Origin of the sequence: Rossellomorea oryzaecorticis, assembly GCF_045897515.1 — a bacterium.
In the GTDB taxonomy this organism is placed as follows: Bacteria; Bacillota; Bacilli; order Bacillales; family Bacillaceae_B; genus Rossellomorea; species Rossellomorea enclensis.
Genome location: NZ_JBJOSA010000018.1, coordinates 1 through 57671, shown reverse-complemented (window position 1 = coordinate 57671; position 57671 = coordinate 1). Strand labels below are relative to the sequence as shown.

Sequence of the window (57671 nt, the reverse complement as noted above, 5' to 3'; positions counted from 1 at the left end):
AAAATATCCTTCATTCCTCAGGAAAAGAATCAGATATCGAAAATAAATGAACCGATTTAACGATATCCGTTAAATCGGTTTAACTGTGTGGGGATGAATCATCAATGATCGTGAAGTAATCTCCAAAAACCCCGATTGCCTTAATAGTGAATCTATCGCCGTTTTGATCCTCGTAAACTTTCCCTACTGTATTAAACAGTAAGTATCCCTTTTTGATTGTAGAGCCGGTTTCAATCAATGTGTACACCGAATTTTCTTCGGCTTTTCTTGTACACGATACCTTCTCTTTACAGTCTATCTGATATTCCTCTTCAAGCCAGGCATAGAACTGTTCTTCTGACGGTCTGTGGGTAGTCATATACCAGGCGAGAAGAAGCAGGGAAATCATAAAAATCTGCTGCATTGCTTTTTTCATTGAATAGCGCCTTTCAACTTGGATTCTCCTATAATATACCATGTCATGCCTATTCATTACAGGTGATTTTTGATAAATCCTTAAAAAGAGAATGGATACTGCAGAAAGTTTGCTGTTGAACAAATCTTTGGGGAAGAATATACTGAATACAAACGCATTTAGGAGGATTCTGATGATACATCATACATGGACAGAAAATAGTGCAGTGAAAAAAGTGAAATGTGTACATACCGATGCCAAAAAATACACCGTTGCGAATGTGCTGGAAATCGGCAAAGAATACGAAGTGAAAAATGAATCTGAAGATTACTACTTTGTAATCGATGAAAGCGGCAAAATGGGCGGCTTTTATAAAGAGTACTTCGAAGAAATAAAATAATATTTTCGTAAAGCTGATTTCTTCAAACGGACGGGAATCAGCTTTTTACTTTCTGGGGGGATCGTAATGAGGGAGCATACATACACAATCAGGCCTGCGAAGCTTGAAGATCTGCCAACAATCTTTCAGTTATTTTTGGAGTATGAAGAGAAGGTTTACGGAGAGAGGCAGACAAGCGAATTGGAAGTAAGGGAAATACTGACGACCATTGATGAAAACGACCGTAAAGCCCTTTGGAAAGACGGGAAGCTGGCCGGATTCTCACTGTTGACCGTAAAAGACCACCGTCTTCCGTCTCTTCTGATGGTTTACCCTGAAGAAGAGATGGGTGTTATAATGAATGAATTGCTGAAGGAGCTTGTTCATTCAGCTGTCAGTAAAAAAGAGAACGAGAGAGATGAAAGAGTCATCGTTTTATCTGCCAATCTTGAAACGGAAAGCAAAACTCTTGAAGATTATGGCTTCACTCCCGTCCGGCACTGGTTTCAAATGAACATGGATTTAACGGACTACACCGTGAAATTTCCAGATAAAGAGGATGGGCCGGTATTGTCGACTTTCAGTTTGGATGAAACCGAAATGCTGCATGAGTTATTTGAAGAGGTTTTCTCCGATCATTTCGATTACCACCCAACGAGCCTTGAAGATTTCAAGAAAAGATTTCAAAGGGAACTATTTGATCCAAGCCTCTGGTTTTTATTGAAAAAAGAGAATGAACCGATCGGCTTTATTATGTGCACAGTCAATGATGAGTCGGGGCTGGGTGAAATAACCCATTTGGGTGTGCGAAAAGACTGCAGGAACAGAGGATACGCAACAATCCTGCTCCATCATGCATTCACCATCCTGAAGGAAAGGGGTATGAACACTGCAGCTCTATCCGTAGACAGTGAATCCCTTACAGACGCGACAATCGTTTATCAAAAAGCAGGGATGCACGTTCATCGAAGTTTTACGCGCATGGACTTTACAGTATAAACTTTTTAAACATCCGACCAGGATGTTTTTTATTGTCCAGCTAAGGCGGCAAGGAGCTCGAGGTCATAAGATAAACTGACCAAAAAGGCAAAGAGCGCCTTTCGGTAAGTTCTCTTATGCTTGTCGCTCCTGAACGAGCCGCCTCCGCTTTTCGAATGTCCAGCTGCGGTGGCTAGAGACTCGAGGTCATAAGCCAAGAACCCGAAAAAGGCAAAAAAACGCCTTTTCGGGGTTCTCGTCTTATGCTTGTCGTCTCTGGGCGAGCCGCCTCCGCTTTTCGGTTATGCCCCGCAGTCCCGTGATATACTTTTTTTGCAGTGAAAGCGCTCTTACATGTATGATGTGTCTAGTAGACCATTTGAAAGGATGTCATGGATGAATCACGAAACTACTTTACCGCAATCGGTGATTGAAATCATAAATGAAAGAAGAGACCAATTCAACAGCACAGAGTATGGATTCCTGATCGGAGAGGGAGGATACTCATCGAGTGACGGCCACATTATTGAAGACAGCATCATCTCATTATCAATGGGGAAGAACCTGCTCCTGAAAGGTCCGACAGGTTCAGGAAAGACCAAGTTGTCCGATACCCTTTCTTCCATTTTCTTGCAGCCGATGCACAGCATTAACTGCTCAGTGGATCTGGATGCAGAAGCATTGCTCGGATATAAGACGATTTCTGAAAAGAACGGGAAAAACTCAATTGAATTTATCGAAGGACCTGTAATCCAGGCAATGAAGAAAGGTCATCTATTATATATTGATGAAATCAATATGGCCAAGCCCGAAACCCTGCCGATATTGAACGGTGTACTTGATTACCGGAGAAGCATCACGAATCCATTCACGGGAGAAGTAATAAAAGCGGCTCCTGAATTCGGAGTCATTGCAGCAATCAATGAGGGTTATGTAGGGACAGTTCCTTTGAATGAAGCATTGAAAAACAGGTTTGTCGTTGTGGATGTCCCGTATATTGAAGGAGACGTTCTGAAGGAAGTCATTAAAAGTCAGAGCCAGTTGAAAAATGAGAAGCTGATCCATACTTTCGTCGAGCTGTCTTCTGATTTATTGGTTCAGGTGAAAAACGGTCAAGTCTCAGAGGAGGCTGCTTCCATCCGTGCCTTACTCGATGCATGCGATCTTGCCGTTTACTTGCCGGCAAAGCGCGCCATCCAGCGCGGTATCATTGATAAGCTGGAAGATGAGAGGGAGAAAGCGGCTATAAAAAATATAGCGGAAACCTTGTTTGAGTGAGGGATCGATAATGGAAAGGTTCATACAATTTAACGATGAAACCATTGACTCATTTTTATTTATGGAAATGGCGGATTTAGCGAAGACACTTGCCAGAAACGGGGATATGGAACTGAAATACGGTCCGTTTTCTTATGTTGATTATAAGCAGCAAATCGTCTATGTCAGCCATTTTTGGGATCATCGAAAAAGAATGGATGAAGTCAACGGCTTAAAAAGCGATGTGTATCTGCGAACTGTGGGAAACTTATCTGAAACGGATAATGAAGCAGTGGGGAACTACATCCGGAAAATTAAGAAGACTTCCATTCCAAAATTTGCAAAACAGTTGTTTGTCATGGGGGAGGATTTGCGCCTGGAGGAAATCTGTAAATCCAAAAGACCTGGGACAAAACAGGCATTCTACACAAGAAGAGAGCTGTACCGGCAATATTTTCAGGCACAGTTAAAAGTGAATTTGACCAAGAGTGTGTTCACTGACTCATTGTTCAATGCTTTATTTCTATTATTGAATGCCCAGTCCCCTTTGGAGGAAGCACCCGAAATTAATGAGGAAATCGACTTGGCCATGCCATATATGCAGTCAGCAATCACAAGGTTTTACGAAACGAATTCGACCGCCGATGTAGTCGGTATCTGCCTTCAGATCATTGAAGTGGTCGAGGAGATTGTGAAGAAAGATATGCTCAATGAATACTTTCATCTCCCTGAAGATGCACATGAACAAAATGATATTCCTGTCGATACCTTTGAGGACCTTAAACGAAAGGATCCACTGGCGAATCAGGATGTCCTTGAGGAAGAAAGCACAGGTGATGAAGAAGTGATTGATGAAGAGTTTCGTACCTGGCACAGGGAAACAGAAGACAAAGGTGAATCCTTTTTACAGTTCGATCTGGATCAGGGCTCGCAGTCAGACCTAATGGGTGAAGGCGTCCGCGAAGGCGACGATGGTGACCAGGCCCTGGCGATGGTGCAGGGGTCAGCTCAAGAGACCGAAAGAGAACAATATCAAAACGTAAGAGCAGCAGAGAAAGAACATGAAGAATTGAATGGCGGAGGGGAAAATAAGTACGGGAAGGATAATCGATTTGCCCTCCCTTACTTCCTTTACCCGGACATACCGACAGCTGAAGAGCAGAGTGTTTACGGTAATTATAAATCTGCCATTGCTCCCTTACAGAAAAAATTGAAAAAAATGATTGAAAAGACGCTGGAGCATAAACGGATCCAGCCCCGGTCTGATTTGCACTTCGGACGCTTGAATAAGAAGCTGCTCCGCTTTTTGACAGATGATAATCCAAGACTGTTCTATAAAAAACAGAACCCATCATCTGAAATTGATGCAGTCTTCTCCCTCCTGGTCGATTGCTCAGGTTCGATGTTCGATAAAATGGATCAAACGAAGCAGGGAATCACTTTATTTCATGAATCGCTGAAGTCTGTCCGCGTACCTCATGAAGTGGTCGGATTCTGGGAAGATACCAATCGGGCAACAAAGACTCATCAGCCTAACTATCTGAAGCCTGTATTGGATTACACATCTTCTTTAAAGCCAGCCTCAGGAGCGGAAATCATGCAGCTCGAGCCTGAAGAAGACAACAGGGACGGGTTTGCCATTCGATTGATGACCGAGCGGATATTAAGAAGGAACGAAAACCAGAAATTCCTGCTTGTCTTTTCAGACGGCGAACCCGCAGCGATGGAATATGATCAAAACGGGATCGTCGATACGCATGAAGCTGTATTGGATGCAAGGAAGCAGGGAATAGAAGTCATCAACGTTTTCCTATCGAATGGACCGATTGATGAAGGACAGCGTAATACCATCCAGAACATATACGGCAATTACAGCATCCTTGTTTCCGAGATCGAGGAACTCCCGGATGTGTTATTCCCGCTGCTTCGGAAATTGTTATATAAAAGCATCTGACTTGATGAAGATGATGCGAAAGGGAAAGCCCGGACTAATTTGCCTTTTCATGAGGGTAATTAGTTCGGGTTTTTTTTATGTTTAGGAGTAGTCATTATGTTTATAGCCCGGACCGGCTCTTGTTTTGGGTGCGGAATTTCGCTTTCTGAGGGCAGACCGTGACCCTTAGTCCGATTCAAAAGGTACAGGTGCAGGGCTCGTTACATGATCAGCGGTTTTGACGATGGGTCTTTTTAGCAATGTTAGGTCGACTTACTCAATTTTTGTAAGAAAAAAGGGTCTCAAGATTCAAAATGTGGATGGTTTCATGGTTAAAAGCAGGGAAAGAGCTGTCACCAGTCGTCAAAATTCCTGCATAAGGAAATATACGAGCCACTTTCAAGATTTACAAGCCGCATTTTAAAATTACAAGCCACTTTATACGTTTTTCAAGCCACTTGTCGAATAATCTTTAGGTTGTTGCCGTAAAACCGGTGCGTGGAAGCTTTTCCATGACAGGGGCAAAATCCTCAATGGCGAATTGGCTTCTGCCATTAAGCATAAACCTTTGAAAAACCTTTGAAGCAGCAAGAGGCTGCCAGTGACCAAAGCTGAAATAAGGTTTAGATTTTCCCAGAAAGGCAATTAATGTACCATAAGAGAATGATGGTATTTATTGGAGGGGACGTCATGGAAGAAATCGATTTTCATCATATATTCGAATTGGGCCTGATAATGGTTATGATTGCGGCAGGTATCACCGCATTCGCAAAAAAGCTGAAGCAGCCTTACCCGATTGCACTGGTCATTATAGGTGCATTGATCGGGCTATTTAATATTCCAGTATTGGAACCCCTTAAAGATTTCATTACGGAAGGGGAGGTTTTCAACTTTGTCATCATCACCCTTTTCCTTCCTGCATTACTTGGGGAGGCAGCTTTAAAGCTGCCTTATTCCCAATTGAATTCAAATAAAGAGCCTGTAATGGCATTGGCCTTCGGAGGAACGTTTCTATCATTCTTGATCATCGGGTTCTCGGCGTATTATTTCTTTGACCTTCCTGTACCGGCGGCATTCGTGTTCGGTGCGTTGATGAGTGCGACTGACCCTGTCAGTGTCCTTTCCATCTTTAAAAGTGTCGGGGTAAAGAAGAGGCTCGCTGTCGTCATTGAAGGGGAGAGCTTATTCAATGACGGGCTGGCCGTGGTATTATTTAATATTTCCGCGTTCTATTTACTCACATACATAGACGCTGGCTGGGCTGGGCTAGGCAGCGGGCTATGGGAATTCATACGGGTTGTATCGCTGGGAGTCATCATCGGGGGTTCACTAGGATATGCATTTTCCGTCCTTACAAAATACTTCGATGATTATCCGCTAGAAATCATATTCAGCATCATTCTTTTCTACGGATCCTTCCTGATGGCAGAAAGTGTTCATGCATCAGGGGTCATTGCCGTCGTGATCGCTGCCCTGATTTTCGGAAACTACGGCGGGAAAATCGGTATGAGCCCGACGACAAAATTGAACATCAGCAGTTTCTGGGACGTCGCTGCATTACTGGCGAATTCACTTGTTTTCCTGATGGTCGGCCTCGAAATCACCAGGATCGATCTTGTTGATAAATGGCCGCTGATTTTTGCCGCGATTGGGATCGTCCTGGTTGCGAGGAGTATCGCTGTGTATACTAGTCTGTCGCTGATCAATAATTTTCCGCACAACTGGAAGCATATCTTGAATTGGGGCGGATTGAAGGGTTCCCTCTCAGTCGCTCTCGTCCTCAGTCTGCCTAGGGACTTCCCGGCAAGGGAGGACGTGCTGATCCTTGCATTCAGTGTCGTGCTTTTCAGCCTGGTCGTACAGGGGTTGACCATAAAGCCGCTGATTTCGTTGATGGGTGTAAAAGCCGAAGGGGGAGAACATGGTGAATTCCAGGAGCTGTTATCCCATGTTCATCGGTATGAAACGGCCATATCTGAGATTCACAGAGTGAAACAGAAACTCTATATCACCGACCCGGTTTCTGAAGAAATGATGGAAATGTACAAAAAAAGAATTGATATCATAAGGGCACAGTTGAATGAACTGTATGAAACATATCCGGAATTAAAGAAAAAACAACTATCAACATTAAGAAAGCATGCCCTTTATGCCGAATACGATGCCATTGCGAAACTTGAAAAAGAAGAGATCATATCAAGTACCCTTGCAGAAAAGCAGTATGATGCGATTACCGATGAGATTGTCAATAGTGAAGAAAAATAAGAGGCGCCCGCGGGCACCTCTTATTTTTTGATTTCCATCAGCTTTTGTTTTAACTCCTGTTCCATCACGGCCATATCCTGTTCTGCCTGGAGGCGCTTCTGGCGTCCTTCGGCCTGGATGGTCAATGTCTCTTCGATTGTGGCGATTAAATTTTCCTGGGTTTTCTTGAGGGTTTCCACATCGATGATGCCCCGTTCATTTTCTCTAGCGGTTTCGATACTGTTTGTTTTCAGCATTTCCGAGTTCTTCAACAGAAGATCATTGGTGGTCTGGGAAACCTGCTTCTGGGCCGTCACCGCTTTTTGCTGATTTAAAAGGGTGAGGGCGATCGCAATTTGATTCTTCCAGAGCGGGATCGCAGTAAGGATGGACGCCTGGATCTTTTCCGCAAGAGCCTGATTGGTATTCTGGATCAAACGGATTTGCGGAGCGGATTGAATCGTCATCTGCCTGCTCAGTTTAAGGTCGTGGATCCTCTTGTCGAGGCGGTCCAGGAACTGCATCGTATCGTTCACTTCCTGGAAAATCAATTCGTCACCCGATTCCTCTGCTTTTCTCCTAAGCGAAGGAAGGAGGGTGTTCTGAATCTCATCCCGTTTGATTTCCGCTGCGGCGATGTAAATATTCAGTGCCTGAAAATAATCCTTATTCTTATCATAAAGTGTTTCGAGCAGCCTGTTGTCATCGAGCAATGTCTTTTGAGAATGTTCCAGTCTCACAGAGATGCGATCGATCTGGGATCCGATCTTCTGATATTTAGAGAGTACCTCCTGGATCGAAGAGGATACTTTCCGGAACAATTTTTTGAAGATCCCTTTTTGCTTTGAATTCAGTTCATCAGGATTCATCTGCTCCAATTTTTTCATAAGGTCGCTCAATACATCCCCGATCGGCCCGATATCCCTCTTCTGCACATGCTCAAGCATGGAATGGGAGAAGCTCGACAGCTGGTTTTGTGCTGCTGTCCCATATTTCAGTATAGCCTCGTAGTCCTTGTAATCGATCTGCTCTGCAAGTTGTTTGGCCTTGGCCTGTTGTTCTTTCGGCAGACGGTCCAATAAAGCAGGCGCAGTTTCGGATTTTCTTTCCTGTTCATCAGAGAAGGGGTTGGAAAGGAGCTGATCCAGCTCGTTAAGCTCTTGACGTTGTTCCATCATAAAACCTCCATCATCTATTTTAAATCTTTATTTTGTGTTAGATGTTTATTAGCGAAAGTCAATTCCATTTTCAAATGATCCATATCATCTGCCACCACCATCTGCAGATCCTTCTCCAGGGAGTCAACCAGTTCATCCAGGGTGGATCGGGTCTGCTGGAGGGAAAGGAACGTCTCCTGGCTTTTGCCCGGCTGTGAAGCAAGGAATGTATATTTCTCTGTCAGTTCAACAACTGAATCCAGGTTATAGTAGAAAAAGGATTCAGCCGAGTAATAACGCTTGGGGTCCTTTGACACCAATTGAAAGATTCTCCTAGTCAGCCGGTTGATCTCCAGGATCTGCTTGAAAGCACCAAGCGACCGCACTTTAAGCTGCTGTTTTTGGAGCCGTTTGACTTTTTCCTTCGCTTCTTTTAAATTCTTGCCGATGTATCGATATTCCTTTCTCGTCAAACCTTTTTTGTTAAGCCAAACGCTCCGCTGAATTTCCTTTATGGTAAAAAAGGATGCGATTCCGGTCGCGGTCCCTGCAAGCAGAGTGAGTGGGAATCCGATATCAAATGCAAGTAAATACACCGCAAAACTAGTTGTGCCGATTGTAATGGAGACAACACTTCTTAAGAGAAAGTGCAAAAAAGTATTCATTTCATCTACCCCTTAATAGAATGCTTACCTTTTATACGTGGAAGTGACTGAAAAAGTTTCATGCAGTTACTATTATTGTACCAGAAGAGGGAGCTGCGGGCATACTTCCCAGGATGTATAAAGTCACTTATTTTGTAAGGAATTGACATCAATCTTTCATTTATATAACAAATCGGGGATTTGTGATTAAAGTATCATTTTTTTGATAAAATGGTTTAGTAGATTGACGGGACAGGTGAGTGAAGATATGAAAAAAACGTTATTGCTGATGACCATTATGCTCTTCTGGGGATTTTCGACTATGGCATCGGCACAAGTGAATACAGTAAAAAAGCCTGATGCACTCTTTAGTAAATCGGCTGTATTGATAGATTCAGAAACGGGGAGCATCCTTTACTCCAAGGATGCCCATAAGAAAATGAACCCTGCCAGTATTACGAAGATCGCTACAGCTATATATGCGCTTGAAAACAGCAGCCTTTATGAAACAGTCACAGTCAGTGAACGGGCAGCCGGGACGGAAGGATCCACTGTCTATCTGCTGCCCGGAGAGAAGATATCCATGCATCAGCTGCTTCAGGGGTTGATGGTCAACTCGGGGAATGATGCTGCCGTCGCGATCGCGGAGCATACGGAGGGATCGGTGGAAGAATTCACAGAGAAGCTGAATCAATTCCTGAAGGATGAAGTAGGGGTGAAGGATACACACTTCGTGAATCCCCACGGGCTTTATGATAAGGATCATTATACGTCGGCCTACGATATGGCCAAGATCACAAGCTATGCAATGAAAAACGATGCATTCAGGACACTCTTTGATATCGAATCACTTGAATGGTCCTCTGAAGGATGGAATACCACCCTGTATAACCACCATAAAATGGTCAAGGGAGAAATGCCTTATCCCGAAGTGACAGGCGGGAAGAACGGATTTGTACCCGAAGCCAATCATACCCTTGTGACTTCTGCTGAAAATGATGGTGTATCGGTTGTCGCCGTGACGATGGATGCGCAGAGTAAAAGAGCTATATATGCGGATACCCGGGCACTTCTTGATTACGGTTTAAATCAGTTTACGCGGTCGTATGTTTCGAAGGACAGTGACTTTCAAACAGAAAACGGCTCATACAAGTTGCAATCAGATTTCTATTACACGAAGCCGTTCAACCAATCTGTGAATGAAGTGGTCGATAAAAACGGAATGTTGACGATATTTAACGAAGACAATGAAGAGATTGCTTCCACCAAGCTCCAGGCTGTTAACCACTCTGATAAAAAGCAGCAGGTTCTGGCATCGAACAGTCACTCCGCCGGACATAGTGAATGGGAGTATTCATCTTTTTTCTATCCAGTATTTCTTTATATGATTATTCTAGTGATAGCAGGTATATCAATGATGAGATTAAGGGAGCGGGAATATTAGACTCGGCTGGTTCTTAATACCGCTAATGATTTCCGTGCAAGACTACGCTTTCCGAGGATAGACCTTGAGCCTCCTATCGCTGGATCAGCGGGGAGGACCTGTCCAGCTGCAGGGGTAGTGGCACATGTCATAAGCCAAACCGTCCAAGAAGGCAAAGAGCGCCTTCCAGGCCGGTTCGTCTTATGCCACACGCATCTGGGCAAAGCCCTTCCGCTCTTCTGTTAGGAGTCTTCGTCTTGCACTCCAATCAACCCCTAGTTCATGCTATAATCTAAATCTCACTGTCATTAAATAATATATAAAACCCGAACCAAATTGCCTCATATAACGCAATTTGGTTCGGGTTTTTTTCTATTTCTCAAATACTCTTCTTTTAATCCACAATGATATACCCGATCATCGGGCCGCTTTGTTCCATCGTTGTGTGGGTTTCACAAATGATGCGGTAGGTGCCTTCTTTGGAGAATGTGACATCGACAACGGTTTCTTTGCCTTTTTCAACCGTGCCTTTGATGTTTGTCCCTTCAATATGGAATGGGTGAGCTTTGCCGTTTACCCCATGGATCCGGAGCTGTATGCGTTTATCCTTTTCCACGACGATTGTACCGGGATCCCAGCGGTACGACTCGATTTCCCGGCCATCGGCTGTCTTCGACTTGAATTCCCCGGTCACCAATTCGAATGTCTGCACATCGGCAGAATCCAATGAAACCGTCGGATAAGAATTCTGTGATTTATAAGCCCAAATGGATCCCAGACTGATAATTAAGAGGGTGAAAAAGATAACGATAAGGGATGATTTCTTCAATACTAAAAACTTCAAGTTTTCTCTTCCTCCTTTTTAAATATATAGAACAGCCATTATTTTATTGTTATGCATGAAAGGGAGAGAACTTGTCTATTTAATATGGAGGAGTTACGAAACGATTTTCTTGATTTTCGTTATTAGTAATGTAAAATAGTTTGGGAAGAATAAGGAGGGTGAAGCATTGGAGCCAATAAGGAAAGTGATACTGACCAGAAGCGATGCGGAACCATGGTGGTTTTTTGACGACTGGCAAAAGGATATCGTCCAAACATGGGAATATGTAGAGGAATCGGCGGCCGTTGAAAAATATAAAACTGAAATCTCAAGGCTGAGAAATATATTCCCCAATGTAAAAACCAAGAATTATCAATCAATTGCATTCTGGAATCCCGAAGAACTGGAATTCTGTGAAGCATGTGACGATGATGCGCAGATCTATCACGGCATCATTTTGTTTGAAGACGAACAGCCTATGGAAATCGATGAAGAAATGATGGAAGAAATAAAAGGGTTATTGGCTGGCGGCTAAAAGGAATGCAGATGATTACTGCATTCTTTTTTCATTTAGGCTCTTTTCGCACACTTGTTGCTTTGCACACTAGAAAATACCGGAACTTGGGTATTTTCGGTTTGTTAGTCCGTCTGTTGTTTAAACTTAGGTTCGAAAAGAGCACGTCCACAAGCAACATTAGACTGCAAGCCAATTTACGAAAAGCAACAATCTTTTAGAAAACAGCCTTGATTTGAAGAGTGGGAAGTCATTTGATCTTTACATAAAAAGGAAGGTATTTGGGGAGCATAAGAAACGGAGGTGATGGAAATGAGCAAAAGGAAAGAAGACCCATCAAAAGCAATGTTAGGTTCATCCCAGACAGAAGGGCAGGGAACGACGAACAGGGAATTGCCCGGCGGTTCCCCGGCGGATTCTTCGCGGTCGAAGAAGAAAAAGTGACCCAGCCTTCACGGGTACCGTTCTAGTCCATAGGTCAGCTGTATATATTAATATGTAAGCAAGTATGATATAATGGAATTAATCGCAGAATGAAACCTACACTATAACCGGCTTTTCATTATATACCCACATCATTTTTTCTTAAGCTACATTACCACAAATCAGTTTTTTCGTGCCCGGCATGGAAATCCTGCTTATCTTAAAGGAGGACATTCAATGGCTTTTGGTCGTCGAAATCAAGTAGAAGAAGAAATAAAAACTGAGGAAACGGAAATTTGGGCCTGTTCTTCCGCTGATTGCAAAGGGTGGATGAGGGATAACTTCAAGAGCGAAGATACACCTAAATGCCCGCTCTGCAACGCTGATATGGAGAAATCGACTAAAGTACTGCAGGTCGTGGATAATCCCCACCCAACGATGAAATCGTCCTGATCGAGCAAAGAATCAATCATTTGATTGGTTCTTTTTTTTGTTTATTTTAAAACGCTTTTTTTGTTCCTGAATAGTATGTAGTGTACTATGCGTAAAAGGAGGGAGCACCATGTCCGGTAAAAACAAAAAGGAAAAAGAAGTGCCGACGATGCCAGAGAAGGATGAACATTCAATATGGGACAGCTTTTGGAAGCTTGAGAGACCTGAAGCTGAAGCAAGACCAGAAGCTGATGAACAGAAGACAGAAGAAACCACGTTCAGGTGGTTCTGATTTTTTTAGGACTGCAGAGGAGATCATCGCCTCTGCAGTTTTTATTTGCTTCATGCAATTTCTGCTATGTTTATAAATACTCTCATATTGGTAGAAATAACTGTAGAAGAACGAAGGAGGAATGTTGGAATTGATCATTGATAACGTACGCCTATATGATGGACAGGATTTCAAACGAGAAGGCGGGATCCATCATGTGGTCATTGAAGAAGGAAAAATAAGAAATATCCGGAAAGGCAGAACGAAGGAAAAGGGCTCGCATGTCGTAGACGGCAAGGAAAGGGTCATGACACCGGCATTCCATGACTCGCATATGCATTTCCTGCGCTACGGCTTGATGAAGAGGGAATTAGATCTGAGGCATGTTACGGGCTGGGAACAGATGAAGGAGGAAGTGCGCTCACATTATCCTCAAATGGAAGACGGTGACTGGGTTGTGGGGAGAGGATTGGATGATAGCTCATTCACTGACCGGGAATCTCTCCTTCAGGCAAAGGACCTCGATGAACTGCATCTGCATACATATATGTTCTTTCTGCATCAGGACGGGCATGAATGTGTAGTCAATCATAAAGTAATGGATCTACTGGAGCAGGAAGAAGAGTTTTCTGACATCCCGGACGATTTTAAGGAAAAGGACGATGAAGGAAACTGGACAGGGCGCTTCAAAGATACGGCAGTTCATTATATCAAACATCATTTTCGAAGCAGGAGCACTCAAGATGCAATAGATGCACTGAATGACGGTATCCCCCATCTTCTCAAAAATGGGATCACCACTATCCACACCGAAGATTTGAACTTCATCGGTTCATTCGACCGGCTGTGGAGTGCCTATACTTATTTGGAAAAGGATGGAAATCTTCCGATCAGGGCTTATCTGCATCACTATATTTTTAAGAAGAAGCATTTGGAAGACTATCTGGAATCTCATCCATTCCGTACCGGTGAAGGCACAGATAAAGTGAAAGTGGGAGCGGTGAAGGTGTTCCTTGATGGGACACAAAGGCTTCATACTTCTGCCATGAGAATCCCGTATAAAGATAAAAAAGATACGGCAGGGAATGCAGTTTATTCACAGCAGGAACTGAATGATATTGTATCGCTTGCAGGCCAGAACGGCATGCAGGTAGCAGTGCACGCCATAGGGGACAGGGCGGTGGCACAGGCAATCACCGCGTTTGAGCAGCCTGAGGCGAATACAGAAGCCCTTCGTCACAGGATCATCCATGCCCAAACTCTTGGTCAAGATCTTTTATACCGGTTAGAGAAGCTTCACACTGTCATTGAGACTCAGCCTTCATTCCTCCTCAGTGAGTGGGATAAGAAAGAAAAGTGGGTAGGGGAGGAGCTGGCGCCTTATTGTGATGCGTTCAAGAGTATGCTCAATCACAATGTTCCGATTACGCTCAGTTCCGATTTGCCCATAGGGTCGCTTAATCCTTTTGAAGGGATCTTCGCAGCAGTGAATCGGACTGACTTTGAAGGTAATCCCGAAGGCGGCTGGCAGCCCCAGGAAAAGCTTACCGTCGACGAAGCTTTTATTGGCTATACCTCGACACCGACACTCATTGAATTAAACGAAGAGCATAATCATGGCAGGCTGACTATCGGAGAGAGGGCGGATTTCCTGCTCATCGACCGCCACCCTCTGGAAGTCCCTGAAAATGAGCTTCACCATATTCAAGTTGTGGAGACATGGGCTGAAGGTGAAAAATTTTACAGCAAAAACTGAAAATAATCGGTTAGACGGCGATCCGGGGAGTGAATGTTTCCCCTGGATCGTTTTGTTTTTGTGTATAAGTTGGCACAATAAAAAATGTAGATTACAATAAAGAAAGCAAAATGAAAGGAGGCTGAAAGTGATTGGGAAATGCTCATGAAATACTCAAACAATACTTTGGGTACTCAGAATTCAGAAAAGGTCAAGACGAAATCATATCCAACGTCTTATCAGGCAAGAATACAGCCGGTATCATGCCAACCGGCGGAGGGAAATCAATTTGTTATCAAGTTCCCTCATTGCTGCTTGAGGGCGTCACCCTTGTCATTTCTCCTTTGATTTCTTTAATGAAAGACCAGGTCGATTCGCTGACATTCCAAGGTATACCTGCCACATACATAAACAGCACACTCAGTGCAGCCGAAGTGGAAGAGCGGATGGAAGAACTCTCATACGGAGAATACAAACTGCTGTATATAGCACCTGAACGGCTGGAATCCCCGCAATTTATCCGCTATCTCAATTCATTGGAGATACCGCTGGTCGCTGTGGATGAAGCTCACTGCTTATCTCAATGGGGACATGATTTCAGGCCTAGCTATATGGGAATCTATGATGCAGTGAATCAACTATCTTCACACCCTGTCATATTGGCTTTGACCGCCACGGCAACCCCTCAAGTTCAACGTGATATCCTCAACCATCTGCATATCCCCTCAGAAAACAAGGTATTGACTGGTTTTCAGCGAAACAATCTTTTCTTTAATGTGTTAAAAGGTGAGGACAGGAAACGCTGGATCGGTCAATATGTCGGGAGGAACAGCCAGCAGTCAGGGATCATCTATTGCGCAACCCGCAAGGAAGTTGAAAATGTGCATGATTACTTGGTGAAAAAGGGAGTGCCGGCAGGGAAATATCACGGCGGACTGTCCGATTCGCTCAGGCTCGAACAGCAGGAATCGTTTTTAAATGACTCCATCATGGTAATGGTCGCCACGAATGCATTCGGGATGGGGATCAACAAATCAAATGTAAGATACGTCGTTCATTATCAAATCCCGAAAAATATGGAAGCGTACTATCAGGAAGCCGGCCGTGCCGGGCGGGACGGAGTGGAAAGCGAATGCATCCTGCTCTTTTCCCCGCAGGACATCCAGACCCAGCGGTACATCATCGATCAGAACGTGATGAGTCCGGAACTTCATCATAATGAATTGCAGAAACTGAGGGACATGGTGGATTTTGTGCATACTGAAACCTGCCTTCAGAATTATATCCTTTCTTATTTTGGGGAAGAGTCTGAGGGTGAATGCGGTCACTGCAGCAACTGTCTGGATGATAGGGAGTCGGAGGATGTCACGGTCAAAGCCCAGATGGTGCTTTCATGCATGATCCGGATGAACGAACGTTTCGGCACCTCCATGATCAGCGGCGTGCTGACCGGCTCTAAGGGAAAGAAGATCCTTGATTTCAGATTCGATAAGCTGTCGACATACGGGTTGCTGAAGGGAGAGTCGCAAAAGGAAGTCGGCCTCTTCATTGACTACTTGATTTCAGAAGGCATCATCGATGTAGAGGGAGGAAGCTATCCGGTACTTAAAGTCTCAAGTAAAGGACGGGAAGTTTTAATAGGGGAAAGGAAGGTTACACGCAAGAAACAGGTCGCTCCTGCCCCAGTCTTATCGAATGAAGACGAATTATTCCAGGTCCTGAGGGATTTGAGAAAAGCCATTGCAAAAGAGGAAGGGGTTCCTCCGTTTGTCATCTTTTCAGACAAAACGCTGCATGATATGTGCCTGAAGCAGCCTTCTGATGAAGCTGGGTTCCTCAATGTCAGCGGAGTCGGAGAAAGTAAACTCGAACGCTACGGTGAATTATTCATGAAAGAAATCAAATCCTTCTTAAATGACAATCAAGGCTATACCCGTAAGATTGAAGAAGAACCGGCTGAATCCCCAACACCAAGGGGGAAGGGACAATCAGACGACCCATCCCATTTGGTCACGTTCAAAATGTTCAGCGAAGATAAGGATATTAAAGAAATTGCTTCAGCTCGGGGAATGAGTACGGCAACGATCGAAAATCATATCATCCGCTCCTACGAAGAAGGGCTTTTGGATGATTGGAGCCGCTTCTTTACCGAAGAAGAAGAAGTACTGATTGAATCAGCTGTCAACAAAACGGGGGAAAAGCCCTTGAAGCCCATAAAAGAGGAACTACCCGAAGAAATAACTTATTTTCAGATCAAAGCATATCTGGCTAAAAAGAGAATGCATTAGAAAGGGTCTTAGATAAGATAAGAAAAGGGGATGGGATAAAAAGTGATTTAGTCTTATTAAAACCCGAACTAATTTGCATGAAATGAGGCAAATTAGTTCGGGTTTTTAATTTGTTCAATGTACTTTTAGAAATTAGCTTAACACAGCGGTTGATTGGAGTGCAGGACGCAGACTCCTATCAGAAATGCGGAAGGGCTTTGCTCAGAGGTGTGTGGCATAAGACGAATCGGTCACGAAGGCGTTCTTTGCCTTCTTGGCCGGTTTGGCTTATGACATGTACCTCTAAGCCCTGGAGCTGGACAGTTCCTCTCCCGGTTAATAAGAATAGGAGGCTCACGGGCTACCCGCGGAAAGCGGAGTCCTGCACGGAAATCATTAGCGTTGTTTATAGTTCACCTAAAATGCTGTTCGCTGTTAGATCCAACCATCAAAAAAACCAATCAGGGACGCTGCCCTGATTGGTTTTTTGCAATCCAGCATAAAATATATGAAGGATAGTGATTTACGCTTTTTGAGATGCTTTCAATTCAAGGAATTCATCATAAGTCGTCTGCTTATCAATGATTCCGCCATCCTTGATTTCAATGATGCGGTTTGCAATCGTCTGAATGAACTGATGGTCATGGGAAGCAAAGATCATGGCACCCTTAAACGCAATCAGTCCATTATTTAATGCTGTGATGGACTCAAGATCCAAGTGGTTGGTAGGCTCATCCAATAACAGGACGTTTGAGCCGCTCAGCATCATCTTGGAAAGCATGCAGCGGACTTTTTCCCCACCTGAAAGAACGCTCGGCTTCTTCAGCACTTCTTCACCGGAGAACAACATGCGTCCCAGGAATCCGCGGAGGAACGTCTCACTTTCATCTTCTGGTGAATACTGGCGCAGCCAGTCTACCAATGTAGGCTCAGATCCCTCAAAGTACTCAGTGTTATCTTTAGGGAAATAAGCCTGAGAGGTAGTTACACCCCATTTAAACGATCCGCTGTCAGGTTCCATTTCGCCTGCAAGGATTTTGAAGAGGGTCGTCTTTGCAATTTCATCAGCGCCTACAAGAGCGATCTTATCCTCTTTGTTCATGATGAAGCTGACGTTATCCAAGACCTTGACTCCGTCGATCGTTTTCGTCAACCCTTCGACTCTTAATACGTCGTTCCCGATTTCACGCTCGGGCTTGAACTGAACGTAAGGGTAACGGCGTGAACTTGGCTTGATATCATCAAGTGAGATTTTATCCAAGAGTTTTTTACGTGAGGTCGCCTGCTTCGATTTGGAAGCATTGGCTGAGAATCTCGCAACGAAAGCCTGGAGCTCCTTGATTTTTTCTTCTTTCTTTTTATTCTGATCCTGAGCCATTTTCAGAGCGAGCTGGCTGGACTCATACCAGAAATCATAGTTACCGACATAAATCTGGAGCTTTCCAAAATCAAGGTCGGCAATGTGCGTACATACCTTATTCAAGAAATGACGGTCATGGGATACAACGATGACCGTATTTTCAAAGTTGATCAAGAATTCTTCAAGCCACTGGATTGCCTGGATATCCAAGTGGTTGGTAGGCTCATCAAGAAGCAGGACATCGGGTTTTCCGAATAATGCCTGTGCAAGAAGAACTTTTACTTTATCTCCACCTGTAAGCTCGGACATCTGCTTTGCATGCAGATCTTCCCCGATACCAAGGCCTTTTAACAGGATGGCGGCTTCCGATTCTGCTTCCCATCCGTTCAATTCAGCGAACTCGCCTTCCAATTCAGCGGCTCTCATGCCATCTTCATCAGAGAAATCTTCTTTCATATAAATAGCGTCTTTTTCCTGCATCACTTCATAAAGACGGGTATGTCCCATGATGACGACTTTCAATACTTCATATTCTTCATATTCAAAGTGATCCTGCTTCAAAACAGCGAGGCGCTCACCAGGAGACATGGAAACATTCCCTGTCTGCGCTTCGATATCCCCGGAAAGGATTTTAAGGAAAGTTGATTTACCTGCGCCGTTCGCACCGATCAATCCATAACAATTACCCGGGGTAAATTTTATATTCACGTCTTCGAATAACTTGCGGTCTCCGAAACGTAAGCTAACATCTGATACTTGAATCATTCATACTACCTCCCAATACTCAATCTAAAAGATTATAACATGCGTACGGGTCAAAAAGATAGCGTTTAAGGGAATGAAGTCAACCCGGTCCACAGTAACGGGAAGCTCGCTTTTTAAAATGGGCGGTGATTGACAACTTTTTATTTTGATAAATGAGATCAATTGGAGTACACTATAAATACATAAATTCCAATCAGAAAGGTATGAATTAAATGAATGCACCCCATTCGATTCCCAAACCTTTAGTCGATAGCAATCAAATCTTCATTATAATAACTGTCTTAATCTCGTGGATTACAAAGGAGCCTTGGATCCTGTTCATTCCTTTTTTAGCCGTGTTTTCAGGTGTCTTGTTAAAATATAACCCCGTTATAAAGATAGGGAGATTGTTTCTGAAGAAAGCTCCAGCTGAGTACCGCCAGGAAGATGCCGCGCAGCAGCGATTCAATGCAGGGATTGCATCGGTTTGTCTGGGGGCGGCCCTTATCAGCAGCAGTGCCGGATGGGTGACAGGATACTATCTGTTTTCAGGTATGGTCCTGGCCGCGGCTGCCGTTGCGCTTGCAGGATTCTGTATAGGATGTTTCGTCCGCTACCAATGGCAGCGGTTCCGGTATAAATTGAGAACCGCAAAATGATATACTGTATATTAAATGGCCGGCCCTCTGAGTTTTGAGGGCCGGCCATTCTATTATGAAATATTGGTGAAGATAAAAGAAAGGATGATGCCAAGAGCAGAAACGAACCCGACAATCGGTCCTCCTTCTTCAAATGCTTCCGGCAGCATGGTAGAAGAGACCATCGCGAGTAACCCGCCGGCACCGAATGCACCGATGATATATTCCGTGCTCTCAGGTGCACCCTCCAAAAACACGTATCCCAAGAGAGCGCTCAGTGATGAAACGATCACAACACTCCCCCATAATACCAATATCTTCTTCGTGCTGTAGCTGTCGAGCTTCAACCCGATGCTGCTGGACAATGCTTCGGGGAAATTGCTGATAAAAATGGCGATGATGAACACCCATTGAACCGACTGGCCGCCAAGGAAGCTGATCCCGATAATAATCGATTCCGGGATGGCATCCATCAGTGTCCCTATGTAAATGGCCAGTCCTGAGTGACCGTGCGGATTCTTCTGTGAACGTTTCCGCTGGCTGCCGCCTTTTTTATTGATCCATAATTCGAATAATGTAAAAACAGCCGCACCTGCCAGGAACATGATCGTAATATGCAGGATATTGGCATTCCCACCAGCTTCACTAAGCAAATCGAAGGTAGCTGATCCAATGATTAGTCCAGTTCCGAAAGCCATGATAAAGGCTGTGATTTTCTTGGGAATTTTAAAATGGATCCCCAATAGGGCTCCCAGAAATAACGATAAACTTGCCACTCCTCCCCAAAGTGCCGCCTGCGCCACATCCATTCCCCCTTGCTGAGTTTTTTCTGCTCCAAATTGATTACTTGTATCATTCCCTATTATCACTTCCCTTTAAACAAGGGAGAAAAATGTATAAGAAATGAGATTGGGGAAATAGTAAGAGGGATGATTCAAAGTGAAATTCAAGGAGGAAACATCATGAAGAAATACATCGTCTTAACGTTAATGGGTGTCATGTTCGCAGGTGCGGCAGCAGGCTGCGGGACCAACAATGATAATATGAACGAGCAGGGCATGAACACTAATTATGACAATGGAGCTCTTGAAAGAGTCGGATATGACCAGAACAGACCAAGGGATTACATGAACGTGAATGATAATAATATGGGTAATACAGTAAATGAAGATTACTCACTTTCAAAAGAAGCTGCAAACAATGTAGCGGACTTGAAAGATGTGGACAGAGCATATGTCATCACAACGGCACGCAACGCGTATGTTGCAGTCACGTTGACGAATGGTGACAAAGGAAACATCAGTAAGGACCTCGAAGACAAGATTGCCGGAAAAGTAAGAAAGGCAGATGCCGGACTGGATAATGTCTACGTATCAGCCAATCCTGATTTTGTTGATCGAATGAAGGGATATGGCGATAAGTTTCAAAATGGAAAACCGATTAAAGGGCTTGGGGAAGAATTAAGCACTACATTCCGCAGAGTATTCCCTGACCGCCAGTAAAAATGACTAAAAAGCCGTCGAGTCGAGACTCGGCGGCTTTTTTAGTCATTTTTCAGGTGGTCAGTGTCTGAACGATTCGGTATACTATTTAGCATACCGAAATAATTAAAGGGGGAGATTCTTTGGCTCAGGCAGCCTTGAAATCAGTACATAAACAAAATGCTACGATATACGGAATTTTATTTGCCATCAGTTCGGGGCATTTTATCAATGATACCTTGCAGTCGGTCGTACCGGCCATGTTCCCGATCATAGAGAAGTCCCTTCAGTTAAGCTATACGCAAATCGGATGGATTGCGTTCTCTTTGAATATGACGTCCTCACTGCTGCAGCCTGTATTTGGTTATTATGCTGATAAGAAATCAAGACCCTATTTACTGCCATTAGGCATGTTTTCCAGTTTGATTGGGCTTGTCGGCTTTGCTTTATCCGGGCATTTCTTGTGGATCATCCTTTCTGTGTTGTTCATCGGCTTTGGTTCCGCGATCTTTCATCCTGAAGGTTCGAGGGTGGCCTATATGGCTGCCGGCCAGAGGAGAGGGCTTGCTCAATCGATTTATCAGGTCGGCGGGAATACGGGACAGTCACTCGCACCCATCATTACAGCCTTTATCTTCGTTCCTTTCGGACAAAAAGGGGCACTGTGGTTCTCGATTGCAGCGATTTTCGGGATTCTCGTTTTATTAAGGGTATCTAAATGGTATTCTGAACGGGTAAAGGAGACTGAATCCATTCAAATTCGCTCGAAGAAAGTTACTCCTTCCAAGCCGTCGCCACTTCACAACAAGATCAAATGGGCGATGGTGCTGGTCGTATTCCTTGTGTTTGCCCGTTCCTGGTATGGTGCAGGTCTGTCCAATTATTATCAATTTTATTTAATAGAAGATTACGGGTTATCCATCAAGAAGGCGCAGGCCTATATTTTCGCTTTCATGTTTGCCGGTGTACTCGGTACGTTCCTTGGAGGCCCGTTAGCTGACAGATTCGGCAAACGGAATATCATTTTCTTTTCGATGCTTGGCGCAGCACCGTTGACACTGGCGCTTCCGTATCTGCCGCTTGAGGTCGTTTTTCCCGTTATTTTCTGCATAGGATTCATTATTTCCTCAAGCTTCAGCGTCATCGTGGTGTATGCTCAGGAGCTGCTGCCTAAAAAGATCGGAATGGTTTCAGGGCTCACGGTCGGCTTTGCATTCGGGATGGGTGCAGTAGGGGCTGTTCTCTTCGGGGGATTAGCGGATCTTTATTCGATAAGGTTCGTTATGATTTTGTGCAGTTTCCTGCCGCTCCTCGGAATGCTGACATTCCTGCTGCCGACGGATGAGATGGTCCGGAAGTTGAATCATTGATCTGTAAATGTTGGTATTTTCGAAATATACTTTTTACTTTTTGCGAAGAATAGACACTATACACATAGAAGAAAAAAAGATATATTAATTCAATACACGTGTAATGAGCGGATTGTTGCTATTACAAAATGAATGGGAGGAATCTGAATAATGTCTTCGCTGAAACCCGGAACGGTTGAAGAACTATATGTCGACCAGGAAGTCCCATACGGCTTCTTTTTAACCAATGATGAGGAGGACCGCGTGCTGCTCCATCATTCAGAAATCACAGATGAAATTCAAGAAGGGGATACTGTCAAAGTATTCCTTTATCACGACAAGGATGTCAGACTGACGTCGACCATGCGCATCCCGAAAGTACAGGTGGGAGCATACGGATGGGCGGAAGTAGTGGATAAACGGGAAGACTTGGGAGTGTTCGTTAATATCGGACTGCCTAAGGATATTCTGGTATCCGCAGACGACCTTCCAAAGTTTCTTTCCCTGTGGCCTGAACCCGGCGATCAACTTTTCTTGTCATTGAACCGCGACAAGCAGGACCGTCTGTACGGGAAGCTTGCCACAGAGAATATTATTGAACAAGTATCGAGAAGAGCTTCAAGGGAAATGCTGAATGCAAAAGTACAGGGGAGGGTATACCGACTGTTGAAAGTGGGTACATTCTTTTTGTCCGAGCAGGGATATCGCTGTTTTGTCCATGAAAATGAACGGAAGCAAGAGCCGAGACTCGGGGAGCTTGTTGAGGGAAGAGTCATCGACGTGAAGGATGACGGAAACCTGAATGCCTCTTTCCTTCCATTAAAACAGGAAAAGATGCAAGATGATGCCGAAGTGATCCTCTCTTACCTTGAGCAGCGCAATGGCGCCATTCCGTTCTGGGACAAAAGCCAGCCGGATGAAATCAAGGAACGCTTCAATATGAGCAAAGCTTCCTTTAAACGGGCGATTGGAAAGCTGATGAAGGAAAACAAGGTTTATCAAGAAGAAGGCTGGACGTACTTGAAAAAATAAAATAAAGACTGAAGAAGAGCGGAGATTGGTTCCGCCCTTCTTTTTTTATATGCAATTAACGCATGCGTTCCTCCAGTATCTATATGTTAGAATGGAGTGGAGGAGGGATTTAATGGAAAATGCATTTGATTATACATTAGAAAAGGCTGGACTTGATGATCTTGATACTGTTTTATACTTACTTAAAGATGCCTCAAAATGGCTGAAAACCCAAGGTCTTCAGCAGTGGGATTATTATTTGACGGATATGGAAGGGAATCTTAAAGAAATCTCTGATTCGATTAAGAAGGGCTCAACTTATTTACTACTTATAGAAAATAGGGCAGTGGGAACTTTGACGTTGGAAAATTCGCCGAATGAATGGGATTGTGAGTTGTGGGGATCTGATGCAGATGAAGACGTGTGTATGTATTTACATCGCTTAGTGGTGGATCGTGAGTGGAGAGGGAAAGGATTGGGTGACATCTGTTTAGATTGGGCTGAATCTTACTGTCAGGAAAATGGATATGAAAAGATAAGGTTTGATTGTCTGCACAGCAATAAAGGACTGAATCAATATTATCAGAGAAGATTTTCATTGAAGGAGACCGTCCATATCCACGGGGTGCACAACAAGTACGAAAAGATAGTTGCAGAACCGAGAAAATCTGGCGATTGATGGCTTTTCTTGGTGGAGGATTTCCCCGGTTCCTTATTCTTAAGTTATACAAAAGGTATCATTCTATTCATCGCGGGCTAAACATCATCATTCATTTTGTTTTCTTTCCTCGCCATGTTCAGCATTTTTGTCATTCACTTTGTCTTCATCCGGGTAAGGATCGAAGTAATTGACAGCTTTGCCGGGACCTTCAAAACCTACTACCTGTTCCTTGTCCGATTGATTTTTTTTCATCATGCAAAACCCCTTTCCTTCTTAGTATTTGAGAAAGGGGATTTTGTCATCCGGGATTATTGCTGCCAGTGGCGGTCGATGAATTCATCCCTGCCTGATACTTCACGGTCCTTTTTATATTCATCAGGATTTTTCTTGTAAAATTTTTGATGATATTCTTCGGCACGATAAAAAGGTGCGGCCGGAAGAATCTTTGTGACGATTGGCTTTTGGTATTTTCCGCTTTCGGCCATTTTCTGTTTGGAAGCCTGGGCTTCTTCTTTTTGTTTATCATTGTGATAAAAGACAGCCGTGCGATACTGATTCCCGCGATCATGGAACTGTCCTCCATCGTCTGTCGGATCGATCTGCGGCCAATAAAGGTCCAATAATTCCTGATAAGAAAATAAGGAAGGGTCAAATGTGATCTGGACTACTTCATAATGTCCAGAATCCCCTTTTTTTACGTCTTCATAAGAAGGGTTATCGACATGGCCGCCTGAATAACCAGATTCGACTTCTATAATGCCGGGTAATTCATCAAATGGTTTAACCATGCACCAGAAACATCCTCCGGCAAACGTGGCATGTTGAATTTCTTTCGTCATTCCAAGAACCTCCCGCAGCTTTTTGCTGCTGTAATGTGGTAAAGAAAGTTAAGATTGAACAAATTTTATCACTTCGCATGAGGGTTTGACAATCAAAAAGATGCATCTGTGAAGCAAAAAGATATTTACCGGACGGGGATGCTCCTGTATAATTCATTTGAACGGAAAATTACATAGTTGAATGTTTGGGTGAAGCGGAATAGAATCATATTCCATTGCTTCTTAAAAGGGAAGTTGGTGCAATTCCAACGCGGTCCCGCCACTGTGAATGGGAGCAAACTGCAGGAACCACTGTATGAAAATACGGGAAGGTGCAGCAAGCAATGACCATGAGCCAGGAGACCTGCCTGACATCTTAATGACACTGGTACTACGCGGATAGGAAGGTGTAACGTGCATACTTGGATTCAACCTGTTTTTTATATGCATTTTACACAGCATCCCCATACCGGCCGGGGATGTTTTTTTATTTGGAAAGAGTGAAAGCGGTTTTTATTATGACAGAAAGTAGGAGAGAACAATGAAAAGAATCAGTCTATTATTAATGTTAATGCTGTCTGTGTTATTTACGGCTGCCTGCGGGAGCGAGCCTGGTAATCAAAACAGCGGACAGGGTACCGAAGAGAAAGCTGCCGAAGAATCGGTTTCGGTAAAAGACGCCTTAGGGGCTGAAATTACGCTTGAATCAAGACCGGAGAAAATTGTTACGTTAATCCCGAGTAATACGGAAATACTATTCGAACTCGGACTGGGTGAAGAAGTGGTCGGGGTGACCGATTTTGATAACTACCCTGAGGAAGCGGCCGAGAAGGAGAAGATCGGCGGAATTGAATTCAATGTGGAGAAAATCATCAGCCTGGATCCCGATCTGGTGCTTGCGCATGAATCCACGGCGGTAAGCGCAAAAGAAGGACTGGATCAACTGCGTGACGCCGGGATCACTGTCTATGTGGTACGTGATACACAGAAAATCAACGAAGTATATACCATCATTGAGAACATCGGGAAATTGACAAGAACGAAAGGCGATGCAGATAAGCTGGTTGCTTCCATGAAGAAAGACCTTGATGAATTAAAATCAAAGGCCGGGGAAATCAAAGAGAAGAAGAAGGTATATGTAGAGGTGGCGCCGGCACCGGATATTTATTCTACCGGGAATAATACATTCATCAATGAAATGCTTGAACTAATCAATGCGGAAAATGCCATGAAAGATCAGGAAGGCTGGATAGCAGTGAACCAGGAAGAAGTCATTTCCGCAAATCCTGATGTCATCATCACGACGTACGGTGATCATGAACAAGTAGTGAGCCGTGACGGTTGGCAGGATGTAAATGCAGTGAAAAACGAACAGGTTTATGATGTCAACACGGACCTCGTTACGCGTACCGGCCCGAGATTGGTTGAAGGAGTAGAGGAAATTGCCAAGTCTGTTTATCCGGAGATTTTCAAAGAATAATATATGGGTTGTTTATCTGATTGCGCTGGCCATCCTCATCCTGGCGCTTTTAGCGGGGATATCAATCGGGACTTTAAAGGTTCCGATCATAGATATCATCAAGATCATCAGTGCCGAATGGCTGCCGGGTGTCCCTCTTGGGGGTGTCGATCCCATGCATTCAAATATTGTATTTTCCATTCGTTTACCGCGTGTACTGCTAGCTTTACTTGTGGGAGGCTCGCTGGCTATTGCCGGGGCCTCCTTTCAAGGGCTGCTGCGGAATCCACTCGCTGATCCGTATACCCTTGGAATGTCCTCAGGTGCATCGGTGGGAGCGGTCGTCACCCTCTTTTTTAATATAAGCCTACCGTTTCTCGGTTTATTCACGCTGCCTGTACTCAGTATCATAGGATCATTGTTCACTGTATTCCTCGTATTGGGGTTCGCAAGGAAGGTCGACCGAACGATGAAGGTGGAAACGATCATACTGACAGGAATCATCTTCAGCTCATTTCTCGGCTCTGTCATTTCCCTCATGATCGCTTTATCAGGGGAAGAGCTGAGGCAGATCATCGGTTGGCTGCTCGGCAGTGTATCAATGAGAGGCTGGGATTATATTTTTATTGTCCTGCCATTTTTTATTCTGGGAACGTTGATTTTGATGTTCAATGCAAAAGAATTGAACGGGATGAGCTTCGGTGAAGAACAGGCCCGTCATATAGGGATTTCCGTTCAGAAGAGAAAATACTTGATTCTGATTGCGGGAAGCACATTGACAGGTGCGGCCGTTGCCGTTTCAGGGACGATCGGATTTGTCGGACTGGTGATCCCTCACTTTATCAGGAGGATCATTGGATACGATCATTCGCATGTGCTGCCGCTCTCCATCATTATTGGCGGGGCATTCCTCGTGGTGGCCGATCTCGTGTCCCGAATGATTATCAGTCCATCCGAATTGCCGATCGGAGTGATCACTGCTTTGATCGGGGCACCGATTTTTGCTTATATTCTGATCAAGAAGAAGGGGGGATAACATGCTTGAAGTCCATCAGATTTCCGTTGGGTATGAGGATGCATCCGTTGTGGAAAACATTGATTTTCATGTAGGCACAGGTGAGTTTTTCGGTATCCTTGGGCCGAATGGCAGCGGGAAAACGACTCTTTTGAAGGCTTTGTCGGGCATCCTTCCTCATACTGCAGGGACCATTCGATTGAACGGGAAACCGTTGAATCATTATTCATCCAAGGAGCTGGCGAAACTTGTAGCCGTGCTTCCCCAGATTACCTCGCACTCCTTTTCCTACAGGGTGAAGGAGACGGTCATGCTGGGTCGTTATCCTCATCAAAATGGGTTATTTAAGTCGGTTTCCCCCCAAGATGAAGAAATCGTTCAGCAGGCATTGAGGCAAACCGGGGTCGAAGCCCTTCAGGACCGGAGGCTGGACGAGCTTTCCGGAGGGGAGAAGCAAAGGGTGTATCTCGCACAGGCGCTTGCACAGGAACCAAAAGTCATCCTGCTCGATGAACCGACCAATCATTTGGATCTTTCCTATCAAAAGAATTTGCTGGAATTATTGAAAAAACAAACAAAAGACCAGGGATTGACCGTAATCTCGATTTTCCATGATTTGAACCTGGCAAGCCTTTATTGCGACCGCCTCATCATGCTGAATAAGGGTGAAACGAAAATAGTCGATCATCCGGAAGAAGTATTAAAGGAAGAACATATAAGGGAAGTATACGCTACAGAAGTACATAAGCAAGCCCATCCACAGGTGGCCAAACCGCAGATTGTCATCCTTCCCGAAGACAATCCGGCAGCGGAAGCAGCTCAGCCGGGGGAGGCTTTCTTGCATGTTACACCTGAAATGATCACCTATCGGTCGCCAGTCCATATGAAGTGTATGTCTTCAGGCGTGACCGGATCCGGATTTGGATGGTATAAAAATGTGGTGAACAGATACGTGTCACCACATTATGATTGCACCGATTACAGAGAAGATATGATGAATTTTCTAGTGGGAAACGATCTCGATCCATCTTTTACAGTGGGAATGATGACGGCGGTGAATCTCGAAGATGTGGCATATGACTCGTATTTGATGGAAGGACATTCGATCTTTGTCGTCGTGACAGCAGGCGTCGGAAATGCAGTGGATGTGACTGCAGTACATGAGTATCCCCAAGAGCTGAGGCCGGGTACGATCAATACATGGGTTTTCGTAAACGGCAGGCTTTCGGATGAAGCCTTTATCGAGGCGCTGGTCATTTCCACCGAAGCGAAAGTAAAAGCGATGCAGGAGCAGAATGTCGTTGACCACCGAACAGGCACCCTTGCCACGGGAACACCGACGGACAGCATCCTGATCGCATCGACCCACCAGGGGACATCCTACCCCTTTGCCGGCAGCGTGACACCGCTTGGACGGCTGATTGGAAAAGGCGTATTCGAAACGACGAAGAAAGCTATTGAATCGTACAGGAAAAGATCGCGCAAATCATGAAAATGTGCGAATTGTGGGCTGGATCTCTATTTAAGGATAGGGGCCCGGCTTTTTTAGTGGCCAGTGGTTTAATCTTTTTTTGTAAGGGTAATACCTTTTAGGACCAATTAAACGGACTTTCTAAAAGGCGGGGACCATTTTATCCTAGGCTGGAAGCACGAAATTTTAGAGATATATCCTGCCAGTTATGGTAGTATGAACTATATATTCTTGTCCCTTTGGTAATTCATGCATGCTGCTCCATAACCTGAGTATTGAGTTACCGGGGAATGTAGAGTAAAATCTTTCAATAGCTTGCTGCCATTTCATTTAACAAAGAAGGTGGAACAATGGAATCAAGACTCGACCGTAAAAAAACGAAGAAAAAAAGAGGCAGAAAAATAATATTAGTGCTATTATTGATCATTTTTTGTTTAGTGGGTTATTCTGCGTTTCAATTTTATAGAGGCTATCAAATGGCCGATGGTGAACAAAATATGAAGGACTATAAATTCAATGGTGTTAAAGACGAAAACGGAAAGATAAATGTATTGCTGTTGGGCGTTGACAGCAGGGGCGAGGAGAAATCCCGTACAGATACCATGATGCTCGCTCAAGTCGATCCTAAGACCAATGAAACGAAACTGGTTTCATTTATGCGTGATATTTATGTGGAGATCCCGGGATACCAGAATTATAAGTTGAACACAGCGTTCTATCTCGGAGGCCCTGAATTGCTGCGCAAAACGATAAAGCATAACTTTGATATCGACATCCAGTATTATATGATGGTCGATTTCAAAGGATTTGAACAATCCGTAGATATTCTTGCCCCTGAAGGGATTGAAATGGATGTAGAGAAAGCGATGTCTGAAAACATCGGAGTTTCGCTTCAGCCAGGGGTGCAGAAGCTGCACGGGAAAGAGTTATTGGGATACGCAAGATTCCGTCATGATGCAGAAGGTGACTTTGGACGGGTTGAGAGACAGCAAAAAGTCATCACCGCACTTAAAGAAGAGGTACTCAGCGTCGGCGGTGTCACGAAGCTGCCGAAACTTGCCGGTTCCATCCAGCCTTACATTCAGACGAATATGAGCAAACTCGATCAAATATCGCTGGTCAAAGATGTCTTGTTAAGTAACAAGGATGAAATCGACAAGCTGACAATCCCGGTCGAGGGCTCCTATGATTTCGGAAGCTACGAGGGAGTCGGATCAGTCATCGAATTGGACTTTGATCAAAACATCCAGGCATTGAAGGATTTCCTGAATGGAAAGAGCTCCGATGAAGTGACGGAATAATAATTGAAAAATGGTTAAGAATGCACATCGGACGTTTTTGTCTGATGTGCATTTTTTTGTAGGAGAGTGGGGTGATGATTGGGTGCTTGGGCGTTGATTGAAGTGTGGAGGCGTGATTGGCGGGCCTGATTGTGGTGTGCCGCTTCCTTAATGTATATTGAGGTCGTTTTTAACTTATTTTTCCAAGTGACGGAATTATCGCTGAAATTAAAAGATTATTGGCCGGTTTCGAAAGATTATCAGCCGTAATTAAAAGATTATCGGTCAAAATTCGAAGATTAAAGGTCAAAATTAAAAGATTCCCCAACCAAACGGCTATAGTCCTTCAACTCACCCCCTCAAAACCCCGCTTAATCCCCAATTGTAAATCCAATAATTCTGATTATACGGGATTATTAGTGATTTGAAGCTCTCAGAAGGCATTTGAACCACATAAATGGGAATGACAACGCTTCCACTTTCTTTTTCGGCGTATTCCTTACTACTTCCGGATATCGCCTTGATATCATTTACCAGCGTGTTACGATTATAAACGTTGTGAACAAAGCACAGGACAAAACAAACATTGAAAACAAAAAATAACATTAAAAATAAAAACATAACTGAAAAACAACCTTATTAAATGAAAGAAACGGAGTGGATATTTTTGTTGAAAAATAAAACAATCGCTTTTCTTGGTGCAGGTAATATGGCTGAAGCAATGATTTCCGGAACGGTACAGAGTGGAAAGATTGCTAAGGATCAAATCATTGTCTCCAACCGAAGCAACAAAGAAAAACTTCAGGAAATAAATGAAAAGTACGGTGTACGCACATTATTGAAGGATCAACTTCCGTTCAGCGAAATCGATATCCTCATCCTTGCAATGAAACCAAAGGATATAGATAAAGCGCTGGATTCAATCAATCATCTCGTCAAGAGCGATACAGTCATCATGTCGGTGCTGGCAGGAATCACGACATCACACATGGAAGAACAGCTTCCCGGCGGTCAATCTGTCATCCGCGTGATGCCGAATACGTCAAGTATGCTTAAAGAGTCTGCTACAGCAATCAGTGCCGGCAGATTCACTTCAGAAGAAGATATGATGAATGCGAAAGAACTTTTATCAAGTATCGGTGAAGTGTATGTAATCGATGAAAGTAAGATGGATATTTTCACAGGGATTGCCGGAAGCGGACCAGCTTACTTCTATTATTTAATGGAACACATCGAAAAGACAGGAGCAGAAGCCGGACTTGATCCTCAAATGGCACGGAAAATCGGTGCACAGACCATTTTCGGGGCAGCCAAAATGATGCTGGAAAGAGAAGAAACACCAACACAACTAAGAGAAAACGTAACATCCCCTAATGGCACAACAGCTGCCGGCCTTGATGCACTTGCACAATTCGGCGGAGGTAAAGCTATCTCAGAAGCTGTAAAAGGAGCAGAAAAAAGATCGAAGGAAATTAGCTCTGAATTACAGTCCCGTCAACTCGTGACAAACTAAAATAAGACAAAAACCAAACCTCAAATATAAAATTACCATTTATATAAATGTACGAAGCTTAACAGAAATACAAGTCCGTCCCTCATCACAATGAAGGGACGAGGGGCGGACCTTTTTACTAGGAGTGATTGGATGTCCCAAGAAAACAAGCAGAAACGTATTGTGATCAAGATTGGAAGCAGTTCTTTGACAAGTCTTCACGGAGAAATGAGCAGAAGGAAGCTCGAACGCCTGGTGGACGAAGTGGTGCGTCTGAAAGATGACGGCCATGAAGTATTACTTGTGTCTTCAGGAGCAGTGGCTGCCGGTTACAGGAAATTAGGCTGCCTTACGCGCCCAAGCTCATTACCTGAGAAGCAGGCTGCAGCCGCAATCGGGCAAGGTTTATTGATTGAAGCATATTCTGATCTATTTATTTCACACGGATACGTTGCTTCTCAAATTCTGATTACTCGTAGTGATTTTTCAGATGAAGACCGCTATAATAATGCGCGCAACACAATCAATGTACTGCTTGAACGAGGAATCATCCCGATTGTGAACGAAAATGATACGGTAACAGTAGATCGATTGAAGTTCGGAGACAACGATACGCTTTCAGCGAAAGTCGCAGCATTGGTTGACGCTGATCAATTGATTATCCTGTCCGACATCGACGGTTTATACGATTCCGATCCGCGCAAGAATCCTGAAGCTGAATTACTGGAAAGTGTAACTGAAATCAGCGAGGACATTGAAGATATGGCCGGTGAACCGGGAAGTTCGGTTGGAACCGGCGGCATGCGTTCTAAAATTGATGCATTCAAAATTACAATGGCATCAGGAATCCCTGCATTCCTTGGTAAATCAGGCAACACGAACATCATCTATGACGCTGTGCAGCATACAGCGAAAGGTACGTATTTCGAATCTGCAGATGATGCAGTGAATCTCGATTCCAAGAAGCAATGGATTGCATTCAACTCAGGTCCTGAAGGTGAAATCACCATTGACTTAGAGGCGAAAGACCGAATCCTTGAAAGAAAAGAAAGCCTGACAATAAACGATATCTATACAGTAAAAGGACGCTTCGATAAAGGGGCAGTCGTTCGGATTCTGGACAGTAATAACGAAGAAATCGGACTAGGAATGGTCAACTTCCGTTCAGGCCAGCTCAAAAACCCATCCGAAATCAAAGACGACCAAATCGCCGTAGAAATCGACCACCTCGTCTGCCACATCGAAGTACCAATCCCGGTTGGGGTGTAAGCTAAATAAACATTGATTTTCAGGTATGTTAATCCTGAGCATGATTTTTACGATTCTTTGACTTTATAACAGTTCTTTACCAGCGGTTGATTGGAGTGCAAGTCGCAGACTCCTGCGGGAAATGCGGAGTAGGGGAGACCCCGGTGACGAAGCCGAGGAGGCTCCCCATCCGCCCGCGGAAAGCGAAGTCTTGCACGGAAATCAACAGCGGTCTAAAGAAGGCTTAAACAGAGACAAATGGTATTTTAAACTATAACAGGAGGCATTTGATGACTTTAACAATCGAAAAAACTGATGTAAAAAAACAAGCAATGATGGCAAAAAAAGCGGCAAAAACACTAAGCTTACTGACAACCGAACAAAAAAACAAAGCATTGCATAAACTTGCCGATCACCTGGATGCAAACTACCAGACCATTCTGGATGAAAACGAAAAAGATCTGCAAAGAGGACGCGAAAAAGGATTCGAAGAAGCATTCATGGATCGTCTTTCATTGACGAAAGAACGAGTGGAAGATTTCGCTAACGGACTCAGACAAGTCGCTGACCTGGAAGATCCGACTGGCAAGGTTGTTTCAGACTGGACCCTTGAAAACCAGCTTCAGGTGCAAAAGGTGACCGTACCCCTGGGTGTGATCGGTATGATTTATGAAGCCCGTCCAAATGTGACAGTGGATGCAACAGGGCTTGCATTGAAATCAGGAAATGCAATCGTACTCAAAGGCGGTTCAAATGCCATCACTTCCAACAAAGCGATTGTAGACGTCATGCATGATGCATTGGAACAGACAGACATCCCTAAAGAAGCGGTCCAGTTCATCAATACGACAGACCGTGAAGCAGCGAATGAACTGTTTACCATGAAGGAGCATATCGATGTGTTGATTCCACGCGGCGGCGGTGCCCTTATCAATGCAGTCGTCAATAATGCGACAGTGCCAGTGCTTGAGACTGGCGTAGGAAATTGCCACATTTATATTGATAAAGAGGCTGATGTGGAGAAGGCATTAAACATCCTCATCAACGCCAAGACTGATCGTCCCGCTGTGTGTAATGCAGCTGAAACAGTCATCATTCATGAAGAATGGTTCAATGAACACAAAGATGCATTAACTGAAAAATTGGCTGGATATAATGTGTCCATCCATGGAGATGAAAAAGTAACAGCTGCTATTGACGGTGCCAAGCCTGCTGGTGAAGAAGACTGGGCGAACGAATATTTAAGCCTTGATATCGCAGTGAAGGTCGTTGGAAATCTTGATGATGCAGTTGACCATATCGAACAATATGGCACAAAACATTCAGAAGCGATCGTGACTGAAAATGAAGAAACGGCTAAAAGGTTCATGACGCTTGTCGATGCAGCAGCACTCTATCATAATGCATCCACCCGTTTCACTGACGGAGGAGCATTGGGCTTCGGTGCAGAAATCGGCATATCCACACAGAAATTGCATGCAAGAGGACCAATGGGTCTCCCTGCATTGACAACAATCAAATATATGATGCATGGTACAGGTCAAATCCGATAATAACAAAGCAGGACTCCCCGATTAATCTTCGGGGAGTTTTTTTGTTAATTGAAAAAGTTCATTCATGGCCATCAATACACTCATGCAATGCTTGAACAGAATGCACACCTTGCTGATGGCAAAGCTTAAGCAGTTCCTCAAATAATTCAGCTGTCATGATGGCATCATTCAGTGCATGGTGGCGGGTCCTTTTTCTAATTCCAAATTTCGCTACCATAGCATCCAAATAACAGTCATTCCTCTGCATCAATGCATTTGCAAGCGCGAATGAATCGATGTATTCGGGATAGAACGAGGGGAGTTCCCATTTATTCACACGCTTTTGGAGGAAATTGATATCAAAACTGGCTGGATGGGCCACCAAAATCGTGCCCTTGGCGAATTCAAGGAACTGCTTCAATCCGACAGGGAATTTTACAGCATGCTTGAAATCCTTCCTTCTCAGACCCGTGAATTTTTTGGTTTCTCTGGACACCGTTTGAAGTGGGTCGATGACTTTATAAAAGGTTTCTTTTTCCTGTACAGACCCATTGAAAAACTTCACGGCTCCGATTGAAATGATTTCATCCCCGACTTCGGGAAAGAATCCTGTCGTCTCAAGGTCGAAAATAGTGAACGTGCAATCATTCAAGTGTTTCTTCTGGAAAGTGAATTTTTCAGTTTCAAATTCTTTTAAGGTTTCGGAGATTTTGTAGTAAGACGGCCGTGCTTTTTCTTCCCGTAACTGGGCACGGAAGAAGAACTGCTGCCATAAATAATACTTTATGATCCGAAAGCCTACATTAATTCCGATATCATTCATCAGACCACCCGATTTCTGTTAAAGCTTATTTCCATCACTTGCTGTAATCGGTTTGCAATCTGGATGGCTTCCTTCAATCTTTGCCGTTCATCTTTTGATAATTCACGTACATCAATATCATTGCTGAGCGGTTTGCCTTCTTTTAACTCTTTAAGATTCTGCCGTGTACGCAGGGTTAACAGAATATGCATGGCCAATTTGACATTTTCGGCATCCCTGGGGTGGAAAGCCTGCATGTTCTTCAGTGCATTCACCCTTTTGATGGTATTCACTTCTTTAACCCCATATTTGACGCAGTGGATCCGAATCATGTTGACGATTTGCATGAGGCCGGATTTCTTAATGTTGAATAAGTGGTTTTTCGGCTTAAGATTGACCCTCCCAAGTGGTCCGACAGGGAGCTTGAAGCGTAGGGCGTCTTTTCTCAAAAGCTGCTGCATGCTGAGTGAACGTTTTGATTTTTCGGCAAGATAACGGCGGATTTCCTCTGCAATTGAATAATCCCCATAGATCGGACGGAAATCATAGAACATGGTCGTGTTCTGCACTTCCTGCGCGTCAATTTCATGCAGCCAATCATCGATTGCTTTTTTCCAATCGGTATAAGACCGCTTCCACTTTTGCTCCTTTGCCATGATTCCGCCTGTGCATTCAGGGAATCCGCATGCATCAAGCTTTTGATTTAATTTTTCGGTGAATGCCTGGAAGTATGAATCCACTCTTTTCGTATCCGATAGATGGCTGTAATCGTCAAGGATGATTCCGTTATCCTGGTCGGTGTGGAATCCCTGCTCACTCCGGCCCTGGCTGCCCATGACGATGAAGCAGTAATTGATCGGAGCGCGTCCGTATCCTTCTTCTCGCATCTCCTTCTCCGTCAATTGTATGATTTTCCTGTGCAGGCGGTCATTATAGTTGCTGATTACTTCACATACATCATAACCGGGGCTTTCCTGGTGGAGGAGGTCTCCGATGAATTGCTGGAACGTCTCACTTTTAACGGTTGCAAGCTGAACCAGGTCTTCATTTTTAACCGCTTTTTGGATGCGGTACGATAAATCCAGGTAGTTGGAATCCTGGATATTCAAGAAAGAGGTGCTTGTCAAAACACCTACAACGGCATCATTCCGCATGATCGGAACGAAATCTACTTCTTCATGCTTAAAATAAGAGAGTGCTTCATAAGCAAAGGATTCATCCCGGATCCAGAAAGGATTCCTCTTCATCCAGTCTTTCACTTTTTCCCGCCGGTCGGGTTCGGTGATATAGGAGAGGATTTCCCTCTGCGTGAGAATCCCTTTTAAGGTTTTATCTGAATCCACGACGACGAGCCCGTATGTATCCCTGTCTTTCATCACGTTTGCAGCTTCTAGAATCGAGTCCTCTTCATGAATGAAAGAAGGGGAGTCCATCAGATTATGTACCTTGGTCCGGAAAAGCGTGATATTTTCATCATCCTGGTCGGAGGATTTCGATTTGATTTCGTCATAAAGCGTCTTCATGCGGTTTCCGATGCTTTCAAAGATGATTTTCGAAAAATCATTATTCCTCGTCATGATATCGAGGAGCCTGCTTTTCTGAATCCGGAAGACATTGCAATTTTCCATAGCCTGAACAGAGAACGTCATTTCCCCGCTTGTCAGCATAATCATGATCCCGATCAGATCACCTGGGTAGTAGAAGCGCAATGAATATTGTTTTCCGCTTGAACGGTGAAGGACATTTTTCGCAAGTCCGGAGACAAGAAAATAAATATCCAGTTCCTCTACCGTCTCATCTTCATGAAAGAGAAATTCCCCTTTTTTAAAGGTTGTATATTTTGAACCTGAAATAATATAATGCAGTTGATCTTCTGTCAGTACATCAAATGGATATACGTTTTTAACGATTTCCAACAGTTCATGCTGCTCCAAATGTATCCCTCCCTTTAGAAATCATTCCCATAGTACTCTATCATAGAATTCCCCAATAGGTAAACGATAAAACAGGAAGGGAATGTGCGGTGTGATAAGCATTTCAGGCTGCGGTGGTAAAAAAAAAGCATCCCCTGAAAAGAGAGGGGATACAGCACATCACTCTATTATGAAGTCAGCCGCTTCTTTTAACGAGGGAAATACGTAATCGGCACCATAGAGAGGGGAAGGGGAGCCGGATATCAAAATGGTCTTGCATCCGGCTTTACGCCCGGCCTCGATGTCAGGTTCCCTGTCGCCGATCATATAGGAGGAATCAAGATCCAGATCGTATTTTTCAGCAAGATCCAAAATCATGCCCGGCTCAGGTTTCCTGCATGCACAGCCTTCATGGGGCTTATGGGTGCAGCATGAAACCTCATGAATCTTCCCGCCTGCCGTTTCAAGTTCTCCAACCATAAAGTCATGAATCTGCTCCAGATGCTCATGAGATAAGTATCCAAGACCGACTCCGCCTTGATTCGTCACGACAAACAACATATATCCTTCATCGGATAATAATGTAACTGCTTTTTTCACACCTTCGAGGAAATAAAACTGTTCCGGCTTGTTCACGAACTTCACTCTTTTTGTTTTCACTTCATTGATGACCCCGTCACGATCCAGAAATATTGCTTTATTCAACATTAACACCCCATATTCGATAGATTTCTACAAAGACCCATAACATTTGTCGCTTCTTGCGGTTTCCGAGGAAATAATGACAGATTATTCTGTCATTATTTCCTCTGTTGAATTACGGGAAATTTCCTGTGTCATTTAGAAAACATATTGTCGTATACAAGTTTACCCATCATGACCCGTAATTTTCATTTAAAGCTGTTTTCTAAAAGATTATTTCTTTTTGTATATAGGTTTATAACCTGAATACAGCATGTGAAATTGCTCTTTTCGAACTCAAGCTTCAACAAGAGACGGGTGGACAACCCGAAAATACCCAAGTTCAGGTATAGCAACAAAGTATACGAAAAGAACCACATAGAAAAAGAAAAGGAAGTTTCAAATGAAACTTCCCTCAAACTCAGTATTTCTTGATGAATACCACTTTTAAATAGTCGCCCTGCTTGTATTGATTGATGGTCTTGAAGTCCTCAGGCAAGGAGTATTCCTCCAGCAATTTGTAAGAACCGCCCGTTTCCTTGAATGCTTTATCAATAAATCCCTTGAATTTTTTCATATCAAACGTGCTGCAATTCGTTGAAGCGACGATCACACCATTTTTTTTGGTGATGGCAATGGCTTCTTTTAAAAGATCCTTATAATCTTTTGAAGCAGAGAAGGTATGTTTTTTAGAGCGGGCAAAGCTCGGCGGATCCAGGATGACCATATCAAAGGAGAGTTCTTTTTTTACCGCGAACTTGAAATATTTGAACACATCTTCCACGATGATATTCTCGGATTCGTAGTCTATTCCATTGATACTGAATTGTTCGATGGTTTTACTCAGGCTGCGGTTTGCCAAGTCGACGCTTGTAGTTTCTGCAGCGCCTCCCAGGGCGGCGAATACCGAAAAAGCCCCCGTGTATGAGAAAGTATTAAGCACTTTTTTACCATCTGCGTATTCATCCCGGATACGTTTTCTTACTTCCCGCTGATCGAGGAACACGCCAACCATTGCACCATCATTCAGGTAGATTGCAAACTGGACCCCGTTTTCCTTCACAAGAAGAGGGAAGGAAGGACGATCACCGTCAACAAAATCATCTTCATCCACATACTTTCCTTCAATTGAAAAGCGCTTTTTTTGGTAAAGCCCTTTATAATTCGGAAGTTTCTTAATGGCCGAGATGATATCTTCTTTAAAAGAGTAGGCCCCTTTACTGTACCACTGGATCAGGTAATATCCTTCGAAGTAATCAAGGGTAATACCGCCGAAGCCGTCCCCTTCACTATTGAAGACCCGGAATGCAGTCGTGTCTTCATCATAGAAAAAATGAAGCCTTTGATTTACGGCATTTTGGAGCTTCCGATCGAAGAATGCCCCATCGATCGCTTCTTGCTCTTTCCAGCTGACAAGCCAGCCGAGTCCTTTATTTTGCTTACCGTAATATCCCCTTGCAATGAAGTTCCTTTTGGAATCTGTCAGAGTAAGGATCGTCCCTTCCACAAGGTCATTCAGGTCCGTCAGAACATTATCCTTATTCAAAAGGGGAAATCCTTTTTGAAATTGTTTTGTGAATTTTGGGTTGGGTTTTATCATGATTTCAGCAGTCATGCACTTCATCCTTACTTAACTATAGTCTTGTGTAGTATAGAACTTCTGGGGATTTTACGCAACCGGGGATTGAGAGGTGAGAGGGGAGGAGGGGGGTATTAAAAAAGGCTGGAAATAAACTAAATAAGTAAAGACTCTCAATAACGCTTATGATTTCCGTGCAACACTTCGCTTTTCGCGGGCGGGTGGGGAGCCTCCTACCCATTTTAAGCATAGCGTGACTGGCCAGCTGCAGGGCTTAGAGGCAAATGTCATAAGCCTCTTTGCAAAGCCCTTCCGCTTTTCTGTTAGGAGACTTCGTCTTGCACTCCAATCAACCGCTGGTAATAGCTAAATCTAAGAGTGTACATGAAAAATTAAAAACCCGAATGAATTCGCCTCTTAGCAATTTATTCGGGTTTTATTTAGTCAATAAAGTTCTATCCTAGTCTCTTACAATGACTATTTCCCCCATAAAAAATCACCGAGGAGCCTGTCGACTTTTGTGGTTTCATGGAGTCCGCTGTGTGAGATGGTCGGGTCGTATACAATTTGGGATGAAAATTCATTTTGGTCAAACAGTTTTTCACTTCCGAGTGCGCTTGGTACGTTCACGACGTCGTCCCCGGAACCTGCGATGGATAAGATCTTGATTCCCGGATCGATCATATGCCGATTGAGATATAGGTGTTTAAGCGCTCTGGACTGTGGTTTTAAATCAATGACGGCCGCCCCGGTATTGATTTGATCATAAGAATCTTTCGTCACGCCTTCGAATGGGGTGGCGATGGTTATGAACTTGTGGGTCGCAGGCAGAAAATCTTTACCCCGGGCGTTTTCCAGGTATTTGGTGGAAGCGAGTCCGCCCATCGAATGACCGACTAGATTGATGTTATCGACCTGAAAGCTGTGATGCATAAGCTTCAATGCATTTTCCAGCCATATTGCCTGTTTGTCGAGTGCTGCCCGATTATCTTCGAAAATGACCTGGACCAAAGGAGGGGAGGAAGGGTTTTTTGGAATGGTACCTTTATAGGAGACGCTTCCGTTCTCGGACACATAGATCTCCAGTGTCTTTTTTCCCCAGCCATGATGATGTTCAAAGCGGTCCAGCATCGTTCTGAATGAATTATAGGTCCCTTTGTATCCATGTACAAACACAGTTGGATATTTCTCCACTGCCGTCAAAGCTTTTTCGCTTGATTGTACGTTGGATGATTTAAATATCGTGAATATGATGAAAAGAGTGGCCAATATCAGCCCGCTCCAAACCAATGTATGTTTATTCGTGAAGGTTGACAAATGTATCGCTCCTTTAATCCCTATATTATTATTGTAAGCGATAGAAGGGGTATTGAAAATGTTATAAATGAAATTTTATTGTCATAATGGATGTAATTTATGGAAATTAATTAAGGAGAGAGGTCTACATGGGATAGTGGGAGTTATTTAGAATCATTCTCATGAGATCATATATTTGGAATTAGGATCATAAATTTTTATTTAGGAACGTATTTTTCTAATTAGGATCGTAATTCCACAAACAGGATCGTAAATCTCGGACTAGGATCATAACTTCCCAAAATGGATTACAAACACCTGCCAGGGTATACCATGCGAACCATTTACCACCCAAAAAACCCCTCACCGTTACAAAAATCACTTTATAAAAACATTCAAACTAACAAAAAACCCGAACAAATCCGAATTTCACACAAAAAATTCGAATCATGTTCGGGTTTACATTTTTACTTTTACATTATCCGGCGACTATAAACAATGATCTACACCCAATCTCCATTCCTAAAGATAGGCTCCAGGGTGCCATCCGCTTTTTCTCCATCGATATTCAATTCATTGGAGCCAATCATGAAGTCAACGTGGATCATGCTTTGGTTGAAGCCGACGTCATTCAATTCTTCTTCTGTCAGGTTGTTTCCATTTTCAACGCAGACGGACAGTGCACGTCCGAGTGCGATGTGGCATGAAGCATTTTCATCATAGAGTGTGTTATTAAAGATGATGTTCGTGTTTGAAATCGGTGAGTCATGTGGGACAAGCGCCACTTCTCCGAGGTATGAAGCACCTTCGTCCGCAGCCAGAAGATTTTTTAATGTTTCATATCCCTCTTGCGCTGAGAAATCGACTACCTTCCCGTCCTTGAAGGTCAGCGTGAAGTCTTTGATTAATGTACCTGCATAATTGAGCGGTTTCGTTGAAGAAACGATTCCATTCACACTCGTTCTGTCCGGGATCGTGAATACTTCTTCCGTCGGCAGGTTCGGTACAAACGGAGTCCCGCGGTCATTCGTGAACTGAGCGCTGATCCACTTCGTCTGCTGGTGGAATCCAATCGTCAAATCGGTCCCCGGTCCTTTATAATGCAGTTTGCGGTAGCCAGCTTCATTAAGCAGGCGGGCTCTTTTATTCAGTTCGCCAATATGCTTTTCCCACCGGTCCACTGTTTCTTCGCGGTCCGTCCGGGTGGTGTAGAAGATATTTTCCCATAGCTTCTCGACTGCATCTTCCCTTTCTAAGCCAGGGAACACACTTTCAGCCCATTGTCGTGTCGGATAGGCCGCAATCAGCCAGCTGATTTTTCCGCCGCCGATATAGGACGAGAACTCTTTGGATGCTTCTGCACCCACTTTATTGAGTAACGCTACCCGCTCAGGATCGGCATCCTTGAGAAGGGACGGGTCAGGAGCGATGAGGTTCAAGAGTGCAACATTGTTCTCGGCCATCTCAATGTACCCCTTCTGCTTCCAATGAGGGTATACTTTCAACCCTTCCACACTGGATTTTTCCAGTCTGATTTTCTTCAATTCTTCATCGTAGAAGTCCGTCATGACATGGAGTGCCCCGGCTTCGTATGCTTTATTCGTGACCATGCGCACGAATTCATATGTAGTGACAGGCGCAGAAATGAGTACCTGCTGTCCTTCCTGGATGTTCAGGCCGACTCTGACGATGAGGTCGGCGTATCTCTCTAAATTTTCATTGTAACGTGTGTTCATTGTTTTATTCCCCCTTTGGTATCTACCTTTTTAACTATATATCTTTGTTCTGAAAATTTCTATTTATTTGATGGATATTTTCGGCATGATTTCAAAAGATAAATCTATATGAAGGAAGTGATCATGTTGGATATCCATTTAATTTGGAAGGCCATTCTAGTAGTTCTCGGAGGAACACTCCTTTTGCGGATTGCAGGCAGGAAGTCTATTTCGCAGATGTCCCTTGCCCAAGTCGTGATTATGATCGGGATCGGGTCCCTGCTTGTTCAGCCGATTGCAGGGGAGAGTATATGGACCACTTTGTTTGTGGGGTTGATCCTTGTGGTTTCCCTGGTTGTGATTGAATATATGCAAATCAAGGCAGATTGGATTGAAAAGTTCATCACAGGAAGGTCGAAGGTGCTGATAAAAGACGGGGAACTGCAAACGGATACCCTGAAAAAACTCAGGCTTACCGTTGATCAACTGGAAATGAAACTGAGGCAGAACCAGATCAGCAAGCTATCGGATGTCCAAGAAGCAACGTTGGAACCGAACGGCCAAGTGGGATTCATTCTTAAGGAAAGCAGCCGGCCGGCTACAAATAATGATGTACATCTTTTGAAACAAGAAGTTTTTGCACTTAGGCAATTGATCGGGAGCCTTTCCTTGAATGGACAGCAGTATATACCGCAGTCACCCGTTAATGGCAAGAACAAAGAGGAAGGGAATGACTTGTTTAAGGAAGTGGCATTGGAATCACATACAATAGAGCCGCCGCGCAACTTGCAATAAACGAACGAAAAGACTGGTTATAGGCTAACCAGTCTTTCTGTTTATAAGATTATTGTTTCACGCTGTATGGCGGGAAATCTTCTTCTGGGGAATTGATCACAACCACCCCACCGAGCGCCATTGCGGTCAGACTTACAGCGATAACGAGTTGTTTCATTTTTTTCACATTCTCACCTCCCTATAAGGACAGCATCTCTTCATAAATGGAATTGGATTCCTTTAAGTGGAATGCTGCATTTTTATATCTCCTAACTCCCTGATAATATTGACCAAGGAATTTAGAATACTCGGCATATAAAAGCTGTTCACCGTTTTCTTTGAAGTAGGGCAGGATATATTCCTTCATGAAGTGTTCAAAGCCTGTCGGGAAATCATCCAACGCGTACTGATAATACGACAATTGATAATATTTACCCGGGAACACGTCCTTTGAGCAAAGTGCGAGCCCCTTAGGAAGCCAGTAGCGTACCTGATTGAAGCGGTTAAGTTTATAGTATTCTTTTACAAGTGCCAAAATGGAATTGAGCTTTCCTTCCACGTCAGATTCCTTTAACTCGATGCTTCTTAAATAATGCTGGATCGCTTCTTCGCTTTTATTCATGACCGACTTTAAGTAGCCCAGATTCTGCTCCACCATGGATGTGAGTCTGTTGTAGTTGATTGATTTGCTTATGAAATTTGCCCAATCATAATGTTTGAGGGCTTCTTCACTGTATCGGATCCTTCTGTAACAAATACCCAGGAGCAAGTGGACTTCAGCACACCTTTGCTGAAAGTACACCCCCTGGAAGATGGACAATGATTTTTCCCCGTAATAGATCGCAAGCCTGTACATATTCAATCTCGTAAGGACGAGGCTGAATAAATAATAGAGATCAGCCCGTTCTTCTTCATTTGTTACACTGCCCAGAACATAGTAGGTTTCGGCCTCTTTCAATTCTGTGAGGGCTTTGTCATATTGTTGTACTGCATAGTAGTAATTGCCTTTATATCTGTGGTAGTAAAATCTCAGTGTATCGTTTAATTCCTTATAATGACTATGGATGCGGACCAGGTTCGTGCGGACACTCTCAAGGTCTGAATGGATCAATTGGTAACGAATAAAGAGTATTTTATATAAAAGCTGCGGAGTCAGGTCATCCGTTTCATTCAGCAGTTTTTTTATTTCATCATGGTATGATTCGGCTGCCTCTAGGTCTTTCCAAAGGAGGGAGCGGTTCCATTTCTCAAGCAGTTTATTCAATTCCTGCTCATCGTTCTGAAGGGAAGATACGCCAAGGCGTTCACATAACAACTGAATGATCTCTTCAGACGGGAAGACTTGATTATTCTCGAGCTTTGAAAGATATGATACCGAAATAATCCCCTTTGATAATTCTTCTTGTGTCAGGTTCTTTTTTTGTCTGTGGAAGCGGATTTTAGAGCCGATATTCATCTTCTTACTCCTTATTTATCATGTTAGGGCGGAATGCGTGCTTATATTATAGAAGAAACACGTTGACTTCGAAGTGTCTTTACACTACCCATTAAAATAGTAACACAATAAAGAGCTGAATGTTATGAATATTCCTATAATTATATTTTTTATAGGTAAATGGAATTATTTTCATTTTAGTAAGGTTATGTATTCCGGACTGACGGCTCGCGCGCTTTTTTGTTATACTATCATCAATACATAATAAAAGCGGGGGAATACATACCATGATTGATTTACGGAGCGATACAGTCACAAAACCTACTAAAGAAATGCGGCTTGCGGCATTCGAAGCGGAAGTGGGTGATGATGTATATGGGGAAGATCCGACGGTCCTAAAGCTTGAAGAAGAAGCTGCAAGGGTACTCGGCAAGGAAAAAGCATTGTTTGTCACGAGCGGCACACAGGGGAATCAAATCGCGGTTCTGACGCATACACGCCCCGGAAATGAAATCATCCTCGAAGAGAACTCGCATATTTTCTATTATGAATCAGGAGCAGTTGCTGCTCTGGCGGGGGTACAGACGAGAACACTTCCAGGCATAAAAGGGGCAATGGACCCGGATGCTGTTGAAAATGCAATTCGGGATGTAGATCAGCATTTTCCCGAGACGGGACTGATCTGTCTGGAGAATACCCACAACCGGGCCGGCGGTGCGATCGTTTCGCCGGAAAATATGGAAGCAATTCATGCAGTCGCACGGAAGCATTCGATACCCCTCCACGTAGACGGGGCCAGGTTATTTAATGCATCAGCTGCTGCAGGGAAAGATGTGAAGGAATTCACCCGCCATTGTGACACGGTGCAGATTTGTCTGTCGAAAGGGCTGGGGGCCCCGGTCGGCTCGATCACTGCCGGCGACTCTTCATTTATTCAAAGGGCAAGGAAGTGGAGAAAGCGGCTTGGAGGGGGCTTAAGGCAGGCGGGTATACTTGCTGCACCCGGTTTGGTTGCCTTGACTAATATGAGGGGGCGGTTGTCAGAAGACCATAAAAAAGCCGCCATCCTTAAAGAAGCTCTGGAAACCTGTGAGGGAATCTCTATCATGAATGATGTTGATACGAATATTGTCGTAGCGGATGTAAAAGAGAGAGGGAACACATCGGCAGAGTTTGTGGAGATCCTGAGGGACAAGGGGATTTTGATAGGCGGTTTCGGTCCTTATGCAGTCAGGTTTGTGACGCATTATGATGTGAGTATGGAACAAGTGGAGGAAGCCGCAGAGATTCTTAGATCTCTGTAAAGCGCGGTAACCATTCATGAAGATGCCGGTTCCTGCAGGGAGGAATCCCGCGGAACCGGAACCAAGGGGAAATGGATTCGGCCAGCTTCTTATTGCTGCTTTTGTGGATGAAGATTCTTTCCCTGGTGATGGTGCCATCTCATCATATAGCCGTTTTCCTTGAGTTTCTTGTAGCGTTCTTCCATCTTCTTGAGCATCATGTCGCCTTGTTCCTTCGTGAACACACCATATTCAACATATTTATTGATCAGTTCTTTCTTTGAGTTGAATAACTGCTGATGCAATTTGTCCAATTCTTGCTTCTGGTCATCTGTCAGATTGACTTTCTGCGGGGCGGCCGGCTGTCCTTCAGCTGCTGCATATCCGTTGAAGCCGAAGCTCAGTAGACATACTGTTAAAAGGGTCATGAGTGTTTTTTTCATACATATTCCTTCTTTCTATCAAGTTTCATTGATAGTTTCTGCATCGGGATAGCAATATATGTGTATAAGTCTGTTTATTTTAGAAGGGCGTAAAACTTCACAATCAGGAGAAAGGTGGTTAAAACGTGTTAAATAAATTTCTATCAAGTATCGGAATCGGTCATGTCAAAGTAGATACCGTGGTCAGTAAAGGCGAAATCAAACAAGGGGACACCATCCACGGGGAAGTCATTCTTGAAGGAGGGAATGCAGACCAGCCGATCAATGAGGTAAGGCTTGTCCTCCTTCACAAGTATGAGGAAGATAAAGAGGACAGTGATTTCCCATATCATGAAAAGGAGCTGAATACGGTCATCCTGAATGATATCGGAACAATCAAAGCGGGGGAGAAAAAAACGATCCCTTTTCAGTTCCCGACTGAAACCAGTCATCCCAAAACGGATGACACCAACGAAACGCTGTTAAGGACGACCGTGGATATCCCTCAGGCGGTGGACCCGACGGATGAAGACAGTATCATCGTTAGTTAAGAATGGAACCGGATGGATATCCGGTTCTTTTTTCATATGACGAATTTCCTGATCATTTCAATCAGCTTATGCACCATGTAACTTACCGTTGAAAATCGGGATAAGCCAATGTAAAATGTAGTAAGCATTACATTCTAAAAATTCTGTATTTTCAACCAAGACTTCCTTCTTGAATAAATGGGATGTACTGCCTGCTCTATATCATGTTGAAGGAGGATTATCATGGGAGGAATTTGGCTTGCACTAATAGGGGGGATTGTATTTTTATTAGGGTATAAGTATTACTCTAAGCTGATTGCTGAACGGATTTATCGATTGGATCCCGATTATGTTACACCAGCACATCAGTATAAAGATGGGGTTGACTTCGTTCCTACAAATAAGTTCGTGCTGTGGGGGCATCACTTCACATCTGTAGCCGGTGCTGCACCGATTGTCGGACCGGCAATTGCGGTTTATTGGGGCTGGCTGCCTGCGTTTCTATGGGTCATACTCGGTACCGTATTTGCTGCCGGAGTTCATGATTTCGGCACACTCGTCCTTTCTGTGAGAAACAAAGGACAATCAGTCGGGACACTGGCTAGCAAGTTAATTGGAAAACGGGCAAAGGTTCTGTTTTTATTCATTATTTTAATCCTCGTATTGATGGTAAATGCCGTCTTTGCATGGGTCATTGCGAACTTATTCATTACTTTCCCGGCAAGTGTGCTGTCCGTATTCATCCAAATACCGCTGGCTGTCTGGATAGGGTACAGGGTTTATAAGCGGAGCGGAAGCATGCTTCTCCCGTCGCTGGTTGCTTTGGCAGTCATGTATCTTTCCGCTGTCGTGGCAAGCAGGGTGGAATTCCTGCAGATCGATTTTGTGCAGTATTTCGGAGGTGAAGGCGCTGTTTCATTATTTGGATTAAGCTCTACCAGTATGGCATTCTTTGCATGGATCATCATCCTGATGATATATGTATATATTGCCTCGACGCTTCCGGTTTGGAAGCTGCTGCAGCCGAGGGATTATATCAATTCGCATCAACTGGTAGTCGGCCTAGGGTTATTGTATTTGGGTCTATTATTTTCAAATCCTAAGATTACGGCACCGATGACGAACAGTTCTGCCGACGTTTCGTGGTTCCCGCTGCTATTCATCACGATCGCGTGCGGAGCGATTTCCGGATTCCACGGTCTTGTATCGTCAGGTACTTCATCCAAGCAGCTGAATAATGAAACAGAAGCAAGGTTTGTCGGGTATTTGGGAGCTGTGGGTGAAGGGGCACTCGCACTGATTGCAATCATCGCATGTATAACATTTTTCCCGAATATCGCAGAGTTCAAAGCTACATACAGTGGGTTTGCAGCTGCAAGTGGAGCAGGACTTGGCGTATTTATCAAGGGTGCAGGGCAATTGGCGGCAGGTCTCGGAATCCCGGCTGATATAGCTGCCACGATCGTATCCGTCATCATCGTGAGCTTTGCTGCAACGACGCTGGACTCTTCCGTCCGGTTGATGAGATATATCATCGCCGAACTGGGTGAGGAATATAACGTCATGCCATTGACGAAAACGCATGTGGCGACAACGATTGCGGTTGTATCGAGTGCAGCCCTAACACTTCTGCCACAAGGTCCTAAGGGGTTCGGATCCGGCGGATATCTGCTATGGCCGTTATTCGGTACATCCAACCAATTGCTTGCAGGCATAAGCCTGCTCTTGATCACCATCTGGCTCAAGAGACAGGGAAGGAATTATATCGCGACCTTAATCCCGATGCTGTTCCTGATGTTCATGACACTGTGGGCCATGATCAACCAAGTGATCTTTGAATGGTCTGGAGCCGGTGAGACGGAAGGGAATATGCTGCTATTCATCTTTGGAAGCATCATCTTGATTTTCACTTTGTGGATATTGATCACAGCCGCTTCTTCGCTTTCGAAAAAAGGGGAAGATCCTACACAGTTCACAGCCTGAAAAAAGGGACCTTTTTGAGTGCCAAAAAGGTCCCTTCCATTATTTTGAGGGGAGGGGACATAGTGATGAACGCCGCTATGCTGGAAAAATTCAAGCGCCTCATTCATTTATATGATGAAATCATCCGGCACCCCCATAAGACAGAAATCGCAAGGGAATTAAGAGATGAGGACGACTTGTTTTTCTTACTTTTATATTCTGACATGCTCGGGTTGCCGAATCCGGTATTTTATTACACATTGGAACTTTATCCATTCATGCTGGAAAAATTTCATGACTGGCATTTACGGATGGGAATGGAGCATTCCCCGCTCGAGGGAATAAGATGCTGCTGATACAGCGAAAGGAGGGGAGAGAATGAATACAATTGAAAAACAATCTATCGTGTTTGTAGGAGGTAAAGGAGGAGTCGGTAAATCCACCTCTGCTTCTGCACTTGCCATGATGTTTGCTGAGTCTGGAAAAAAGACGCTGATCATTTCCACAGACCCCGCTCACAATTTAGGGGACATTTTCCACACACATATCGGAGGGGAGAAAGTGCAGCTGGGGGACAATCTGTGGGGACTCGAAATTGACCCCGACCAGGAAACTAGATCCTATATAAAAGGGGTGAAAGGCAACCTAAAGGGCATGATCAAGTCGTCGATGATTGACGAGGTCCACCGGCAGATTGATATGGCTGCCTCGGCGCCAGGTGCTGAGGAAGCAGCTTTATTCGACAGGATGGTATCGATCATCCTAGAGGAGAAGGAACATTTTGATAAAATCATCTTTGACACGGCACCCACTGGTCATACAATCAGGCTCCTGTCACTTCCGGAGTTGATGGGCGTATGGATGGACGGCATGCTTGAAAGAAGAAAGAAGACAAATAAAAACTACTCCCAATTACTGAATGACGGCGAACCGGTGGAAGATCCTATATTTGATGCATTACATAAAAGAAGGGAAAAATTCGCTCAGGTCCGCTCCATCCTGCTTGACCCGACGAAGACAGGATTCATATTTGTCCTGATCCCCGAGCGGCTTCCGATCCTTGAAACAGAAAAAGCCATCGAATTAATGAAAAGAGTTCAACTGAACATTCAGGGCCTCATCGTCAACAAAATCCTCCCGGAAACAGCCGACGGAGAATTCCTTCAAAAAAGAAAAGATCAGGAAAAGGAATACCTGCAGCTCATGAAAACCAAATTCACAGAACAAGAACTCTACCAAATCCCACTACTCGAAGAAGACATCTGCACCCCGGGGCATCTAAAAACATTCGCCCGGCATCTGCGGTCAGAAGTATCCCCGGGGGGATGATTAGCGGGGGATGCAAACAGTCAGTCAAACCGGACTTGGGCAACAATTCAATATAAGTAAAGCCGGATTTGATTTCTTTTAAGGAATCAGATCCGGCTTTATATTTGAGAGGAAGAAAAGAATATTAACTCGACCCAGCGGTTGATTGTAGAGCTCGACGCAGACTCCCATCCGAAATGTGAATGGGCTTTGAACATGGCGTGAGGTAAAAGTTGAATCATCTGCGAATGCGTTCTATGGCTTCATGCACTATTTATCTTATGTTTCTGTTCTTTTTATTGGATATTTTTAGTAAGTGGTGGAATAATTCCTGAAATTCAAAGATTATTCCGGAGAATTCGAAGATTATTGCCCTGAATTCAAAGAAAAAGCCCAATTTTCGAAAGATTACCGGCCGAAATTAAAAGATTACCTCATTCGCTCCCGTTCCTCAGGCTGCATTATAGCGCTTATTGAGCCGAAACGCTGATTATTCCTAATTGGCGAGCTATGCCATTCCGTTTACTGCTTCAAAAATGCTTAAAACCTCCGAGAATACTTTTTAAAACATTCAAGGCATACATAAAATACACAACATAGAGGAGCAAGTCGCGGGAGGATCTAATGTGAGAAATGGCAGGAGGCGTAAGTGCCGTAAGCTGAAAGCGAAGTCCTGCACGGAAATCAAAAGCGGCAGTAGAAGTACACTCTATATAATAGTTATTCCGGTCAAATAGGCAGACCTAAAAAAAATTTCACGAACCACTTGACTAAATACTCCATAGGGTATATTATAGTCAATGTAGCAAGAACACATCACAACTAAGCGTGTTTCTGGGAGGTGTCTACATGGAATACAATTCTCAAGTTAAAAACCGAATCAAACGTGTTGAAGGGCAGCTCCGTGGAATCTTACGAATGATGGAGCAGGGGGAAGATTGCAAAGATGTCATTTCCCAGCTGTCAGCAGCCAAAACGGCTCTTGATCGTTCCGTCGGCTTGATTGTAAGTTTAAACCTTGTTGAATGTGTGAGAGATTCACAAGAGTCCGGTGAAAACACGGATGAATTCGTGAAAGAAGCAGTGAACCTGTTAGTGAAAAGCAGATAAATAAAAAGTGTTGACAACTTTTTTTATATCATTTAACATACCCTTATAGGTATTTTAATTTATAAAATATAAACAAACATTTAGGAGGAATTACGAATGAACGCAGATAAAGTACTAGACGCAAAAGGATTAGCTTGCCCGATGCCAATCGTGAAAACAAGGAAGGCAATTAAAGAAATTGAATCAGGACAGATCCTTGAAGTCCAAACGACTGATAAAGGTGCAAAGAGTGATTTGACTGCTTGGGCTAAGTCAGGTGGACATGAACTTGTAGATTCTAAAGAAGAAAATGATGTATTCACATTCTGGATTAAAAAAGGATAAATTTTTTTGAGGGGAAACATACCCCCTCTTGTATTTTAAAGGAGGAAAACAGATGTCAGAGACAAAATCAACTAATATTATTCTCTTCAGTGGAGATTATGATAAAGCGATGGCTGCATACATCATCGCAAATGGTGCTGCTGCATACGACCATGAGGTAACGATTTTCCATACTTTCTGGGGCTTGAATGCACTGAGAAAAGAAGAAATGGTTCCAGTGAAGAAAAGTTTCATGGAAAAAATGTTCGGCAAAATGATGCCGCGCGGTGCCGATAAATTGGGATTATCCAATATGCACTTTGCAGGAATGGGACCGAAAATGATTAAAGGTGTTATGAAAAAGCATAATGCGATGCCTCTCCCAGATTTAATTGATATGGCAAAAGAGCAAGATGTTAAGCTTGTTGCCTGCACGATGACAATGGATCTATTGGGACTTCATAAAGATGAACTGATGGATGAAATAGAGTATGCGGGTGTGGCTGCATATTTAGCAGACGCTGAAAACGGCAACGTAAATCTCTTTATCTAATTTTTTTTGAAATAAAATATACCCTATGAGGTAATTGGAGGTTCTTTTATGACTATTGAAGCAAATTTCGTTCTAGATGCAAAGGGTTTGGCATGTCCGATGCCGATCGTGAAAACGAAGAAAGCGATGAAAGATCTTGAATCCGGCCAAGTGATCGAAATCCAGGCAACGGATAAAGGATCTAAAGCAGATCTGCAGGCATGGGCAAAGAGTTCAGGTCATGACTATCTCGGTACTATTGAAGAAGGCGATGTACTAAAGCATTTCGTTCGTAAATCAAGCGGCGAAGACAGTGCGGAACGCAAGCATGAAGCTGTTACGAATAATGAAGATTTAGCAGGAAAGCTCAATGATGAAAATACGCTCGTACTGGATGTTCGTGAAAAAGCAGAATATGCGTTCAAACATATTCCAGGAGCAGTATCGATTCCACTTGGTGAATTGGAAGCAAAAGCGGATGAACTTGCGAAAGACAAAAACATTTATGTTGTTTGCCGTACAGGGAACCGCAGTGACATGGCTGCACAATTACTTGCCGACAAAGGTTTTGCCAATGTTATCAATGTAGTGCCAGGCATGAGCGAATGGTCAGGGGAAGTCGAATCAGACGTTGAATAATTGATAGTGACAATTACACTGATTGATATAAATGCATGATGAAAATTTTGGGAGGTTGAAACAATGGCAGTTAAAGCAATGAGTCCTAAAGAAGTGGCTAAAAAAGTAATGAACAACGAAGAATTGTTTATCTTGGATGTACGTAATGTAGATGCTTTCGAAGATTGGAAAGTCGAAGGGCATACTTTTGAATATCTTAACATCCCGTACTTCGATCTTCTTGATGGAGTGGAAGAAATTTTAGAAAAACTTCCGAAAGATAAAGATGTTCTGGTTGTATGTGCAAAAGAAGGGTCTTCCGTCATGGTTGCAGAGATGCTTTCTGACGAAGGACTGGATGTTTCTTATTTAGAAGGCGGAATGAAAGCATGGAGTGAACATCTTGAACCTGTAAAAGTCGGCGATCTCACTGATGGCGGCGAACTGTATCAATTCGTCCGTTTAGGTAAAGGCTGTCTTTCATACATGGTGGTTTCTGATGGTGAAGCCGCAGTGGTAGATGCTACACGCATGACTGATATTTTCATCAATTTTGCAAAAGATAAGAATGCAGAAATCACGAATGTATTCGATACTCACCTGCATGCCGATCACATCTCAGGCGGACGTAAAATCGCTGAAGCGACGAATGCGACTTACTGGCTGCCTCCGAAAGATGCAGAGGAAGTAACGTTTGAATATGCTGCGCTTGAAGATGGCAATAAAGTGGCTATCGGTAACTCAACAATCGATATCAATGCACTCTATTCACCTGGACACACAATCGGATCAACTTCTTTCGTCATTGACGAGAAATATCTGTTATCAGGGGATATCCTGTTCGTAGACAGTATTGGACGTCCGGACCTTGCCGGTAAAGCAGAGGACTGGGTTGCTGATTTGAGAGAAAGTCTTTATAAACGTTATAAAAACTTATCAATGGAACTGACAGTACTTCCTGCTCACTTCATGATCATCGATGAATTGAACGAGGACGGTACGGTCGGCGAAAAACTGGGCACTCTTTTTGCGAAGAACCACGGTTTGAATATCGAAGACGAAGAAGAGTTCAGAAAGCTTGTTTCCGAGAACCTTCCTCCTCAACCGAATGCATATCAGGAAATCCGTGAAACAAACATGGGGAAAATTACTCCTGATGATGAGAAGCAGCGTGAAATGGAAATCGGTCCAAACCGCTGTGCAGTCCGCTAAGCGAATCTTAAAAGCTTGAGTACTAAATGGGAACCTTGAAAAGGTTCCCATTTAAAATGATGCATTTCGCAAAGCTGTATGATCATAAATCAAAAGAGCTCATGAAAAGGAGGAACTGACGAATGGATTTGGCATTTATCATTACTATATTTTTAATCGGCTTTATTGGATCTTATATTTCAGGAATGGTTGGAATCGGGGGAAGCATCATCAAATATCCCATGCTTCTGTATATCCCGCCATTACTGGGTGTAGCGACATTCTCAGCACATGAAGTTTCAGGCATCAGTGCCGTACAGGTATTCTTCGCCACACTCGGAGGCGTATGGGCTTACCGGAAAGGCGGCTACTTGAACAAGACGCTTATCGCCTATATGGGTGTAAGCATCCTGATCGGGAGCTTCATCGGAGGATACGGTTCCAAGGCAATGAGTGAAGATGGCATCAATCTTGTCTATGGGATTCTGGCATTGGCAGCAGCCATCATGATGTTCATCCCTAAAAAAGGGATCGATGACATCAAGTTTGAAGATGTAAAGTTCAATAAATGGCTGGCAGCCGTATTGTCCCTGATTGTCGGGGTCGGTGCAGGGATTGTAGGGGCTGCGGGAGCGTTCCTGCTGGTTCCGATCATGCTGGTTGTCCTTAAAATCCCTACCAAAATGACGATTGCATCCTCACTTGCCATCACGCTGATTTCTTCCATCGGTTCAACCGTCGGCAAGATCAGTACAGGGCAGGTAGACTATGTGCCTGCATTGATCATGGTAGTGGCAAGCTTGATCGCTTCTCCATTAGGGGCAATGGCAGGTAAGAAGATGAATACAAAGATCTTACAAACAATATTGGCCCTGTTGATACTGGGTACAGCCATTAAAATTTGGCTGGACATTCTATAAGATGCATGCCTGTCCCCGCTGTAATGCTTACACTTGCAGAAGGGACAGGTGTTTTTTTTGATTAAGTTTTCAGAATTGAGCTAAAAAAATACACAAATCATAAGTTTTTCGTTACAATGTAGTTACTGAGGAAATTTAAACCAATTCATGAATGGAGGGATCGGGTACAGTGTCTGATGAAGCACAGGGCAAAATAGGGCTGCTGCAAGAACAGGGGATGAGCGCTTCAGAACAGGATATGAGAAACCTGGAACATAACGCCGAGCTATACAGGCGGATTGTTGAATTCTCCCCAGACACCGTCATCATTACAAAGAATGATGTGTGTCAATATATCAATGAAACCGGAATGAAGCTGCTGCATGCAGAGAATAAATCAGAGATCATGAATAAAAGCATACTCGACTTTGTTCATGAGGACGAAAGGGAATCACTTAAAGACCGAGTGACGAACTTGAATCAAGGCGAAACAGCTTTGCCTCATCCTTATACATTGATCTGTCTCGACGGCTCGGTTGCAGAGGTTGAAATGAAAGCCATTCCCACATTCTTTAATAATGAAAAAGCAATACATATCATTGTACGGGACCTTTCTGAACAAAAAATAACCCAGGAACTGATGATGAAATCCGAGAAATTATCTGTCGCCGGGCAGCTGGCTGCAGGGATTGCACATGAAATCAGAAATCCGATTACATCCATAAAGGGATTCCTCCAACTGATGGAGAGCGATATACCCGAGAAGAAAGATTATTTTGAAGTGGTTTCCTCTGAAATAAACAGAATCGAAACAATCCTGAACGAATTACTTGCCCTGGCAAAACCGAAAGTTTCTGACATGAAAGAAGTGAATCTGATTGAATTGGTCAATCAGGTTGTCACCCTGCTCAATACAGATGCCATCATGAAAGACATTGAAATAAATCCGGTATTCAATTGCAGCCGGTGCAAGGTGATATGTGATGAAAACCGCATCAAACAAGTCTTCATAAATTTCATAAAAAATGCAATGGAGGCGATGCCTGCAGGCGGGAAAGTAATGATTGAAGTGGAGCAGTCCGATCTTGTCACGGTGATCAGGTTCACTGACGAAGGGGAAGGCATTCCTGAAGAAATTGCCGGAAGAATCGGAGAACCTTTTTTTACGACCAAAAGCGATGGGACGGGTCTCGGCATCATGGTCAGTAAACAAATCATCGAGAATCATTCAGGTAAAGTAATGATCAGCAGTGATACAAATGGTACCTGTGTCGAAGTAGAGATACCATTATCCTATAGCAGATGACAAAACGATGAGGGTCGATCCATCATCGTTTTTTTGCTGTAGTAACGGATTGGTAACTTTAACGTAAAGAAAAAACTGAAACTTATTTCAATATTAAACGTCTATTACAATGTAGAAAAATAAGACCAGAGGATGATGCAAAGTTAGTTAAGTACTTGTACAATGAGTGAAGTTTCATGGGGAGCATTAATAGCAAAAATCATTGAAGCATCAAAAAGGAGAATGAATGATGAAAAAGCTGATTAGTTCTGTACTCGCTATTCTATTAGTGATTGGAATCGTACAGCCTGCAATGGCTTCAGATAACAATAAGCAAGAAGAGAGCATCAATGAAAAATTCGGGGTGCCGATTGTCGTATATGGCGAGACACTATCGGAACAGCAAAAAAAGACCGTGCAAGATGAACTCGGAATCGATGAAAATACCGACGTTGAGGAATTCACTGTAACAGGGGATGACCTTGTGAAATACATTGAGGGAGAAAATAGAAATGCCCGTATGTTCTCCTCTGCGAAAATTACAAGGCAGGAAAAAGGTCAGGGTCTGAATGTCGAGATTGTGACTCCGGATCAGATTACAGAAGTGACAGAATCCATGTATGCCAATGCATTATTGACAGCTGGTGTTGAAAATGCAGATGTCGAAGTCGCTTCACCCGTAAAAGTAAGCGGACACTCTGCTTTGACTGGTATTTATAAGGCATATGATGTCAGCGGGGAACAACTTGATTCCGTACGCATGGAAGTGGCGAACGAGGAGTTGAATGTAGCAACTGAAATAGCGAAGGATGCAGGGATTGATAAAGAAAAGGTCAGTGAACTTCTGACAGAAATAAAAAAGGAAATAGCGGAACAGGATCCGGCAACAAAAGAAGAAGTGGAACAAATCGTGGAAGAGAAGCTGAAGACGATGAATATCGAACTCAGCACTGAAGACCGTCAGTTGTTGATTGATCTGTTTGATAAAATCAGGTCACTGGATATCAACTTCGACAACGTCCAGCAGCAGCTTGAAGATCTGACAAAGGATATTCAAACGACCATCAAAGATATTGTGAATGACGAAAGCTTTGGTCAAAAAGTATCCGATTTCTTTAAAGGATTATTGGATGCGATTGCTGAACTATTCAGGTCGATTAAAAATGCATTATCTTGATCTTAAGCCCAATTTGTTTGGGCTTTTTTTTATGGTCAAAAGATTTTGGAGAAGTTGGTCAATAGCATAAGAGAGATGGTTATATTTGGAGTCACCTGTAGAGTGATTTTAATGGCCGTTGGGGAGTAGATAATTCCTTGGTTTCACCGGTGCCGACCTTGAAAATCTTCTTAAAGAGGCACTCGTGGCCGCAAAATTCAGTTTGAATACACTCGAATTGGGGTTTTCGGTTTGATAAGAGGACTTTTGATTGGATTTAAATTGGGATTGATGCATTGAAAAATGGAAATTAATTGGTTATTCTTTCGATTTTGGTTATTAATCTTCGAAATTCAGGCGAAAATCTGGTTGTGTCAATAATTATGTGTAAGAGAGTACTCCCTGTATATATACTTCTCTTGGGTAATGGGGGTTGCCTTTCCC

General features: G+C 43.7%; 55 protein-coding genes and 1 riboswitch (1 of these 56 running past the window's edge). Of the genes, 39 read left to right on the top strand and 16 right to left on the bottom strand.

The window, feature by feature from the left end:
- Nucleotides 1–46: the 3' end of a DedA family protein gene (locus tag ACKA06_RS17230; RefSeq protein ID WP_411160261.1), read on the top strand. 581 nt of this gene lie to the left of the window's left edge; the window shows 46 of its 627 coding nt (coding positions 582–627); the start codon falls outside the window, past its left edge; it ends in the stop codon at nt 44–46.
- 33 nt (nt 47–79) lie between these two features.
- Here ACKA06_RS17230 and ACKA06_RS17225 read toward each other — a convergent pair whose 3' ends face one another.
- Nucleotides 80–415 carry a hypothetical protein gene (locus ACKA06_RS17225; RefSeq protein ID WP_411160260.1) on the bottom strand — a complete coding sequence of 112 codons (336 nt, stop codon included), beginning with the start codon at nt 413–415 and terminating at the stop codon, nt 80–82.
- A gap of 172 nt (nt 416–587) precedes the next feature.
- Here ACKA06_RS17225 and ACKA06_RS17220 point away from each other — a divergent pair, with 172 nt between their 5' ends.
- The 5 genes from ACKA06_RS17220 to ACKA06_RS17200 all read left to right on the top strand — a co-directional run bounded on the left by ACKA06_RS17220 (nt 588) and on the right by ACKA06_RS17200 (nt 7206).
- Nucleotides 588–794 (top strand): DUF6501 family protein, encoded by a 207-nt coding sequence (locus ACKA06_RS17220; protein ID WP_032088101.1) that lies wholly within the window; start codon nt 588–590, stop codon nt 792–794.
- Between the two features lie 66 nt (nt 795–860).
- A complete protein-coding gene (locus ACKA06_RS17215) occupies nt 861–1772 on the top strand; it encodes a GNAT family N-acetyltransferase (protein ID WP_411160259.1) in 912 nt (303 codons plus the stop codon).
- Between the two features lie 366 nt (nt 1773–2138).
- Nucleotides 2139–3029, top strand: a complete 891-nt coding sequence (locus ACKA06_RS17210) for an ATP-binding protein (RefSeq protein WP_411160258.1) — start codon at nt 2139–2141, stop codon at nt 3027–3029.
- Nucleotides 3030–3039: 10 nt separating this feature from the next.
- Nucleotides 3040–4962, top strand: a complete 1923-nt coding sequence (locus tag ACKA06_RS17205; protein WP_197671163.1) for a vWA domain-containing protein — start codon at nt 3040–3042, stop codon at nt 4960–4962.
- Nucleotides 4963–5631: 669 nt separating this feature from the next.
- The gene (locus ACKA06_RS17200; protein ID WP_058297501.1) at nt 5632–7206 is read left to right on the top strand and encodes a cation:proton antiporter; all 1575 of its coding nucleotides are present in this window, start codon (nt 5632–5634) and stop codon (nt 7204–7206) included.
- Between the two features lie 20 nt (nt 7207–7226).
- On the opposite strand, the gene ACKA06_RS17195 is transcribed toward ACKA06_RS17200, so the two are convergent.
- The gene (locus ACKA06_RS17195; protein WP_058297500.1) at nt 7227–8363 is read right to left on the bottom strand and encodes a toxic anion resistance protein; all 1137 of its coding nucleotides are present in this window, start codon (nt 8361–8363) and stop codon (nt 7227–7229) included.
- Nucleotides 8364–8377: 14 nt separating this feature from the next.
- Complete coding sequence (locus ACKA06_RS17190) at nt 8378–9007, bottom strand: 5-bromo-4-chloroindolyl phosphate hydrolysis family protein (RefSeq protein WP_411160257.1); 630 nt, start codon at nt 9005–9007, stop codon at nt 8378–8380.
- Nucleotides 9008–9254: 247 nt separating this feature from the next.
- Here ACKA06_RS17190 and ACKA06_RS17185 point away from each other — a divergent pair, with 247 nt between their 5' ends.
- Entirely contained in the window at nt 9255–10430 is a 1176-nt protein-coding gene (locus ACKA06_RS17185) for a D-alanyl-D-alanine carboxypeptidase family protein (RefSeq protein ID WP_411160256.1), read from the top strand.
- A gap of 373 nt (nt 10431–10803) precedes the next feature.
- Here ACKA06_RS17185 and ACKA06_RS17180 read toward each other — a convergent pair whose 3' ends face one another.
- On the bottom strand, nt 10804–11253 hold the full coding sequence (locus tag ACKA06_RS17180) for a cupredoxin domain-containing protein (protein ID WP_064563801.1): 450 nt from the start codon (nt 11251–11253) through the stop codon (nt 10804–10806).
- 166 nt (nt 11254–11419) lie between these two features.
- On the opposite strand from ACKA06_RS17180, the gene ACKA06_RS17175 reads away from it, so the two are divergent.
- The 6 genes from ACKA06_RS17175 to recQ all read left to right on the top strand — a co-directional run bounded on the left by ACKA06_RS17175 (nt 11420) and on the right by recQ (nt 16895).
- Entirely contained in the window at nt 11420–11767 is a 348-nt protein-coding gene (locus ACKA06_RS17175) for a DUF1033 family protein (RefSeq protein ID WP_411160255.1), read from the top strand.
- Nucleotides 11768–12058: 291 nt separating this feature from the next.
- On the top strand, nt 12059–12190 hold the full coding sequence (locus tag ACKA06_RS17170; protein WP_098151204.1) for a YuzL family protein: 132 nt from the start codon (nt 12059–12061) through the stop codon (nt 12188–12190).
- Between the two features lie 216 nt (nt 12191–12406).
- The gene (locus tag ACKA06_RS17165; protein WP_032088111.1) at nt 12407–12622 is read left to right on the top strand and encodes a cold-inducible protein YdjO-related protein; all 216 of its coding nucleotides are present in this window, start codon (nt 12407–12409) and stop codon (nt 12620–12622) included.
- A 109-nt stretch (nt 12623–12731) separates the two neighbouring features.
- Complete coding sequence (locus ACKA06_RS17160) at nt 12732–12893, top strand: hypothetical protein (protein WP_156416135.1); 162 nt, start codon at nt 12732–12734, stop codon at nt 12891–12893.
- 121 nt (nt 12894–13014) lie between these two features.
- Nucleotides 13015–14628, top strand: coding sequence for an amidohydrolase (locus ACKA06_RS17155; protein WP_411160254.1), 1614 nt, complete (start codon nt 13015–13017; stop codon nt 14626–14628).
- A gap of 131 nt (nt 14629–14759) precedes the next feature.
- Nucleotides 14760–16895, top strand: a complete 2136-nt coding sequence (recQ, locus tag ACKA06_RS17150; RefSeq protein ID WP_411160253.1) for a DNA helicase RecQ — start codon at nt 14760–14762, stop codon at nt 16893–16895.
- Nucleotides 16896–17397: 502 nt separating this feature from the next.
- Here the strand turns inward: recQ and ACKA06_RS17145 are convergent.
- Nucleotides 17398–18999 carry an ABC-F family ATP-binding cassette domain-containing protein gene (locus ACKA06_RS17145; protein WP_058297494.1) on the bottom strand — a complete coding sequence of 534 codons (1602 nt, stop codon included), beginning with the start codon at nt 18997–18999 and terminating at the stop codon, nt 17398–17400.
- A gap of 212 nt (nt 19000–19211) precedes the next feature.
- On the opposite strand from ACKA06_RS17145, the gene ACKA06_RS17140 reads away from it, so the two are divergent.
- The gene (locus ACKA06_RS17140) at nt 19212–19637 is read left to right on the top strand and encodes a DUF4395 domain-containing protein (protein WP_058297493.1); all 426 of its coding nucleotides are present in this window, start codon (nt 19212–19214) and stop codon (nt 19635–19637) included.
- A gap of 53 nt (nt 19638–19690) precedes the next feature.
- Here ACKA06_RS17140 and ACKA06_RS17135 read toward each other — a convergent pair whose 3' ends face one another.
- Complete coding sequence (locus tag ACKA06_RS17135) at nt 19691–20425, bottom strand: ZIP family metal transporter (RefSeq protein ID WP_411160252.1); 735 nt, start codon at nt 20423–20425, stop codon at nt 19691–19693.
- Nucleotides 20426–20578: 153 nt separating this feature from the next.
- Here ACKA06_RS17135 and ACKA06_RS17130 point away from each other — a divergent pair, with 153 nt between their 5' ends.
- From ACKA06_RS17130 to ACKA06_RS17115, 4 genes are all read left to right on the top strand, one after another.
- On the top strand, nt 20579–21118 hold the full coding sequence (locus ACKA06_RS17130) for a YhcN/YlaJ family sporulation lipoprotein (RefSeq protein WP_064563793.1): 540 nt from the start codon (nt 20579–20581) through the stop codon (nt 21116–21118).
- 137 nt (nt 21119–21255) lie between these two features.
- Entirely contained in the window at nt 21256–22467 is a 1212-nt protein-coding gene (locus tag ACKA06_RS17125; RefSeq protein ID WP_411160264.1) for an MFS transporter, read from the top strand.
- A 150-nt stretch (nt 22468–22617) separates the two neighbouring features.
- Nucleotides 22618–23478 (top strand): CvfB family protein, encoded by an 861-nt coding sequence (locus tag ACKA06_RS17120; RefSeq protein ID WP_032088116.1) that lies wholly within the window; start codon nt 22618–22620, stop codon nt 23476–23478.
- A 112-nt stretch (nt 23479–23590) separates the two neighbouring features.
- Nucleotides 23591–24136 carry a GNAT family N-acetyltransferase gene (locus ACKA06_RS17115; protein ID WP_411160251.1) on the top strand — a complete coding sequence of 182 codons (546 nt, stop codon included), beginning with the start codon at nt 23591–23593 and terminating at the stop codon, nt 24134–24136.
- An 87-nt stretch (nt 24137–24223) separates the two neighbouring features.
- On the opposite strand, the gene ACKA06_RS17110 is transcribed toward ACKA06_RS17115, so the two are convergent.
- Nucleotides 24224–24370, bottom strand: a complete 147-nt coding sequence (locus tag ACKA06_RS17110) for a hypothetical protein (RefSeq protein ID WP_411160250.1) — start codon at nt 24368–24370, stop codon at nt 24224–24226.
- A gap of 56 nt (nt 24371–24426) precedes the next feature.
- Nucleotides 24427–24957, bottom strand: a complete 531-nt coding sequence (msrA, locus tag ACKA06_RS17105; RefSeq protein ID WP_411160249.1) for a peptide-methionine (S)-S-oxide reductase MsrA — start codon at nt 24955–24957, stop codon at nt 24427–24429.
- Between the two features lie 170 nt (nt 24958–25127).
- A riboswitch (cobalamin riboswitch) is annotated at nt 25128–25322 on the top strand.
- A 155-nt stretch (nt 25323–25477) separates the two neighbouring features.
- Here msrA and ACKA06_RS17100 point away from each other — a divergent pair.
- The 7 genes from ACKA06_RS17100 (at nt 25478) to ACKA06_RS17070 (ending at nt 34454) form a co-directional block, all read left to right on the top strand.
- Nucleotides 25478–26416, top strand: a complete 939-nt coding sequence (locus ACKA06_RS17100; RefSeq protein ID WP_032088119.1) for an ABC transporter substrate-binding protein — start codon at nt 25478–25480, stop codon at nt 26414–26416.
- Nucleotides 26379–27431, top strand: coding sequence for a FecCD family ABC transporter permease (locus tag ACKA06_RS17095; RefSeq protein WP_411160248.1), 1053 nt, complete (start codon nt 26379–26381; stop codon nt 27429–27431). The genes ACKA06_RS17100 and ACKA06_RS17095 overlap by 38 nt, the downstream gene beginning before the upstream one ends.
- A gap of 1 nt (nt 27432) precedes the next feature.
- Nucleotides 27433–28902, top strand: coding sequence for a heme ABC transporter ATP-binding protein (locus ACKA06_RS17090; protein WP_064563784.1), 1470 nt, complete (start codon nt 27433–27435; stop codon nt 28900–28902).
- A 329-nt stretch (nt 28903–29231) separates the two neighbouring features.
- Nucleotides 29232–30182, top strand: a complete 951-nt coding sequence (locus tag ACKA06_RS17085; RefSeq protein ID WP_197671153.1) for an LCP family protein — start codon at nt 29232–29234, stop codon at nt 30180–30182.
- Nucleotides 30183–30828: 646 nt separating this feature from the next.
- Nucleotides 30829–31674, top strand: coding sequence for a pyrroline-5-carboxylate reductase (gene proC, locus ACKA06_RS17080; RefSeq protein WP_058297485.1), 846 nt, complete (start codon nt 30829–30831; stop codon nt 31672–31674).
- Nucleotides 31675–31806: 132 nt separating this feature from the next.
- Nucleotides 31807–32922, top strand: coding sequence for a glutamate 5-kinase (gene proB, locus ACKA06_RS17075; RefSeq protein ID WP_032088124.1), 1116 nt, complete (start codon nt 31807–31809; stop codon nt 32920–32922).
- Between the two features lie 269 nt (nt 32923–33191).
- Nucleotides 33192–34454, top strand: a complete 1263-nt coding sequence (locus tag ACKA06_RS17070; RefSeq protein ID WP_058297484.1) for a glutamate-5-semialdehyde dehydrogenase — start codon at nt 33192–33194, stop codon at nt 34452–34454.
- Between the two features lie 58 nt (nt 34455–34512).
- Here the strand turns inward: ACKA06_RS17070 and ACKA06_RS17065 are convergent, their stop codons facing one another.
- The 6 genes from ACKA06_RS17065 to ACKA06_RS17040 form a co-directional block, all read right to left on the bottom strand.
- Complete coding sequence (locus ACKA06_RS17065) at nt 34513–35256, bottom strand: 3'-5' exonuclease (protein ID WP_052011556.1); 744 nt, start codon at nt 35254–35256, stop codon at nt 34513–34515.
- Complete coding sequence (locus tag ACKA06_RS17060; protein ID WP_197671150.1) at nt 35256–37169, bottom strand: DUF294 nucleotidyltransferase-like domain-containing protein; 1914 nt, start codon at nt 37167–37169, stop codon at nt 35256–35258. Before ACKA06_RS17060 ends, ACKA06_RS17065 begins: the two co-directional genes overlap by 1 nt.
- A 159-nt stretch (nt 37170–37328) precedes the next feature.
- On the bottom strand, nt 37329–37853 hold the full coding sequence (locus ACKA06_RS17055) for a D-glycero-alpha-D-manno-heptose-1,7-bisphosphate 7-phosphatase (protein WP_411160247.1): 525 nt from the start codon (nt 37851–37853) through the stop codon (nt 37329–37331).
- 397 nt (nt 37854–38250) lie between these two features.
- Nucleotides 38251–39444: a class I SAM-dependent rRNA methyltransferase gene (locus ACKA06_RS17050; protein ID WP_411160246.1), complete on the bottom strand. Its 1194-nt coding sequence runs from the start codon at nt 39442–39444 to the stop codon at nt 38251–38253.
- Nucleotides 39445–39885: 441 nt separating this feature from the next.
- Nucleotides 39886–40725 (bottom strand): alpha/beta hydrolase, encoded by an 840-nt coding sequence (locus tag ACKA06_RS17045; protein WP_411160245.1) that lies wholly within the window; start codon nt 40723–40725, stop codon nt 39886–39888.
- Nucleotides 40726–41207: 482 nt separating this feature from the next.
- Complete coding sequence (locus ACKA06_RS17040) at nt 41208–42440, bottom strand: aminopeptidase (RefSeq protein ID WP_411160244.1); 1233 nt, start codon at nt 42438–42440, stop codon at nt 41208–41210.
- A 108-nt stretch (nt 42441–42548) separates the two neighbouring features.
- Here ACKA06_RS17040 and ACKA06_RS17035 point away from each other — a divergent pair, with 108 nt between their 5' ends.
- The gene (locus ACKA06_RS17035) at nt 42549–43214 is read left to right on the top strand and encodes a DUF421 domain-containing protein (protein ID WP_411160243.1); all 666 of its coding nucleotides are present in this window, start codon (nt 42549–42551) and stop codon (nt 43212–43214) included.
- Nucleotides 43215–43392: 178 nt separating this feature from the next.
- Here ACKA06_RS17035 and ACKA06_RS17030 read toward each other — a convergent pair whose 3' ends face one another.
- Entirely contained in the window at nt 43393–44649 is a 1257-nt protein-coding gene (locus tag ACKA06_RS17030) for a helix-turn-helix transcriptional regulator (RefSeq protein ID WP_064563768.1), read from the bottom strand.
- Nucleotides 44650–44915: 266 nt separating this feature from the next.
- Between ACKA06_RS17030 and ltaE the strand changes: the two genes are divergently transcribed.
- On the top strand, nt 44916–45932 hold the full coding sequence (gene ltaE / locus ACKA06_RS17025; protein ID WP_411160242.1) for a low-specificity L-threonine aldolase: 1017 nt from the start codon (nt 44916–44918) through the stop codon (nt 45930–45932).
- A gap of 89 nt (nt 45933–46021) precedes the next feature.
- Here ltaE and ACKA06_RS17020 read toward each other — a convergent pair whose 3' ends face one another.
- Entirely contained in the window at nt 46022–46354 is a 333-nt protein-coding gene (locus ACKA06_RS17020) for a YckD family protein (protein ID WP_052011559.1), read from the bottom strand.
- A gap of 125 nt (nt 46355–46479) precedes the next feature.
- Between ACKA06_RS17020 and ACKA06_RS17015 the strand changes: the two genes are divergently transcribed.
- The 12 genes from ACKA06_RS17015 to ACKA06_RS16960 all read left to right on the top strand — a co-directional run bounded on the left by ACKA06_RS17015 (nt 46480) and on the right by ACKA06_RS16960 (nt 57248).
- Complete coding sequence (locus ACKA06_RS17015; RefSeq protein ID WP_058297475.1) at nt 46480–46884, top strand: sporulation protein; 405 nt, start codon at nt 46480–46482, stop codon at nt 46882–46884.
- Between the two features lie 222 nt (nt 46885–47106).
- Entirely contained in the window at nt 47107–48846 is a 1740-nt protein-coding gene (locus tag ACKA06_RS17010) for a carbon starvation CstA family protein (protein ID WP_032088131.1), read from the top strand.
- 77 nt (nt 48847–48923) lie between these two features.
- A complete protein-coding gene (locus ACKA06_RS17005; protein WP_032088412.1) occupies nt 48924–49181 on the top strand; it encodes a cory-CC-star protein in 258 nt (85 codons plus the stop codon).
- A gap of 22 nt (nt 49182–49203) precedes the next feature.
- Nucleotides 49204–50154, top strand: coding sequence for an ArsA family ATPase (locus ACKA06_RS17000; RefSeq protein ID WP_411160241.1), 951 nt, complete (start codon nt 49204–49206; stop codon nt 50152–50154).
- A gap of 828 nt (nt 50155–50982) precedes the next feature.
- A complete protein-coding gene (locus ACKA06_RS16995; RefSeq protein WP_058297473.1) occupies nt 50983–51243 on the top strand; it encodes a metal-sensitive transcriptional regulator in 261 nt (86 codons plus the stop codon).
- Between the two features lie 96 nt (nt 51244–51339).
- Nucleotides 51340–51567 carry a sulfurtransferase TusA family protein gene (locus ACKA06_RS16990; RefSeq protein ID WP_058297472.1) on the top strand — a complete coding sequence of 76 codons (228 nt, stop codon included), beginning with the start codon at nt 51340–51342 and terminating at the stop codon, nt 51565–51567.
- Nucleotides 51568–51619: 52 nt separating this feature from the next.
- The gene (locus ACKA06_RS16985; protein ID WP_058297471.1) at nt 51620–52099 is read left to right on the top strand and encodes a DsrE/DsrF/DrsH-like family protein; all 480 of its coding nucleotides are present in this window, start codon (nt 51620–51622) and stop codon (nt 52097–52099) included.
- A gap of 48 nt (nt 52100–52147) precedes the next feature.
- A complete protein-coding gene (locus tag ACKA06_RS16980) occupies nt 52148–52717 on the top strand; it encodes a sulfurtransferase TusA family protein (protein WP_411160240.1) in 570 nt (189 codons plus the stop codon).
- A 63-nt stretch (nt 52718–52780) separates the two neighbouring features.
- Nucleotides 52781–53908, top strand: coding sequence for an MBL fold metallo-hydrolase (locus ACKA06_RS16975; RefSeq protein ID WP_411160239.1), 1128 nt, complete (start codon nt 52781–52783; stop codon nt 53906–53908).
- Nucleotides 53909–54030: 122 nt separating this feature from the next.
- The gene (locus ACKA06_RS16970; RefSeq protein WP_058297468.1) at nt 54031–54807 is read left to right on the top strand and encodes a sulfite exporter TauE/SafE family protein; all 777 of its coding nucleotides are present in this window, start codon (nt 54031–54033) and stop codon (nt 54805–54807) included.
- Between the two features lie 169 nt (nt 54808–54976).
- On the top strand, nt 54977–56092 hold the full coding sequence (locus tag ACKA06_RS16965; protein ID WP_411160238.1) for an ATP-binding protein: 1116 nt from the start codon (nt 54977–54979) through the stop codon (nt 56090–56092).
- A 226-nt stretch (nt 56093–56318) separates the two neighbouring features.
- Nucleotides 56319–57248 carry a DUF1002 domain-containing protein gene (locus ACKA06_RS16960; RefSeq protein WP_411160237.1) on the top strand — a complete coding sequence of 310 codons (930 nt, stop codon included), beginning with the start codon at nt 56319–56321 and terminating at the stop codon, nt 57246–57248.
- The last annotated feature ends 423 nt before the right edge of the window (nt 57249–57671 follow it).

Bases quoted from the DNA above. Each gene is read 5' to 3' on its own strand.
- ACKA06_RS17225 (WP_411160260.1), bottom strand. From the start codon at position 415: ATGAAAAAAGCAATGCAGCAGATTTTTATGATTTCCCTGCTTCTTCTC.
- ACKA06_RS17220 (WP_032088101.1), top strand. From the start codon at position 588: ATGATACATCATACATGGACAGAAAATAGTGCAGTGAAAAAAGTGAAA.
- ACKA06_RS17215 (WP_411160259.1), top strand. From the start codon at position 861: ATGAGGGAGCATACATACACAATCAGGCCTGCGAAGCTTGAAGATCTG.
- ACKA06_RS17210 (WP_411160258.1), top strand. From the start codon at position 2,139: ATGTCATGGATGAATCACGAAACTACTTTACCGCAATCGGTGATTGAA.
- ACKA06_RS17205 (WP_197671163.1), top strand. From the start codon at position 3,040: ATGGAAAGGTTCATACAATTTAACGATGAAACCATTGACTCATTTTTA.
- ACKA06_RS17200 (WP_058297501.1), top strand. From the start codon at position 5,632: ATGGAAGAAATCGATTTTCATCATATATTCGAATTGGGCCTGATAATG.
- ACKA06_RS17195 (WP_058297500.1), bottom strand. From the start codon at position 8,363: ATGATGGAACAACGTCAAGAGCTTAACGAGCTGGATCAGCTCCTTTCC.
- ACKA06_RS17190 (WP_411160257.1), bottom strand. From the start codon at position 9,007: ATGAATACTTTTTTGCACTTTCTCTTAAGAAGTGTTGTCTCCATTACA.
- ACKA06_RS17185 (WP_411160256.1), top strand. From the start codon at position 9,255: ATGAAAAAAACGTTATTGCTGATGACCATTATGCTCTTCTGGGGATTT.
- ACKA06_RS17170 (WP_098151204.1), top strand. From the start codon at position 12,059: ATGAGCAAAAGGAAAGAAGACCCATCAAAAGCAATGTTAGGTTCATCC.
- ACKA06_RS17165 (WP_032088111.1), top strand. From the start codon at position 12,407: ATGGCTTTTGGTCGTCGAAATCAAGTAGAAGAAGAAATAAAAACTGAG.
- ACKA06_RS17160 (WP_156416135.1), top strand. From the start codon at position 12,732: ATGTCCGGTAAAAACAAAAAGGAAAAAGAAGTGCCGACGATGCCAGAG.
- ACKA06_RS17155 (WP_411160254.1), top strand. From the start codon at position 13,015: ATGTTGGAATTGATCATTGATAACGTACGCCTATATGATGGACAGGAT.
- ACKA06_RS17145 (WP_058297494.1), bottom strand. From the start codon at position 18,999: ATGATTCAAGTATCAGATGTTAGCTTACGTTTCGGAGACCGCAAGTTA.
- ACKA06_RS17140 (WP_058297493.1), top strand. From the start codon at position 19,212: ATGAATGCACCCCATTCGATTCCCAAACCTTTAGTCGATAGCAATCAA.
- ACKA06_RS17135 (WP_411160252.1), bottom strand. From the start codon at position 20,425: ATGGATGTGGCGCAGGCGGCACTTTGGGGAGGAGTGGCAAGTTTATCG.
- ACKA06_RS17130 (WP_064563793.1), top strand. From the start codon at position 20,579: ATGAAGAAATACATCGTCTTAACGTTAATGGGTGTCATGTTCGCAGGT.
- ACKA06_RS17120 (WP_032088116.1), top strand. From the start codon at position 22,618: ATGTCTTCGCTGAAACCCGGAACGGTTGAAGAACTATATGTCGACCAG.
- ACKA06_RS17115 (WP_411160251.1), top strand. From the start codon at position 23,591: ATGGAAAATGCATTTGATTATACATTAGAAAAGGCTGGACTTGATGAT.
- ACKA06_RS17110 (WP_411160250.1), bottom strand. From the start codon at position 24,370: ATGAAAAAAAATCAATCGGACAAGGAACAGGTAGTAGGTTTTGAAGGT.
- msrA (WP_411160249.1), bottom strand. From the start codon at position 24,957: ATGACGAAAGAAATTCAACATGCCACGTTTGCCGGAGGATGTTTCTGG.
- ACKA06_RS17100 (WP_032088119.1), top strand. From the start codon at position 25,478: ATGAAAAGAATCAGTCTATTATTAATGTTAATGCTGTCTGTGTTATTT.
- ACKA06_RS17090 (WP_064563784.1), top strand. From the start codon at position 27,433: ATGCTTGAAGTCCATCAGATTTCCGTTGGGTATGAGGATGCATCCGTT.
- ACKA06_RS17085 (WP_197671153.1), top strand. From the start codon at position 29,232: ATGGAATCAAGACTCGACCGTAAAAAAACGAAGAAAAAAAGAGGCAGA.
- proB (WP_032088124.1), top strand. From the start codon at position 31,807: ATGTCCCAAGAAAACAAGCAGAAACGTATTGTGATCAAGATTGGAAGC.
- ACKA06_RS17070 (WP_058297484.1), top strand. From the start codon at position 33,192: ATGACTTTAACAATCGAAAAAACTGATGTAAAAAAACAAGCAATGATG.
- ACKA06_RS17065 (WP_052011556.1), bottom strand. From the start codon at position 35,256: ATGAATGATATCGGAATTAATGTAGGCTTTCGGATCATAAAGTATTAT.
- ACKA06_RS17050 (WP_411160246.1), bottom strand. From the start codon at position 39,444: ATGACTGCTGAAATCATGATAAAACCCAACCCAAAATTCACAAAACAA.
- ACKA06_RS17040 (WP_411160244.1), bottom strand. From the start codon at position 42,440: ATGAACACACGTTACAATGAAAATTTAGAGAGATACGCCGACCTCATC.
- ACKA06_RS17035 (WP_411160243.1), top strand. From the start codon at position 42,549: ATGAAGGAAGTGATCATGTTGGATATCCATTTAATTTGGAAGGCCATT.
- ACKA06_RS17030 (WP_064563768.1), bottom strand. From the start codon at position 44,649: ATGAATATCGGCTCTAAAATCCGCTTCCACAGACAAAAAAAGAACCTG.
- ltaE (WP_411160242.1), top strand. From the start codon at position 44,916: ATGATTGATTTACGGAGCGATACAGTCACAAAACCTACTAAAGAAATG.
- ACKA06_RS17020 (WP_052011559.1), bottom strand. From the start codon at position 46,354: ATGAAAAAAACACTCATGACCCTTTTAACAGTATGTCTACTGAGCTTC.
- ACKA06_RS17010 (WP_032088131.1), top strand. From the start codon at position 47,107: ATGGGAGGAATTTGGCTTGCACTAATAGGGGGGATTGTATTTTTATTA.
- ACKA06_RS17005 (WP_032088412.1), top strand. From the start codon at position 48,924: ATGCTGGAAAAATTCAAGCGCCTCATTCATTTATATGATGAAATCATC.
- ACKA06_RS17000 (WP_411160241.1), top strand. From the start codon at position 49,204: ATGAATACAATTGAAAAACAATCTATCGTGTTTGTAGGAGGTAAAGGA.
- ACKA06_RS16995 (WP_058297473.1), top strand. From the start codon at position 50,983: ATGGAATACAATTCTCAAGTTAAAAACCGAATCAAACGTGTTGAAGGG.
- ACKA06_RS16990 (WP_058297472.1), top strand. From the start codon at position 51,340: ATGAACGCAGATAAAGTACTAGACGCAAAAGGATTAGCTTGCCCGATG.
- ACKA06_RS16985 (WP_058297471.1), top strand. From the start codon at position 51,620: ATGTCAGAGACAAAATCAACTAATATTATTCTCTTCAGTGGAGATTAT.
- ACKA06_RS16980 (WP_411160240.1), top strand. From the start codon at position 52,148: ATGACTATTGAAGCAAATTTCGTTCTAGATGCAAAGGGTTTGGCATGT.
- ACKA06_RS16975 (WP_411160239.1), top strand. From the start codon at position 52,781: ATGGCAGTTAAAGCAATGAGTCCTAAAGAAGTGGCTAAAAAAGTAATG.
- ACKA06_RS16970 (WP_058297468.1), top strand. From the start codon at position 54,031: ATGGATTTGGCATTTATCATTACTATATTTTTAATCGGCTTTATTGGA.
- ACKA06_RS16960 (WP_411160237.1), top strand. From the start codon at position 56,319: ATGATGAAAAAGCTGATTAGTTCTGTACTCGCTATTCTATTAGTGATT.